This is a genomic window from Pseudomonas gregormendelii, assembly GCF_017114825.1.
GTDB classification, from domain to species: domain Bacteria; phylum Pseudomonadota; class Gammaproteobacteria; order Pseudomonadales; family Pseudomonadaceae; genus Aquipseudomonas; species Aquipseudomonas gregormendelii.
Genome location: NZ_JADEVO010000045.1, coordinates 1 through 43,485 on the forward strand (window position 1 = coordinate 1; position 43,485 = coordinate 43,485).

41 protein-coding genes and 3 pseudogenes are annotated in these 43,485 nt (G+C 57.9%); 18 read left to right on the top strand and 26 right to left on the bottom strand.

Going from position 1 to position 43,485, the window contains the following annotated elements:
• Positions 1-103 precede the first annotated feature (103 nt).
• The 3 genes and pseudogenes from IMW75_RS23285 to IMW75_RS23295 all read right to left on the bottom strand — a co-directional run.
• Positions 104-454: pseudogene (locus IMW75_RS23285) on the bottom strand (LEA/WHy family protein); the annotation flags it as partial.
• 57 nt (positions 455-511) lie between these two features.
• Positions 512-1,984, bottom strand: coding sequence for a nucleobase:cation symporter-2 family protein (locus IMW75_RS23290; RefSeq protein WP_205893891.1), 1,473 nt, complete (start codon positions 1,982-1,984; stop codon positions 512-514).
• Positions 1,985-2,101: 117 nt separating this feature from the next.
• Positions 2,102-3,004, bottom strand: a complete 903-nt coding sequence (locus IMW75_RS23295) for a LysR family transcriptional regulator (RefSeq protein ID WP_205893892.1) — start codon at positions 3,002-3,004, stop codon at positions 2,102-2,104.
• A gap of 108 nt (positions 3,005-3,112) precedes the next feature.
• Here IMW75_RS23295 and speB point away from each other — a divergent pair, with 108 nt between their 5' ends.
• The gene (speB, locus tag IMW75_RS23300) at positions 3,113-4,072 is read left to right on the top strand and encodes an agmatinase (RefSeq protein ID WP_045061108.1); all 960 of its coding nucleotides are present in this window, start codon (positions 3,113-3,115) and stop codon (positions 4,070-4,072) included.
• 90 nt (positions 4,073-4,162) lie between these two features.
• Here the strand turns inward: speB and IMW75_RS23305 are convergent, their stop codons facing one another.
• Positions 4,163-5,215 (bottom strand): aldo/keto reductase, encoded by a 1,053-nt coding sequence (locus IMW75_RS23305; protein WP_205893893.1) that lies wholly within the window; start codon positions 5,213-5,215, stop codon positions 4,163-4,165.
• 145 nt (positions 5,216-5,360) lie between these two features.
• On the opposite strand from IMW75_RS23305, the gene zapE reads away from it, so the two are divergent.
• From zapE to IMW75_RS23320, 3 genes are all read left to right on the top strand, one after another.
• Positions 5,361-6,479, top strand: a complete 1,119-nt coding sequence (zapE, locus tag IMW75_RS23310; RefSeq protein ID WP_205893894.1) for a cell division protein ZapE — start codon at positions 5,361-5,363, stop codon at positions 6,477-6,479.
• Between the two features lie 18 nt (positions 6,480-6,497).
• Complete coding sequence (locus IMW75_RS23315) at positions 6,498-7,079, top strand: DinB family protein (protein WP_205893895.1); 582 nt, start codon at positions 6,498-6,500, stop codon at positions 7,077-7,079.
• Positions 7,080-7,192: 113 nt separating this feature from the next.
• On the top strand, positions 7,193-7,684 hold the full coding sequence (locus IMW75_RS23320; protein WP_045061112.1) for a GNAT family N-acetyltransferase: 492 nt from the start codon (positions 7,193-7,195) through the stop codon (positions 7,682-7,684).
• Positions 7,685-7,739: 55 nt separating this feature from the next.
• Here IMW75_RS23320 and IMW75_RS23325 read toward each other — a convergent pair whose 3' ends face one another.
• The 4 genes from IMW75_RS23325 to IMW75_RS23340 all read right to left on the bottom strand — a co-directional run bounded on the left by IMW75_RS23325 (position 7,740) and on the right by IMW75_RS23340 (position 12,538).
• Positions 7,740-7,940, bottom strand: coding sequence for a hypothetical protein (locus IMW75_RS23325; protein WP_045061113.1), 201 nt, complete (start codon positions 7,938-7,940; stop codon positions 7,740-7,742).
• Between the two features lie 99 nt (positions 7,941-8,039).
• Positions 8,040-10,277 carry a TonB-dependent siderophore receptor gene (locus IMW75_RS23330; RefSeq protein WP_045061114.1) on the bottom strand — a complete coding sequence of 746 codons (2,238 nt, stop codon included), beginning with the start codon at positions 10,275-10,277 and terminating at the stop codon, positions 8,040-8,042.
• A 117-nt stretch (positions 10,278-10,394) separates the two neighbouring features.
• Entirely contained in the window at positions 10,395-12,128 is a 1,734-nt protein-coding gene (locus tag IMW75_RS23335) for a phosphoethanolamine transferase CptA (protein WP_045061115.1), read from the bottom strand.
• 236 nt (positions 12,129-12,364) lie between these two features.
• Positions 12,365-12,538 carry a DUF6026 family protein gene (locus IMW75_RS23340; protein WP_205893896.1) on the bottom strand — a complete coding sequence of 58 codons (174 nt, stop codon included), beginning with the start codon at positions 12,536-12,538 and terminating at the stop codon, positions 12,365-12,367.
• 271 nt (positions 12,539-12,809) lie between these two features.
• Here IMW75_RS23340 and gnd point away from each other — a divergent pair, with 271 nt between their 5' ends.
• Genes gnd through IMW75_RS23355 form a run of 3 tightly spaced genes read left to right on the top strand, consistent with a single transcriptional unit; the run spans position 12,810 to position 16,146 of the window.
• Complete coding sequence (gene gnd, locus IMW75_RS23345; RefSeq protein WP_045061117.1) at positions 12,810-13,790, top strand: phosphogluconate dehydrogenase (NAD(+)-dependent, decarboxylating); 981 nt, start codon at positions 12,810-12,812, stop codon at positions 13,788-13,790.
• Complete coding sequence (gene zwf / locus IMW75_RS23350) at positions 13,787-15,310, top strand: glucose-6-phosphate dehydrogenase (RefSeq protein ID WP_045061118.1); 1,524 nt, start codon at positions 13,787-13,789, stop codon at positions 15,308-15,310. The genes gnd and zwf overlap by 4 nt, the downstream gene beginning before the upstream one ends.
• Positions 15,307-16,146 (top strand): HAD family hydrolase, encoded by an 840-nt coding sequence (locus IMW75_RS23355; RefSeq protein WP_205893897.1) that lies wholly within the window; start codon positions 15,307-15,309, stop codon positions 16,144-16,146. The genes zwf and IMW75_RS23355 overlap by 4 nt, the downstream gene beginning before the upstream one ends.
• Positions 16,147-16,262: 116 nt before the next feature.
• On the opposite strand, the gene nhaB is transcribed toward IMW75_RS23355, so the two are convergent.
• Both nhaB and IMW75_RS23365 read right to left on the bottom strand, forming a co-directional pair.
• Entirely contained in the window at positions 16,263-17,765 is a 1,503-nt protein-coding gene (gene nhaB / locus IMW75_RS23360; RefSeq protein WP_205893898.1) for a sodium/proton antiporter NhaB, read from the bottom strand.
• A gap of 83 nt (positions 17,766-17,848) precedes the next feature.
• Positions 17,849-19,321 (bottom strand): NHL repeat-containing protein, encoded by a 1,473-nt coding sequence (locus IMW75_RS23365; RefSeq protein ID WP_237142323.1) that lies wholly within the window; start codon positions 19,319-19,321, stop codon positions 17,849-17,851.
• 344 nt (positions 19,322-19,665) lie between these two features.
• Between IMW75_RS23365 and IMW75_RS23375 the strand changes: the two genes are divergently transcribed.
• On the top strand, positions 19,666-20,991 hold the full coding sequence (locus IMW75_RS23375) for a sigma-54 dependent transcriptional regulator (protein WP_045061123.1): 1,326 nt from the start codon (positions 19,666-19,668) through the stop codon (positions 20,989-20,991).
• A 116-nt stretch (positions 20,992-21,107) separates the two neighbouring features.
• On the opposite strand, the gene IMW75_RS23380 is transcribed toward IMW75_RS23375, so the two are convergent.
• The 10 genes and pseudogenes from IMW75_RS23380 to IMW75_RS27450 form a co-directional block, all read right to left on the bottom strand.
• Positions 21,108-22,388: a coiled-coil domain-containing protein gene (locus tag IMW75_RS23380; RefSeq protein WP_205893899.1), complete on the bottom strand. Its 1,281-nt coding sequence runs from the start codon at positions 22,386-22,388 to the stop codon at positions 21,108-21,110.
• A 46-nt stretch (positions 22,389-22,434) separates the two neighbouring features.
• The gene (locus IMW75_RS23385) at positions 22,435-23,232 is read right to left on the bottom strand and encodes a hypothetical protein (RefSeq protein WP_045061125.1); all 798 of its coding nucleotides are present in this window, start codon (positions 23,230-23,232) and stop codon (positions 22,435-22,437) included.
• A gap of 33 nt (positions 23,233-23,265) precedes the next feature.
• Positions 23,266-23,949: a C39 family peptidase gene (locus IMW75_RS23390; RefSeq protein ID WP_045061126.1), complete on the bottom strand. Its 684-nt coding sequence runs from the start codon at positions 23,947-23,949 to the stop codon at positions 23,266-23,268.
• 62 nt (positions 23,950-24,011) lie between these two features.
• A complete protein-coding gene (locus tag IMW75_RS23395; RefSeq protein ID WP_045061127.1) occupies positions 24,012-25,382 on the bottom strand; it encodes a hypothetical protein in 1,371 nt (456 codons plus the stop codon).
• A gap of 51 nt (positions 25,383-25,433) precedes the next feature.
• Entirely contained in the window at positions 25,434-26,006 is a 573-nt protein-coding gene (locus IMW75_RS23400; protein ID WP_045061128.1) for a hypothetical protein, read from the bottom strand.
• A gap of 1 nt (position 26,007) precedes the next feature.
• Complete coding sequence (locus tag IMW75_RS23405) at positions 26,008-26,445, bottom strand: hypothetical protein (RefSeq protein WP_045061129.1); 438 nt, start codon at positions 26,443-26,445, stop codon at positions 26,008-26,010.
• A gap of 292 nt (positions 26,446-26,737) precedes the next feature.
• Positions 26,738-27,280, bottom strand: coding sequence for an AAA family ATPase (locus tag IMW75_RS23410; protein WP_205893910.1), 543 nt, complete (start codon positions 27,278-27,280; stop codon positions 26,738-26,740).
• A complete protein-coding gene (gene pnuC, locus IMW75_RS23415; RefSeq protein WP_205893900.1) occupies positions 27,277-27,840 on the bottom strand; it encodes a nicotinamide riboside transporter PnuC in 564 nt (187 codons plus the stop codon). The genes IMW75_RS23410 and pnuC overlap by 4 nt, the downstream gene beginning before the upstream one ends.
• A 211-nt stretch (positions 27,841-28,051) precedes the next feature.
• Positions 28,052-28,897 carry a methyl-accepting chemotaxis protein gene (locus IMW75_RS27445; protein WP_414704664.1) on the bottom strand — a complete coding sequence of 282 codons (846 nt, stop codon included), beginning with the start codon at positions 28,895-28,897 and terminating at the stop codon, positions 28,052-28,054.
• A 12-nt stretch (positions 28,898-28,909) separates the two neighbouring features.
• Positions 28,910-29,719 (bottom strand): annotated as a pseudogene (locus tag IMW75_RS27450) (cache domain-containing protein); the annotation flags it as partial.
• Between the two features lie 256 nt (positions 29,720-29,975).
• On the opposite strand from IMW75_RS27450, the gene IMW75_RS23425 reads away from it, so the two are divergent.
• Together IMW75_RS23425 and IMW75_RS23430 are read left to right on the top strand one after the other, a co-directional pair.
• Complete coding sequence (locus IMW75_RS23425) at positions 29,976-30,806, top strand: undecaprenyl-diphosphate phosphatase (protein WP_045061133.1); 831 nt, start codon at positions 29,976-29,978, stop codon at positions 30,804-30,806.
• A complete protein-coding gene (locus IMW75_RS23430; RefSeq protein WP_205893902.1) occupies positions 30,803-31,210 on the top strand; it encodes a DUF1294 domain-containing protein in 408 nt (135 codons plus the stop codon). The genes IMW75_RS23425 and IMW75_RS23430 overlap by 4 nt, the downstream gene beginning before the upstream one ends.
• Here the strand turns inward: IMW75_RS23430 and IMW75_RS23435 are convergent.
• Both IMW75_RS23435 and IMW75_RS23440 read right to left on the bottom strand, forming a co-directional pair.
• On the bottom strand, positions 31,207-31,566 hold the full coding sequence (locus IMW75_RS23435; RefSeq protein ID WP_205893903.1) for an MmcQ/YjbR family DNA-binding protein: 360 nt from the start codon (positions 31,564-31,566) through the stop codon (positions 31,207-31,209). The two genes, IMW75_RS23430 and IMW75_RS23435, sit on opposite strands and share 4 nt — an antisense overlap.
• Positions 31,563-31,676, bottom strand: a pseudogene (locus IMW75_RS23440) (LysR family transcriptional regulator); the annotation flags it as partial. The pseudogene IMW75_RS23440 and the gene IMW75_RS23435, both read right to left, overlap by 4 nt.
• A gap of 219 nt (positions 31,677-31,895) precedes the next feature.
• Here IMW75_RS23440 and IMW75_RS23445 point away from each other — a divergent pair.
• Positions 31,896-32,846, top strand: coding sequence for a LysR substrate-binding domain-containing protein (locus IMW75_RS23445; protein ID WP_045061172.1), 951 nt, complete (start codon positions 31,896-31,898; stop codon positions 32,844-32,846).
• A gap of 12 nt (positions 32,847-32,858) precedes the next feature.
• Here IMW75_RS23445 and IMW75_RS23450 read toward each other — a convergent pair whose 3' ends face one another.
• A complete protein-coding gene (locus IMW75_RS23450) occupies positions 32,859-33,773 on the bottom strand; it encodes an AraC family transcriptional regulator (RefSeq protein ID WP_205893904.1) in 915 nt (304 codons plus the stop codon).
• Positions 33,774-33,881: 108 nt separating this feature from the next.
• On the opposite strand from IMW75_RS23450, the gene IMW75_RS23455 reads away from it, so the two are divergent.
• Together IMW75_RS23455 and rclC are read left to right on the top strand one after the other, a co-directional pair.
• A complete protein-coding gene (locus IMW75_RS23455; RefSeq protein WP_045061138.1) occupies positions 33,882-34,223 on the top strand; it encodes a carboxymuconolactone decarboxylase family protein in 342 nt (113 codons plus the stop codon).
• 176 nt (positions 34,224-34,399) lie between these two features.
• Entirely contained in the window at positions 34,400-35,005 is a 606-nt protein-coding gene (gene rclC, locus IMW75_RS23460; RefSeq protein WP_045061139.1) for a reactive chlorine resistance membrane protein RclC, read from the top strand.
• A 213-nt stretch (positions 35,006-35,218) separates the two neighbouring features.
• On the opposite strand, the gene IMW75_RS23465 is transcribed toward rclC, so the two are convergent.
• Positions 35,219-35,995: an alpha/beta fold hydrolase gene (locus IMW75_RS23465; protein ID WP_045061140.1), complete on the bottom strand. Its 777-nt coding sequence runs from the start codon at positions 35,993-35,995 to the stop codon at positions 35,219-35,221.
• 781 nt (positions 35,996-36,776) lie between these two features.
• Here IMW75_RS23465 and gorA point away from each other — a divergent pair.
• Entirely contained in the window at positions 36,777-38,138 is a 1,362-nt protein-coding gene (gorA, locus tag IMW75_RS23470; protein WP_205893905.1) for a glutathione-disulfide reductase, read from the top strand.
• 158 nt (positions 38,139-38,296) lie between these two features.
• Here gorA and IMW75_RS23475 read toward each other — a convergent pair whose 3' ends face one another.
• On the bottom strand, positions 38,297-39,229 hold the full coding sequence (locus IMW75_RS23475; protein ID WP_205893906.1) for an alpha/beta fold hydrolase: 933 nt from the start codon (positions 39,227-39,229) through the stop codon (positions 38,297-38,299).
• 327 nt (positions 39,230-39,556) lie between these two features.
• Here IMW75_RS23475 and cynR point away from each other — a divergent pair, with 327 nt between their 5' ends.
• The 4 genes from cynR (at position 39,557) to IMW75_RS23495 (ending at position 43,238) form a co-directional block, all read left to right on the top strand.
• Positions 39,557-40,447 (top strand): transcriptional regulator CynR, encoded by an 891-nt coding sequence (cynR, locus tag IMW75_RS23480; protein ID WP_205893907.1) that lies wholly within the window; start codon positions 39,557-39,559, stop codon positions 40,445-40,447.
• A gap of 130 nt (positions 40,448-40,577) precedes the next feature.
• A complete protein-coding gene (locus IMW75_RS23485) occupies positions 40,578-41,207 on the top strand; it encodes a glutathione S-transferase family protein (protein ID WP_045061144.1) in 630 nt (209 codons plus the stop codon).
• 199 nt (positions 41,208-41,406) lie between these two features.
• Positions 41,407-42,327 carry a LysR family transcriptional regulator gene (locus IMW75_RS23490; RefSeq protein ID WP_045061145.1) on the top strand — a complete coding sequence of 307 codons (921 nt, stop codon included), beginning with the start codon at positions 41,407-41,409 and terminating at the stop codon, positions 42,325-42,327.
• The gene (locus IMW75_RS23495) at positions 42,327-43,238 is read left to right on the top strand and encodes a LysR family transcriptional regulator (RefSeq protein ID WP_082069225.1); all 912 of its coding nucleotides are present in this window, start codon (positions 42,327-42,329) and stop codon (positions 43,236-43,238) included. The genes IMW75_RS23490 and IMW75_RS23495 overlap by 1 nt, the downstream gene beginning before the upstream one ends.
• Positions 43,239-43,301: 63 nt before the next feature.
• On the opposite strand, the gene IMW75_RS23500 is transcribed toward IMW75_RS23495, so the two are convergent.
• The coding region (locus IMW75_RS23500) for a hypothetical protein (protein ID WP_205893908.1) at positions 43,302-43,485 on the bottom strand (184 nt) is incomplete at its 5' end.

Consider the following 43,485-nt stretch of genomic DNA (forward strand, 5'->3'; position numbering starts at 1 on the left):
GTAGAGGTACACTTTTTCAACGCTGGCATTGGGACGCATCATGGTGATGGGCTCCTGAAGAAAATCGGGAGCACAGCATCAGCCGTCAGCTATCCGCTTGGAATGTGGGGTTCACGGAGCGGATACGGCGTAACACCGAGAACGCCGAAACGCTGACCGGAACCGTCAGCACGGTTTCCGAAAAGCGCGGGATCGAGCCCGACTGATCGCTGACTCCCGAGGCGAGCGGCTGGCCGTTGACCTCGAGGTCCAGGGCCACGCCGTTGTAATCAATGGGGGTCTCATTGGGGTTCTGCACACGGATCTTCAGCGCAAACCGTACCTCCATGTCCTGGCCCTGCAGGGGCTCGATGCCGACCACGTTGATGTTGACCGGGTCGCGATTGGGAAAGAGCGCGCAGGCGCTCAGGGAGAGCATCAGCAAGGACAGGATAACGGCGTGGATACTGCGCATGACAGGCTCTCTTCAAGTAAAGGGCTGAACCGCTGCCGACGCAGCCCTCAAGCCGTGTCAGCGGTTCAACTGTGCGACCGCCGCAACGGTTACCGGTTCACCCTTGGCCGCAACATCGGGGTTTTCCATGACCTGGAGGATCGAGGCTTCCGGGTCGAAATCGTCTTCTTCCAGCTCGATGAATTCTTCCGGCAGGAAGATGTTCAGCACGATAGCGCACAACGCGCCGACAGTGATCGGCGATTCGAAGATGTTGTGCAGCGCCATGGGCAACTCGCGCAACACTTCGGGGACGGCCGCGACGCCCAGGCCCATGCCCAGGGAAATCGCCACGATCAACATATTGCGCCGGTGCAGGCCAGCCTCGGCGAGGATCTTGATACCGGCCACCGCCACGGTTCCGAACATCACCAACTCAGCGCCGCCGAGCACTGGCTTGGGCATTAACTGCAACACCGCGCCGATCATCGGGAACAATCCGAGCACTACCAGGAGGCCGGCAATGAAAAACGCGACATAGCGGCTGGCCACGCCAGTGAGCTGAATCACCCCGTTGTTCTGGGCGAAGGTCACCATGGGCATGCTGTTGAACACCGCGGCCATGGCCGAGTTGAGGCCATCGGCAAGCAGGCCGGACTTGATTCGCCGCATGTACACCGGGCCTTTGACCGGTTGCCGGGAAATCATCGAGTTGGCCGTGAGGTCACCGGCCGCTTCCAGCGGCGACACAAGGAAGATCACCGCCACCGGGACGAACGCGACCCAGTCGAAATTGAAACCATATTTGAACGGCACCGGCACGCTCATCAGGGGCACGTCGGGCATGTTCGAGAAACTGACGTCACCCATCATCCAGGCCACGAAATAGCCAAGGGTCAGGCCGATGACGATGGCCCCCAGGCGCAGGAATGGCACGTCGACCCGGTTCAGCACGATGATGGTGCCCAGCACCAGAGCGGCGAGCGCCAGGTGATGGGCACCGCCCAGGTCGGTGGCGCCGAAGCCGCCAGCGATATCGGTCATCGCGACCTTGATCAGCGACAGCCCCATGAGCGTGATGATGGTGCCGGTGACCACCGGGGTGATCAGCATCCGCAGTTTGCCGATGAACTGGCTCAAAACCACTTCAATGAAGGCGGCAAAAAAGCACACGCCGAAGATCGTCGAAAGGATCTCATCGGTGCCGCCGCCACGGGCCTTGACCATGAAACCGGCGCTGAGAATCACGCTGATGAACGAGAAACTGGTGCCTTGCAGGCACAACAACCCGGAACCGATCGGCCCGAAGCGTCGCGCCTGGACGAACGTGCCGAGCCCGGAAACGAACAGCGCCATGCTGATCAGGTAGGGCACTTCGCTTTGCAGGCCCAAGGCGCTGCCCATGATCAGGGTGGGGGTGATGATGCCGACAAAACTCGCCAGAACGTGCTGCAAGGCGGCGAAGACGGTGGCGGTGAGATGAGGGCGATCGTTGAGGCCGTAGATCAGATCGTTGTTGCGCGCAGCAGAGGCTTTTTCGGAGGCGGTCATGGTGATATGCGTGCCAAAAGGCGGGCCGGGTCAGAAAATGGAGGCGCAGGATGCCAGAAAGCTGGGAAAACAGTAACCAAGGGTTACAGAAATCCTGCTGCGGCGCTGCCAGGAACCTCAAGTGCCGGGCTTGAAAGCTGCCAGCAGATCCTCTTCGAACGCCTTTTGCGCATCCCCTGGCGACTGGGCGCGATGGCGGGCGAGCTGGAATGCCACTTCGAAACGGGTTCCATCATGCTGTACCGCGCGTAACAAGCCTTTTTCCTCCCAGCTTCGGGCGTAGTGGCAGGGTAGATAACCGATATGCCGGCCCGACAGAATGAACGCGAGCGTGCCTTCCACTTGCTCCGACCGCGCCGAACAAGGGGTCCCTTGAAAGGGGTCGTCGCGGCGCAGGAAGCGGTAGGGGTGGTCTACGCGATCACTGGCCTGCAGCGTTTGGTCGAGCGGCGCGTCGGTGCTGAAGAGTGGGTGGCCCGGGGCGCAGTACAGCTGCTGGCTCTCCCTGAACAGTTCACGGTAGTCAAACGCGTGCTGCGCCAGGGAGAAATAGCCGATGGCTAGATCCAGGCGTTGTTGCAACAGCAGCCTTTCCATTTCGCCGGGCATCGCGCTGATCAGTTCGATGCGCACCGACTCGTCGCGCTGGCGAAAGCGCCGTATCGCCTCGGCCACCCGTTGCAGCACCGATTGATCGAGCGCTTCGGACAACCCGACTCGCACTTCACCTATCAAGCGCCCGGCCACGCCATTGGATTGATGGCGGAAGGTTTCGATGGACTCGAACAGGGTGCGGATTGCGCCGAGCAGTTCCGCGCCCTTGGGCGTGACGTTAAATCCGCCTTTGCCACGACTGCATAACCGGTAGCCGAGCCGGGTTTCAAGCTTGGCCATCTGCTGACTGATGCTCGACTGGCTCAAGCCAAGTTCGCCTTGGGCGGCACTGAAACCACCGCACTCGACCACGCGTACAAACAAACGCAGAAGCTGCAGGTCCAGGTCGTGAAGTTGGCCAAGCATCAAACATTACTCCGTGATAATGCCAGGATAACAAAGTTGGTATTTTGCCAATGTATCCGACCGCGCATTGTGGCGTCACTCCGTAGATGTCAAACCAAGGAATATGCGATGGACGCCCCAATGCTGAACGATCAAGCCATGACCCGCGACAGCCTCTACGGTACTGCTGCGGAAAGCACCTACGCCGGCATCACCAGTTTCATGCGTCGTCGCTATAGCCGCGACCTGCGCGGAGTCGACGTGGCAGTCAGCGGCGTGCCGTTCGATACCGCAACCAGCAACCGTCCCGGTGCGCGTTTCGGTCCACGGGGCATTCGTGCAGCGTCGGCCGGGATCGCCTGGGAGCGCCACTGGCCGTGGACGTTCGATCCGTTCGACCACCTGGCGGTGGTCGATTTCGGTGATTGCACATTCGACTATGGCGCGCCGCACTCGATACCCCACAGCATCGAGGCCCACGCGGAACATATCCTTGCGGCCGGCAGCGCGATGCTGACCTTTGGTGGCGATCATTTCGTCACCTATCCACTGCTCAAGGCCCATGCGCGTAAACATGGCCCGCTGTCGCTCATCCATTTCGACGCCCACAGCGATACCTGGCCGGACGAGGCGGGCAAGCGGGTCGACCATGGCACGATGTTCTGGCACGCCGCACGCGAGGGCCTGGTGGAACCGTCGCGCTCGGTGCAGATCGGCTTGCGCACGACCAATGACGATGCCATGGGCTTTGCGATACTCGATGCACGCCAGGTGCATCGACGCGGCTGCGAGTCGATCGTCGAGGCCATCCGCGCCCGGGTGGGGGATAATCCGGTGTACCTGACGTTCGATATCGACTGCCTGGATCCGGCATTCGCCCCCGGCACCGGAACCCCCGTATGTGGAGGCTTGAGCACGGTACAGGCGCTGGAAATCCTGGGTGGTTTGCGCGGCATCAATCTGGTGGGCATGGACGTGGTGGAAGTTGCTCCGGCCTACGACAGCGCCGAGATCACTTCCCTGGCAGCAGCGACTTTGGCGATGGAAATGCTTTGCCTGTATGCGGCCAGACACAAGGTCGACCGTTGAAGCAATACCCTGCAGGAGCAAGGCTTGCCCGCGATGGCGATAGTGCGTTCACCAGCGCTTCGCGAGCAAGCCGGTCAAACAGTGGTTCGGTCAGGCGACCGGAATCTTCGGCAGGTCCAGGATCCGGTCGCCGCTGAAGCGCGAAAAGGAGCCCGCCAGGGTTTCATGCGGCACGCCCTTGGGCACGTCGCTCACTTCATCCAGCCGCGCCATTTGCCCGGCATCCAATTCCACCGCCAGCGCCCCCAGGGTCGAGTCCAGCTGTTCACGGGTACGCGAACCCAGGATCGGAATCAACGTGGTCGTCGACTGCCGGGCTTTTTCCCGCAGCCATGCGATCGCCACATGGGTCGGGCTGGCAGCCAGTTCCCCGGCTACGGCGAGCAGCGTATCGAGCAGGGCGGTCTCGCGGGCGCCTTTTTCCGCGTGGATCAGCATGCCCAACTTGGCTGCGCGGTTATCCCCGTCGCTATTGCGGTACTTGCCCGTGAGGAACCCGCCACCCAGGGGCGACCACAAGGTCGCGGCGAGGCCCAGAGCCTCGGCCATTGGCAGCTGCTCACGTTCGGCGCTGCGTTCGGCCAGGCTGTATTCGACCTGGAGTGCGACAATCGGCGCAAACCCGCGAACCTCGGCCAGCAGATCGGCCCGGGCAATGCGCCACGCCGGGAAATTCGACAGCCCCGCGTAGTGAATCTTGCCGGCACGCACCAGGTCGTCAAAACCTCGCAGAATCTCCTCCATTGGCGTGACGCCGTCGCTCATGTGCGCCCAGAACAGGTCAAGACGATCGGTTTTGAGGCGGGTCAGGCTCTCCTCGACAGCCCGGACCATATTCTTGCGATTGTTACCCGTGTGTGAAATGCCGTCTGCCGGAGTGGTACCCAAGGTGTATTTGCTGGCGATGACAAGCCGATCCCGCTCCGGCGCGATGAACTCGCTGAGCATGCTCTCAGACTGCCCGGCCTGATAGCCATTGGCGGTATCGATGAAGTTGCCGCCGGCTTCCAGGTAGCCGTCGAAAATGCGCATGGCCTCCTCGCGCTCCGCGCCGTGACCCCAGCCCGTGCCAAAATTGCCGGCCCCCAGGGCCAGCTCCGAAACGCGCAAGCCGGTTTTACGGCCGAATACTTTGTAGTGCATGGCGGTGACTCCTGGAGCGAGCAGTGCGGCTAGACATGAATGTTGTGCGATATTCGGTTAATATTACGTACGTAATATTAACCGTCAAGGTATTTTTCCACTGGCTGACGGCTAGCGCCCAAGCGCTCATGGCATACTGCCGCGCATGACCATCGACTCGCCGTTAAGCGCCTGGCAGCAGGCCATCGAACAGAAAGGTTTCGTCCAGGACGAAGCCCAGGAACATGCCGTGTGGGCCCTGCAGAAATGCTACGAGGCCCTGCACGAGGGGCGTCCGGGCGTGACCGGTGTCTATCTGTGGGGCCCCGTTGGGCGAGGCAAGACCTGGCTGATGGATCAGTTCTATCAAAGCCTGCGAGTCCCTGCCCGGCGCCAGCATTTCCATCATTTCATGGGCTGGGTGCACCAGCGGTCATTTCAGCTGACCGGTACCGCAGACCCGCTTAAAAGCCTGGCCCGGGAACTCGCCGAAGAAGTTCGGGTGCTGTGCTTCGATGAGCTGTTCGTCAATGACATTGGCGATGCGATCATCCTCGGGCGGTTGTTCCAGGTGATGTTCGAGCAGGGCGTGGTTGTGGTGTGCACTTCCAATCTGCCCCCTGACCAACTGTATGCCGACGGTTTCAACCGCGACCGGTTCGTGCCCGCCATCGAGGCGATCAAACAGCACATGCAGGTCATTGTAGTGGACGGCGCTGAAGACCATCGCCTGCATCCGGGCGCCGGGTTGCAGCGCTACTGGGTTGCAGAGCCCGGGCAGCCCAGTGCCTTGCACGAGGTGTTCCGGACATTGACCCTCGGCCAGTCGGTCTCCAGCGAGCCGATCGCGGTCGGTCACCGCTCGCTGCCGGTGGTACAGGCCAGCAAAAGCGTGCTCTGGTGCCGTTACGCCGACCTGTGCGAGCAACCCTTCGCCGCGATGGACTTCATGGTCCTGTGCGACACTTTCAAGGCTATCCTGTTGAGTGAAGTGCCGAACCTCAGCGCGCAAAAGCGTACCGGACGCATTGCCCGGGGCACTGAAGACGGGGTCGAGCGAGTGGCCGCTGGTGATCGCGAGTTACCTCAGTTGTCGGTGCATGATGACGGCGTGCGTCGATTCATCGCGCTGGTCGACGAATGTTACGATCGCAAGGTGCCGCTCTACCTTGAGGCCCAGGTATCCATGGCCGAGCTTTACACTGAGGGATATCTGGAATTTCCGTTCCGCCGCACCCTCAGTCGCTTGCAGGAAATGCAGCTGCAACGTTTTGCCGAGGTCTGACAACCGGGAGGCGAACCCATGTCTCACACGCTGTCGCATCATCTGCTGACCATGGCTTATCAGAACGCCTGGGCCAATCATCGGCTCGCCAAAGCATGGGGGCGTTTGGCCCCTGTGGAATTGGCGGCACCACGGGTCAGCTTCTTCCCCAGTCTCACAGCCACCTTGAATCACATCCTGACCTGCGACTGGTTCTACGTGGACGCGCTGGAGCGCGAGTTGCGCGGTGACGATCCGCATCCCGATTGCCAGGTGTTCTTCAGCCTGGATGAGCCCTGTACCACGGCTGCCGATCTGCAGCGCGAGCAGGCGCTGGTGGACCGGCGGCTGATCGCTTATTGCGAGCAGATGCGCGATGGCGATCTGGGCAAGATCGTGACCATTGCCCGTGACACGCCGCAGCATGACTGCCGATTGCGCATGCTCTCGCACTTGTTCGAACATCAGATTCACCATCGCGGGCAGGTCCATGCAATGCTCAGCTCAACCTCGGTGCAGCCGCCGCAGCTGGACGAGTTTTTTTGCGTGGGGGAGGCGGGCTTACGGGCTGAGGATTTTGCCGAGCTGGGATGGACCGAGGGATTGATCTGGGGGCATTGATCGGCAGGCTGGTATTCAATGCTTTGGGCGCAAAATGGGCTGCATTGCTGTTGATTTGTGATCGCGCTTGATAGATTCAGCGGCAGTTACTTCACGTGTGATCGAGGATGGAAATGGAATCCGCAGAAATTCTGGTACTTCAGGCCAGCTACACCAATGCCCTGCATGCCGAGGCCATCAGCCTGGTATTGAACCACTATGCAGAAGACCCGATGGGAGGCGGACATTCGCTGCCGGTCGATGTATTGGAAAACCTTGCGGGCGAACTGGCGAAGCGGCCACACGCCTTCAGCGTCCTGGCTTTCGTCAACGGCGAGCCGGCCGGTCTGGTCAATTGCTTTGAGGGTTTTTCGACGTTTGCCTGCAAGCCGCTGGTCAATGTGCACGACGTCGCCGTCGTGAAGAAATTTCGCGGTTTGGGGTTGAGTCAGAAGATGCTGCAAAAGGTCGAGGACATCGCCCGCCAGCGTGGCTGCTGCAAGATCACCCTGGAGGTTCTGGAGGGTAACGCCATTGCCCAGGCGTCCTATGGAAAATTCGGATTTGCCGCCGGGATGTTCGATCCGGCCCACGGTCGCATGCTGTTCTGGACCAAGGCGCTGTAAGACCTGAACCAGGCGAGGCGGGGGAGCAGGCTCCCTCGCCACAGCCTTGAGCTCGTTATGGTTTGTAGTGCTCCGTCATTTGTGCGGTCTGATCGTCCGGAACCCGCACTTGCGGCGCTGGCTGTTGCTGATTCGCCTGCTGACTCAATCGCAAGGTCTCGTAGTAATAGCGCATGCGTTCAGCGCCGCCTTCCGCCCAGGCGGCTGTCGTGCCCAGCATCATCAAACTGGCGAGGATCAGGGTTGTAGATTTCATGGTGTGCCTCCCACTACAGGTTTCGGGTGCCCTTTCTTCCATGAAGCAATGTTGAAAGGGCATTATCCGCCGATTCCGTTAATTGAGAATTAACAGCTTTTAAATCTTCCAATCGAGGCTCAGGGTCACGGTACGCGGGTCGCCCCAGTAGTTGCCGTTATAGAAGCCGACATTCTCGTAGTACTTCTTGTCGAGCAGGTTGTTGACGTTGAGCGACGCCGACAGGTGCTGGTCGAACTCGTAGCGCGACATCAGGTTGACCAGGGTGTAGGCGTCCTGGCTGATGTTGGTGCGCTGGGTGATGATATTGCCTGCAGCGTTGCGCCCCACCGGGCGACTCGCGGCGCGGTAGATCTCGCTTTGCCAGTTAAGCGCGCCGCCCACCGTCAGCGCATGCCAGTTGCCTGGAAGCCGATAGGCCGTGGACAGGCGGAACATGTTCAGGGGCGCGGTGGTGTTGGTGCGGTTCTTTTCGCCGTTGACCGAGTGGGTATAGGTGTAACCGGCGGTCATGTTCCAGTCGGCCATCACCTCGCCGGACAGTTCGGCTTCGAAACCCCGGACCTTGGTGCCCTTGCCATTGGCCTTGTAGAACTCCTCTCCGGTGACCGGATCCGGTGGCACCGAATCGTCGAGCTCGGCGACGTTGTCCTGATCACTCCAGAACAGCGCCGTAGCCAGGTTGAGGCGCTCCTGAAGCAGGCTGCCCTTGAGTCCCAATTCATAGTTGCTGCCCACCACCGGTTCGAGGTACTTGCGGTTGGCGTCGCGATTGGTTTGCGGCTTGAAGATGTCGGTGTAGCTGACGTAGGCGGTGTACTCGGGTGTGATGTCGTAGAGCAACCCGGCGTAAGGCGTCCACATGTCGTTGTGTTTCTGGCTGGTATCGTCCACTGCGCTCAACACCTGATTGGCGTCGTAACTATTGGTGGTGCTCGACGATTTCCAGCTGCCATAGCGGCTGCCAAGTACGGCGTGTAACTCATCGGTCAGGCTCAGGCGTGTGGCCAGGTAACCGGCTTTCTGCTCGGTGCTGCTGGTGGACCCGGTGAGGCTGGTCACCGTGTCGGAGAATTTGCCGATATCGCCCATGTACTTCCAGTCCGGCACGATCGCGTAGTCATCAGCCATCGGACCGTCGGTGTAAGGGTTTCTATCGCTGCGCTGCGCTTGGCCATAACCAATCATCAGTTCATGTTCGCGTCCCAGCAGCGAGTAGGGACCGGACACGTTGAAGTCGTAGGCTTTCATCTTCTGGGTGCCGATCATGTGACTGACGTTGGCCACCATGCCGCTGCGATCGGGCTCGGGGAAGCCGCCTCCGGCGTAGTAGATCTTGCCGTCGGTGTCACTCTCGCGGTGGGTGTAGGCGGCCTTGAGGTGCCAGCCTGCACCCAATTGATGGTCCAGGTTGGCGAAGGCGGTCTGGTCCTTGATCGGCCAGGAACTCCAGGACGTGGCCATGTTGGTCGAACGGCCAAGGTTGGCCTTGCTGCCGTCGGCATTCCAGTAAGGTACGGTGCCCCACGAAGTGCCCTGTACGTGTTTGTTCTGGTAGTCGTAACCCACCGCCAGGGTGGTGGCATCGGTCAGATCGGCTTCGAGCACGCCGTAGCCGACTTCCCGTTGCTGCTGGTATTTGTCGCGGAACGAGTCGCTGTCACGGTATGCCAGCACGCTGCGGCCGCGCAGGCGCCCATCGAAGGCCAATGGCCCGCCAACGTCCAGGTAGGTGTAGTAATTGTCGTAGCTGCCGGCGCTGACACCGGTCTTGGCCTCCCATTGCGCAGTCGGGCGTTTGCGCACCATGTTGATGGTCGCGGACGGATCCCCGGCGCCCGTCGTCAGGCCGGTGGCGCCGCGCACGACTTCGATGCGGTCGTAGATGATGGTGTCGGAGTCGGACTTCATGTAACTGAAGGTGTTGAGCATCCCGTCAACCTGGAAGTTGTTGATCGAGTAGCCGCGCGAGGAATAGTTGACCCTGTCGGAGTCGTTGTGTTGCACCACAATGCCGGTGGTCTGGCGCATGGCTTCGGACAGCGAAGTGAGTTTGAAGTCGTCCATTTGCTGGCGCGTGACCACTGAAACCGACTGTGGGGTTTCCTTGATCGACAGGTTCAGGCGCGTGGCGCTGCTCATGGCGCCGGTGGTGTAGGACTGGGTGTTTTCGGTGTTATTGCCCAAGCCCTGTGCGGTGATACTGGTGGCGGTCAGCTCGAGGGCGCCGGCGACCGGAGCCTTTTCAATTTCGCTGTCGGCGAGCAGGTCCGGGCTCAGTGCAACGCTGCACAGGCCGAGGGTTAAAGTCATGGAACGGGTAATAGGCGCGAACATCGCAGCCGACTCCTTGTCGTTGAGGGAAAAATTCCGTTTGCTCAAAGACGAAGGAGGGCGGCGAATATTTAGTGGTAAACAATAATTATAGTGTTTGCTGTGGGGTGCCTGGCAGCCTTAATGCTGCACGACTTCCACGGGTTTGGGTTTCATCAGGCTGAAGTCGATCAACGGCCGCTGCTGTTTTTCGTAGGGATTGCCGATCAGCAATGGGCGCGGCTTGAAGCTGTCGCTGACCAGGCTCTTGCTGCGATCGAGCTCATCGAAATTCAGCCCCGCCATGTCCGCCCAGGTGTGGATCAGGTGCGAGCTGCTGTAGGGGCGGCTCAGATCGCCAGCGAAGTTCCAGTCATGGGATTCACGCCATTTCGGCGAGGCCCAGGCCATGAAAGGAATGGTGTACATCGGCGCGGTTGGCTTGTTTTCGTTGCGGCCCAAGGTGCTATGGCCCGGCGAGTCGAAGACGTCTTCTCCATGGTCGGACAGGTACATCAGGAAGCCATTGGGGTCCGTTTTCGCGTAATCCTTGATCAGGCTCGAGACCACGAAGTCGTTATACAGGACCGCATTGTCGTAGCTGTTGTAGGTCGGCAATTGATCGTCACGTACGCCGGCCGGTACACCCTGGCGATCCTTGAACTTGTCGAAGGTCGAGGGGTAACGGTACTGGTAACTCATGTGCGTGCCCAGCAGGTGCACCACGATCAGCTTGCGCGGTGCCGCGTCGGCCAGGGCCTTGTTGAACGGCGCGATGACATCGCCGTCGTACTGGGCGGCGTTCTGGTTACGGTTGTTGTTGAGGTACACCTGCTCGTCGGCTTGCTCGGAGAAGGTCGTCAACATGGTGTTGCGCTTGGTCATGGTCTGCTGGTTGGTGATCCAGAAGGTCTTGTAGCCGGCCTGTTTCATCATGCTGACCAGCGACGGAGTCGACAGATACAACGCCGGGTTATCTTCGTCGGCGAATGTCAGCACCTGCTGCAGCGCTTCAATGGTGTAGGGGCGCGGGGTGATGACGTTGTCAAAGACCGATAACTGGTCCTTGAGCTTGTCCAGCTCAGGGGTGGTATTGCGCGGGTAGCCATACAGGCTCATGCGCTGGCGGTTGGTCGATTCGCCGATCACCAGTACCAGGGTCGCAGGCTGATTGGCTGCGGAGTCGGTAAGGTTTTTCAGCGGAGCGATCTTGCTCGCGCTGTGCAGCATGTCCTGCATGCCGGCGAGGGTGTCAAGGTAGCGGTGGTAAGCCACGGCCATCTGCCATGGCACGGCAGGTTCGATGCGGGTTTCGAATTTCTCGAAGCCTTCGGCCAGGCTGCCGGTACGCAGGGTCTGCTTGACCAGCGGATAACCGATCACTGCCACCAGGATGGCCGTTGCTGCCAGGAAGGCCCGCCCGCGAGGCAGGTACACCGGACGCAAGCGGGTCCACAGGAAGTAGGCAAACAGCGTGTGGGCAAGAAAGGCCGCGACCATCCACCAGGCGAAATACTGGGTCATGTACTCGCCAGCTTCAGAGATGTTCGATTCGAACATGATGAAGATGACGCTCTGGGAAAACTCCTGCTGATAGATGAAGAAGTAGCCCAGGCTGGCCATCGAGCAGGCCCACAGCACCACACCGATACAGGCGGCGAGCACACGGGTCTGTCGGGGAAAGAGCAGCATGGGCGCGAGCCAGACCGCGCTCATGATGAAGGCTTGGCGGAAGCCGGTGAAACCCGAGGTGCCGGTCAGCTGGATCAGCAGTTGGGTGATGCCGGAAAAGTACCAGAAGAACACAAACAGCCAGGCAAGCCCGGCCCAGTCGAACCCTTTCGCAGTCGTGTTGCTGCGTTTGAACAAAGCCATTCAGCGCTCCAGCCTAGATAATCGTCGACCGCCGCCAGTGGACACTGGTGGACGAACGGGCGCGGCACGCCTACCGAGCGGCCACAATGGCGCAGGAGTATGAATGAACGGGTGTGAAAAGTTTGTGAGTTGCAGGAGCGAGCTTGCTCGCCATGGGCGTGAACGATGACGCTGGGTGCCTGATGGCCCGCGGCGGCCTCTCGTTTTTCGCGAGCGAGCTCGCTCCTGCAGGGCGGTCAGGCGCGGTGGGTTACTGGCAGGGCCTGTGGCTGGTGGCCTTGGTTGAGCTGGCGCAATTGCGCAAGCTGCTGCTTCAGCAGGTCGTTCTCTTCTCTGAGCCGGCCCAGTTCATCACGACGGATCGTGACGTAGAGAGTTTGTGCTGGTCGTGCTGCTTGTACTGTGCCCATTGCTCACCTCGCAAATGGTGTTTCAACTGTGAACCTGCCCCCGACGTCGGGCGCTGATTAACTATCGGCTGCAATTTTGATTTCTTTTGCCTGCGAAGGGAACTTTTTTATTTTTCGTGGTCGGTGTGTCTTCGCGACGATTCCCGACGTTATCAGTCTGGATCGGGCACAATGCACGGAAACTTCATGGCGACCTGTCTGACTAAGCTGAACAGGTCGCGTTGGGCTATAACCTTTGACACACATTATTTGCAGTAAGGAGCATCAGCACATGCAACTCGGGATTATTGGACTGGGCCGCATGGGCGGTAATATTGCGCGGCGCCTGATGCTCAACGGGCATTCCACCGTTGTCTACGACCGCAATACCGCTTTTGTCGACACCCTGGCCGCAGAAGGCGCCAAGGGCGTCATCGACCTGCCGGCCCTAGTGGCTGGCCTGGCCAAGCCACGTGCCGTCTGGGTCATGCTGCCGGCCGGCGCGCCGACCGAAGACACCATCGACACCCTGAGCACCTTGCTCGAAGCCGGTGACACCATCATCGACGGCGGCAACACCTTCTATAAGGACGACATTCGCCGGGCCAAGAGCTTGTCGGAAAAAGGTCTGCACTACATCGATGTGGGCACCTCCGGTGGCGTCTGGGGCCTTGAGCGGGGTTATTGCATGATGATCGGCGGCGAAGCCGAGGTGGTCAAACGCCTGGATCCGCTGTTCGAAAGCCTGGCCCCTGGCATCGGTGACATCCCGCGCACCAAGGACCGCAAGTCCGATGACGACCGTGCCGAGCGCGGTTACATCCACGCCGGCCCTGCAGGCTCGGGTCATTTCGTGAAGATGATCCACAACGGCATCGAGTACGGAATGATGCAGGCCTTCGCCGAAGGCTTCGATATTCTCAAGACCAAGGCCAGCGAAAACCTGCCTGAAGACCAGCGTTTTGACCTCAACGTCGCCGACATCGCCGAAGTCTGGCGTCGTGGCAGCGTGGTCTCGTCCTGGTTGCTCGACCTGACCGCAGACGCCTTGGCCAGCGATCCGAAACTCGACGGTTACTCGGGTTCCGTAGCTGACAGCGGTGAAGGTCGCTGGACCATCGAGGCGGCCATGGAACAGTCGGTACCGGTTCCCGTGCTGTCGAACTCGCTGTTCTCTCGCTACCGTTCACGCGGGCAGGGCACCTTTGGCGACAAGATTCTCTCGGCCCAGCGGTTCGGCTTCGGCGGCCATGTGGAGACTTCGAAAAAATGACTGGCCTGATCCGCAATAAATCCAAGGCTGAACCAGCACCACCCACCACGCTGTTCCTGTTCGGTGCACATGGTGACCTGGTCAAGCGGCTGCTGATGCCGGCGCTGTACAACCTGAGTCGCGATGGATTGCTGGGGGATGGATTGCGGATCATCGGCGTTGACCACAACGCCATCAGTGACGAAGCCTTTGCGCAGAAGCTCGAGGATTTCATTCGGGCGCAAGCGATGAGCAAAGTCGGCAAGGGCGATGACGCCCTTGACCCGGCGTTGTGGGCCACACTCGCCAAAGGCATCAGCTACGTCCAGGGCGACTTCCTGGACGACAGCACCTATTCAGCCCTGGCGGCGAAAATCGCCGCCAGCGGCACCGGCAATGCGGTGTTCTACCTGGCCACCGCGCCACGTTTCTTCAGCGAAGTGGTGCGTCGACTGGGCGCGGCGAAGCTGCTCGAAGAAACCCCCGAAGCGTTTCGCCGCGTCGTGATCGAAAAGCCTTTTGGCTCCGACCTGCAAACCGCAGAGGCCTTGAACGCGTGCCTGCTCAAGGTGATGTCGGAAAATCAGATCTACCGGATCGATCACTACCTGGGCAAGGAAACCGTACAGAACATTCTGATCAGCCGGTTTTCCAACAGCCTGTTCGAAGCGTTCTGGAACAACCACTACATCGACCATGTGCAGATCACTGCCGCCGAGACCGTCGGCGTGGAAACCCGGGGCAGCTTTTACGAGCACACCGGCGCGTTGCGCGACATGGTGCCCAACCACCTGTTCCAGTTACTGGCGATGGTCGCCATGGAGCCGCCTGCCGCTTTTGGTGCCGACGCGGTACGCGGCGAGAAGGCCAAGGTCGTCGGCGCGATCCGCCCCTGGTCGGTGGAAGAGGCCCGCGCCAACTCAGTGCGAGGCCAGTACACCAGCGGCGAAGTCGACGGCAAGGCATTGCCTGGTTATCGCCAGGAAGGCAACGTTGCGCCCGACAGCACCACCGAAACCTACGTCGCGCTCAAGGTGATGATCGACAACTGGCGCTGGGTCGGGGTGCCGTTCTATTTGCGCACCGGCAAGCGCATGAGCGTGCGCGACACGGAAATCGTCATCTGCTTCAAGCCGGCGCCCTATGCGCAATTTCGCGATACCGAAGTGGATGAACTGCAGCCAACGTATCTGCGCATCCAGATCCAGCCCAACGAAGGCATGTGGTTTGACTTGCTGGCCAAACGTCCTGGCCCGGCGCTGAAGATGGCCAATATCGAGCTGGGTTTTGCCTACAAGGACTACTTTGAAATGCAGCCGTCCACCGGCTATGAGACCTTGATCTACGACTGCCTGACCGGCGACCAGACGCTGTTCCAGCGCGCGGACAACATCGAGAACGGCTGGCGCGCCGTGCAACCCTTCCTCGACGCCTGGCAGCAAGATGCCAGCGTTGAGGGCTATGCCGCCGGTGAAGACGGCCCGCAGGCGGGCGCAGATCTGCTGACTCGCGACGGTCGCGTCTGGCACAGCCTCGGATGAGTGAATTGACCCGAGCGCCGATCCGCTTTTTGCTCAGCGACATGGACGGTACCTTGTTGCTGCCCGACCACAGTCTCAGCCGGCGCACCATCGAGGCCGTTCGCTCACTGCGTGAGGCGGGGGTGCTGTTCAGCCTGGCCACCGGGCGTCCGCCAAAAGCCATGTTGCAGCAGATCGAAGCCCTGGGCGTTGACCTGCCAACGGCGGCATTCAACGGTGGCACCCTGGTTAATCCTGACGGGAGTATCCTGGTTGCCCATTATTTGCCAGCCACCGCAGCGTTGACGGCATTGGCGTTGTTTGCCGATCGCAGCGACGTTGAAGTCTGGGTGTTCAGCGGTGGTGACTGGCTGCTCAAGGATCCCGACGGGCCGATGGTGCCCAGGGAGCAGCATGGGCTGGGTTACCCGCCCGTCGTGGTCGACAGCTTCGAACCCTATCTGGAACGCATCGACAAGATCGTCGCGACCAGCAACAACGCCGATCTGTTGATTGAGCTCGAAGCGCTGTTATTGCCCAAGGTGCAAGAGCAGGCGCAGGTCTCGCGCTCGCAACCGGTTTACCTGGACGTCACGGCCATGCAGGCCAACAAGGGCGCGGCACTGGCGACACTGGCCGAGTTTCTTGGCGTGCCCCTGGAGCACACGGCGGCGCTGGGCGATGGCGGCAACGACCCGGCGATGTTTCACCAGGCCGGTTTGTCGATCGCGATGGGGCAGGCGGAAGAGGCGGTGAAGCGCCAGGCGGACGTCGTCACTGGTGCCAACACCGAAGACGGCGCTGCGCAGGCGATTGAGCAGTACATCCTCAACCACCCACACCGCGCCGCACTGTAGGAGCAAAGCTTGCTCGCGATGACGCCCTGTCAGGCGCCATTGATGCCAGATTCACGGCCTCATCTCGAGTAAGCCTTACTCTCGCAGGGGTGGCGTGGCCGCACAGGTTTCTGTGGTTACAACCAATAGCTGACCGCATACCACCCGAGCACGCCCATCACAACGGTGTACGGCAATGCCATCCACACCATCCGCCCATACGACAGGCGAATCAGCGGCGCGATTGCCGAGGTCAGCAGAAACAGGAATGCCGCCTGGCCATTAGGCGTCGCCACGCTCGGCAGGTTGGTGCCGGTGTTGATCGCAATCGCCAGGGCCTCGAAGTGCTCACGGCTCATATGGCCGGACACAAACGCCTGCTTGACCTCGGTGATGTAAATGGTTGCGACAAACACGTTGTCGCTGATGGCCGACAACAGGCCGTTGGCAATGAACAACATGCCCGGTTGCTGCTCTGCGGGGAGGGCCAGCACCCACTGAATCAACGGCGTGAACAACTGCTGATCGTGGATCACCGCAACCACTGCAAAGAACACCACCAGCAGCGCGGTGAAGGGCATGGCGTCCTTGAAGGCATTACCAATGCGATGTTCGTCGGTAATGCCGGTGAATGCCGTGATCAGCACAATCACCATCAACCCGATCAACCCCACCTCGGCCACATGGAAGGCCAGGCAGCCGATCAGGATCAGCGCCGCCAGGCCCTGGACGACCAGTGCAGCACGCTGGCGAGAAGTGCGCTCGGCGTTATCTTCTGCGGCATAGTTCGCCAGTACGGCGCGCACGTTGTCCGGCAACAGCGTGCCGTAGCCGAACCAGCGCAGCTTTTCCAGCAACACGCAGGTCACCAGGCCCGCCACCAGCACCGGCAAGGAAACCGGGGCCACTTTGAGGAAGAACTCGGCGAAGTGCCAACCCATCTCGTGGCCAATCAGCAAGTTTTGCGGCTCGCCCACCAAGGTGCAAACACCGCCCAGTGCTGTGCCGACGGCACCGTGCATCAACAGGCTGCGCAAGAAGGCGCGAAATTGCTCGAGGTCATCGTGATGCAGTTGCGGCAGATGACGGTCGTCGGAGAAAGCGCTGTCCAGGCGCGGGTCATGGCCCGAGGCCACACGGTGGTACACCGAATAAAAGCCCACCGCTGCGCTGATGATCACGGCGGTCACGGTCAGGGCGTCTAGAAAGGCCGACAGAAACGCCGATAAAAAGCAGAACAGCAGCGCCAGCAATGCCTTGGACCGCACGCCGAGCAGCAGCCGGGAGAACAGGAACAGCAGCAAGTCTTTCATGAAGTAGATACCTGCCACCATGAACATCAGCAGCAGGATTACCGGAAAGTTGTGCACCAGTTCGTCATACAACGCCTGGGGTGTGGTCATCTTCAGCAGCAGCGCTTCAATCAGCAGCAGCCCCCCCGGCATCAGCGGATAGCATTTAAGCGCCATGGCCAGGGTAAAAATGAACTCCAGGACCAGCAACCAGCCCGCCACCACAGGGCCGACCGTCCACAACACCACAGCGTTGAGAATCAGAAAGCCGACGATGCTCGCCTTGTACCAGCGGGGAGAGTGCCCGAGAAAATTGTGCGCGAACGCCTGGGCCATTGAACCGGACATCGGCTGCTCCTTGTTTTAAGAAGCGCGCAACTTGCCGTAAGACCAGCGGAATATCAAGTGCAGGAAAAGTCCCCGCGCGCCATTCACCCCAGGTAGCGCGCCACAATCGCCCGGTAATTGCCGTCGAGCGAATAACCCCCAACGACAATCGCGCCATCTGTTTGTGCAGTCAGTGAAGTCGCTGTGTCCAGGCTGCGACTCAGCCGGGTGCGGACCCAGCCGAGGCCATCACCGAACTGGTGATCCAGTTGCCCATCCGGCAGATACCGGGCCAGTATGAAGTCAGCCTCACAGCCTCCAAGCGTCGCACCAGCGGCCAGGGTGCAGCCGTCGGGCAAGGCCAGGGCCGCTGTCCATTGACAGCCACTGCGGCCGATCTCCAGCAGTCGCGGCTGACCGCCATGGCAATGACTGTCGGGACGCCCGTTGTTGTGCAACCGCAGGGACAGGCAATGCATGGGGTCCCGGCTGCTGCCTACGCACAGCAGGTCCTCGTTGTACTGCTGGACGATATGGCTGACGTGAGTGCTGCGGCCGGCACCATCGAAACTCATGAAACCGTCGACTGCGAAGCTGGTGTCCAGTTGCCCGTTGGCGTGGTAACGGGCGAGCAATCCTTCGGCGGGAAAGTTGATCGACCCACCCACCAGGATTCGACCATCTGCTTGCAGCGAGAGACTGCTGAGCCAGGTGTTCATCAGCAAGTGCCGGACCATCACAAATCCGCGGCCATTGAACGAGCTGTCCAGTGAGCCGTCACGGTTCAGGCAGATGAGCAGGCCGACATGATCGGCCAGTTCGAAATGATGATTGGCCAATAGCAGGATCCTGCCGTCCTCCTGCACCCGTAGATCGCAGGCTTCGGCACCCGGAACGCCCGGTGGAAGCCAGGCATCACGCACACCGACGGAAAGATTGCCGGGCAAGCGCACCACGCAGCGGCCATTCTCGCCGAAGCCCTGGACGGGTTGGCCACAGTGGTCAAACAACGCCAGGGCCGGGAGCGTGCGATGGCCGTTGAGATAGTGCAGCCCGGCCAGCAGGATGTTGCCGTTGGGCAGCACCGCGAGTTTGCCGGCCATGGCCTCGAAACCATTCTCGAACTGGCCGATGACGCTGCCTTGATCACCGAAAGACAGGTCCGCAGACCCATCGGCCAGGAGGCGTGCCAGGCCAAAGCGACTGCCCTCGGCCATTCCGACTTTGGCCGCGACGAGGATGCGCCCGCAGGCATCAATGGCGACGTCATGGGTCATGCTGCAGAGGCTGCCGGCGAAATACACCTGGGTGGTTCCGCGGGCGGCAAATGAGAGGTCGAGGCGACCGTCACGGCTGAGTTCTTCGCGGGCCTGTTTAAGCACACGCTCAAGTTGTGCCGGATCGGTATAGGCACTGCTTGGAATCTGTTTGCGACCAATGCTGCATTTGGTGCGGTCGATCACTGTCAGGCTGAGTTCACCGTTGCCATCTTGTAGAGACCAGGCCACACACTGGAAAGGCTGGAATGCGCGGTCTGCAATCAAAAGAGCTTCGTTGATACGGAGCGGGGCGTTCATTGGGGTTCTCTCTCTATATGCCCAATCAAGTGATCGGCCGACGGTCGGGCTTCCCGTGCGGCTGGTACTTGTACTGATGTCCTCAACCCGGCCTCGGGTCACACTGGAATCGAAGAAATTTCACCTTTCTTGCAAGAACTCGCTGTTCGGTGCTGTTTTGAAAGCTGAATGAAAGGTTGAAGTTCATTAGGTAACTAACCAAGTAGTCTCTTATAACTGTTTAGGCGAGCGCCTTATAGTCAATCGGTACAAGCAACTGTCAATTTCTTGCTAATGTTACAGCCAGGTCCGCCAAATGACTGTTTTTACTAATATTTAATCGAATTTGGCGCCAAGGAACAGTCATGAACGAAGCGCCTGCCCAACGACGTCTATTAGTGGTTGATCCGTGCGACGATTGCCATCGTTTACTGCCAGGATTGCGAGCTGTGGGCTGGGATGTCGAAAGCTGCACACTGGAAAATGCCGCCGACAAGACCTGTGATGTCGGCCTGTTGCGATTACAACCCTTTCATCTGGAACGCCCCGAGGCGGTCAAGGAACTGATTAGCCGCAGTGGCACCGAATGGATCGCCGTGCTTAACCAGGAAGTCCTGCGGCTGCAGAATGTCGGCGACTTTGTCTGCGAATGGTTTTTCGACTTCCACACCCTGCCGTTTGATGTTTCAAGAGTTCAGGTAACCCTGGGGCGCGCGTTCGGAATGGCGCGTTTGCGCGGTAAAGGCACCGTGCACATTGACCAGCCAGAACATGAGCTGCTCGGCGACAGCAAGCCGATCCGCGAGCTTCGCCGGCTGTTGAGCAAGCTGGCACCTACCGAGTCCCCGGTACTCATCCGCGGTGAAAGCGGCACGGGCAAAGAGCTGGTGGCCCGCACCCTGCACCGGCAATCCCAGCGGCACAACAAACCCTTCGTGGCCATCAACTGCGGCGCGATTCCCGAACACTTGATCCAGTCCGAGCTGTTTGGCCACGAGAAGGGTGCCTTCACCGGCGCCCACCAACGCAAAGTCGGCCGGATCGAAGCGGCGAACGGCGGCACACTGTTCCTCGATGAGATTGGTGACCTGCCGCTGGAGCTGCAAGCCAATCTGCTGCGCTTCCTGCAGGAAAAACATATCGAACATGTTGGCGGCAGCCAGCCGATACCGGTAGATGTGCGAGTTCTGGCGGCGACCCACGTCGACCTGGAAGCGGCGATCGAGAAGAAACGCTTCCGTGAGGATTTGTACTACCGCCTCAACGTGCTGCAAGTCGTCACCGCGCCATTGCGTGAACGGCATGGCGACTTGTCCATGCTGGCCAATCATTTCTCCCACTTCTACAGCCATGAAACCGGCCGCAGGCCACGCAGCTTCAGCGATGACGCGCTGATCGCGATGGGCAAGCATGATTGGCCGGGCAATGTGCGCGAATTGGCCAACCGGGTTCGTCGCGGCCTGGTGCTAGCCGAAGGTCGGCAGATCGAAGCCCGCGACTTGGGGCTGATCAGCCACCATACCGTGGTTGCGCCAATGGGCACGCTGGAGGATTACAAAACCCGGGCTGAGCGCCAGGCGTTGTGCGATGTGCTCAACCGTCACAGTGACAATCTGAGCATTGCAGCGAAGGTGCTGGGTATCTCGAGGCCGACATTTTATCGGTTGTTGCACAAGCATCAGATTCGTTAGATCCAGGAATGCAAAAGATCGCAGCCTCGTTGCACTCGGCAGCTCCTACATTGAATTGAAAATCTCTGTAGGAACTGTCGAATGCAACGAGACTGCGATCTTTTGTCTTATGTACCTCAGAAGTAGTAAGGGAATTTCAGGCTGAATGAAAAGTCCGGCGAATCGTCAGTCAGGCCAATAGCCAGGTTGGGCACGATCGTCAGCTTGTCGGTGGCCGCCAGGGTCATGCCGATGTTGAAGTTGGCCGCGTTGTAATCACTGTTGCTAATGGACTGCCAATCACCGCCATCGGGCTTGATCTTGCTTTTGCGAGCGAACTGGTCGGTGAACGAGAACGACATACTCATCTTCTCGTTCAAGGCGAACGCAATACCCGCGCCCACCTGCCAGGAGTCCCCCAGCTTCACATCGCCGCTGACCTTGGAGCCAACCTGAGGACTGATGTCGCTGAAAGAGTCCTGCATGTTGTAGGTGTACGCCAGGCTGCCGAACAGTACGGCCGGGTCAAACGTCTTGACCAGCGAGATACCCGGGGTGATCGCCCACACACCGTTACCGGTTGGCAGGTCCTCGGGTACCGAGAGGTTATCGTTGGTGGGGTCGCTGACCAGTTTGATGCCGTAGGGGTCCTTGCCGGTGGGTGCCTTGACCCGCAGCGTGACAACCGCGTCGGGGAGGTTGACCGACTCGTCCAGGAATTTGTAAGCCACGCCAACGTTTACATCGCCAATGGTCGGGTCGCGGGTGACGGTTGCATCCGACGTCACCGGGCCTGCACCACCAGCGCCGCCGGAGGAGTAAGTCGACTCTCGATAAACCACGGGAACGTTAATATCGAACTGCCAGCGTTGCGCCAGGTTGTAGCGAGCGGTCAAGTCCAGTGTCCAGTTATCCGCCTTGATACGGTCCAGGTTGATGTTGCCGAGAAAGATCGAGTCCAGCGCCAGGAAGCCATTGAGCGTCAATGCGCGAGTGTCGTAGTGGGTGTAGGTCAGGCCGGTTTCGACGCTGAACTTTCCGCCACCGAAGAAGCCACTGGCTTCGTCATACAGGTTGGAAACGCTGGGCGCTGGTTCCGAGTCTTCCTTGAGGGACTGGCCATAGGAACTGCCGGCGGTTCCCGGAGCGCCTGCAGCCACGGCCTGACCATTCCTGGTCGGGTCGGCCGGGGATTTGGTCAGGCGTCTGGGCGGCGCCGCCGCCGGGGTTTCTTCGACTTGGCGAACCCGTTGTTCGAGTACCATCAACGCGTTCTGTTGAGCTTGGTAACGCTGCTTCAACTCCATGAGTTCTTGTTTTAGTGCTTCAACCTGGGGGTCTGTCGCTGCATACAGCAGAGTGACCGGAGCCAGACTACTCAAACAGACGATTGCTCTGAGCGTTAACGATCGGTGCATGGGTTAGCCGTCCCTTCTGACTACTTCTGATGAGACTGAGCGTAGATCAGAATCCGGCAGTGCGAAGACCTTTAAGCTGGTCCAGATTACCGGTCAATGACCCGCCTGTAGTCGCACTGTCACGCAGCACCACATTGAACGATGTGAGGTTGCGCACCTGGTTGCTACTTCCCAGCAAAGTCGTGTTCTGCGTCAGCCCACCCTGGGCCAGGCGTTGGATCGTACTGCCTTGATTGTTGTTGGCCACGATGTTGAGTTGCACACCTGTGCCGGATGAGGAAACGCTCAGGGAACCCGCGCCATTACTGCCCACCAGCGTGGTGCCTGCGGCCAGTGCCTGGCCCTGGGGTTGCATGACTGGCGCCTCGTTCGCCTTGGTAACGTTGATGTCGACATTGTTGTAGGCGGTGTTGTTGTCACCGGCCGCACGCACGACTTGAGTGACACCTTCGGTGGTGTTGAGGCCGCTGCCGCCGGTTACGGTGCCGGTGCCTGAACCCGTTGCCGCAACGGTTTGCTCGCCTGTGCCCGCTGCAGAGTTGGTGGTGCCTTGCGAACTGCTGGCACCCGGGGTTTTTTCATCGATCATCGACACATAGAACTGTGGCTTGATCGTTGATTTCTGGATCTGCATCGAGGAGGTGACCCCGATCAATTCTCCTTTGGCATTTTCCCAGGTGCTGGTCATGGCAACCCCGAAGCTGATGATCCTTCCGGGCATGACATAGCGGCCTCGCAGGCTCGCCAGCTCCTGATCCTTCAGTTCAATGGGTTTGAACGTCTGTGCCTGGGTTGGCAGGCTGGCAGCCAGGCAAACGACGGCCAGCCAGGTTGGAGTGTTCATTGGATGCTCCCGGAGCTTCATGCTCCCTTGTTATTAGAAGAAGTCGCTTTTTATGAACCCGAAATCCATCAGGTCTGCGTCTCGCACCGGGCTGAATGCATTGATACGGTTTTTGGCAGTGAGTGGTACGGGAGGGTCGAGCAAGGCGTTGTTTTTGTCGTAGCCCTGACCGATAACGGCAAAGATGATGCCGTTCCAGCCTTTGACAAAGTCTTCGACCTTGAATCGTTTATGACCCAGTACCGGATCTCCGATGTATACCCAGCCGTCGTGAACTCTTTGCATGACTACAAAGTGTTTGTAGCCACGAATGTCCAGCAGAACCACTACCGGGATTTTCACTTCGCTTAACGTCTCCGGTGCTACACGGTAGCCACGGGCACGCATGCCGATACTTTCTACGTAACGCTTCATGTCCAGCATGGAAAAGCCCTGGACCCGGACCAGATCCTGGTCGGATTGGGCGAGCATGCCTTCGATGATCTGTTCTTCGTTCACGTCCAGCCAGTAGGCCTGGCGCAAGACGGTCGCCAGCGCAGCTGCGCCGCAACTGAAGTCGGTTTTCTGTTGTACCAGGTCGGCAAACTTGCGCTCGCGAATGCTCTGGATCGGCTTGTACACCACCGCTCCGCCGGGCAGGATCACGGATAGCGGCATTTGTGCCGCCTCGGTCATACCGGCCATGCCAAGCAAAAATGCCAAGGCGATGATGCGCATGGTTGGACGCCTTCTGGGTGCGCTGAAAAAGGCCCCCGTAAGGGGGCCTCCACAGACAACGATTAGAACGACTGGTTGGAAATCGCCAGCGAGTTGCTTTGTTGGTTGCCCACACCCGCAGCCACGTTGACGCCCAGGTTGCCGCTGCCACCGTTGACCGAACCACTGAGGGTTGCGGTGTTGGTTACAGGGTTGGCCCAGCCAGTTGGAGTCAGCACTTGATAGGAGTAGGTAGTACTCAAGTCAAATGCACTGCTTTCAGCATAGCCTTTGGATTTGTCATACGCAGATTCGGACGATTTGCTGCCCGATTTTTCGTATGCAGAGGCCTGGGCTTTTTCGTAGGCCTTGTCATACGATTTTTCGAACGAAGAGTCGTGCGATTTGGTGTACGACTTGTCTACGCTGACGTCCAGCGATGCGTCGAGCGAAGCGTTAAGCGATGAACTGTTAGACTCGCTGCCACTTTGCTCATGACGACCATAGTCACGGGTATATTCCCTGGCCGTTTCAGCAGCGGCGTCCAGAGTGGCGCTTAGTGTGGCAGTCAGAGAAGCATTCGAAGAACCGCTCGAATCGCTGCTGTGAGAGCCACTGGCATTCCAGCTGCTTGAGCCGCTGGCTGCAGAAGCCTGGGCGCCGGCCAGTTCAAAGCTCGAAGAAGCGCTCTGACTGCCACTGGCAACGGACGCATAGCCTTGAGAAGCACTGCCGCTGGCCGAATTGGTGACGGTGATGGTATCCAGGCGATAAGTCCGATCAGCGTTGTTATTCACTGTCAGGCCAGGACCATTTTGATTGGCCGAAGCAGTCGCGGTTGCGTTGCCCAGTGGAGCGTTGGCATTAGCAATGGCCATGGTGTTTTTCTGCTGGTTAAGGTCGCCACCGGCAATGTTGATACCCATGTTGCCGCTGCCGCCATTACCCGAGCCGGTCATCACCGCCGAAGAGGTGCTGCCGAAGTTGTTGACCGTGTTGTTGTTGCTGAACTGGTTGACGGTGGAGGTTGCGGAAGCAGTGCCGAACACGAAGCTGTTATCGAGACTGGAGTCCGATGCAGCGTTGGCGATAGCGGCCGCGTTGTCTTGCTGGTTGCCATTACCTGCAGCCACGTTGACGCCGACGTTGCCGCTGGTGCCGGTTGCGGAGCTGGTCATTTCAGCTTCGTTGACGGTCCCTTCATTGCGGATGCTGTTGCCGGTGCTGCGTTGGTTGTCGATGGCATTGGCAGTAGCAAAGACAGGGATCATGGTTGGAGGAGGAGTTCTTGGGCCTCCGTTGCCGTTACCATTGTTGCCATTATGGCCATTGTTATGACCATTGTTATGGCCATTGTCGTGGCCGTTGTTATCGTATTGCCCAGCTTGTACAGCAACAGCCATGACCGCAGCAATTGCGAAAACCAGAGGCTTTATTGCCATCGAAGGTTTCATGGTGATTCTCCGTACTTATTTTAGGTTAAGTGTTGTTATTACCTGTTTGGGTCAATCCGCGACCCGTATGCTCAGGGTGTTTCCCATTCGATTTCCCACCCCGGCACTCTGATTCAACTGAATTACTCCGCGGCTACCGGTGAAGGCCTGGTCACTGGTAGTGACCTGGCGATAGCCTGGTGCAGAGTCAGTTGGATCGGAGTTGTTGAGCAGCGCCACGTTCTGTTGCATGAGGACGCTGTCGTCGATACTTTGCGGCTGGTCACTGACGCTGATGCGCAGTGCGTTCGCCTGTTGGTTGCTGGCACCGGAGCTCTGGTTGACACCCACTGCGCCGTTACCGCGACTGAATGAGTTGCCCTGGATGCTGGAACTGGCATCCATTGCCGGGTCGCCACTGCTACCCAGCCGTTGGCGAATTTGCGTGGTCGCAGTGGCTCCATGGCCAATGGCGATGGCCCGGGCGTTGACCTGTTGCTGTTGATCACCGGCCGCCTGGTTGACCGTGAGGTTGCCCTGGTACTGCATGCCCGAATTATCGATCTCAGCGTTGTTGGTCACTGGAGATTGGGCAAAGGTCGATGCACTGCAAAACATGGCGATGACCAGCAGTGTGCGATTCATCCTAACGGCCTCCCGTTATGATGTTCAGAGTGCCCAGGCCTTTGGTCATACTCGAATTGACCATGTTGGCAATGCCACCGCCCGAATTGCCCGAACGCCCGGCGGGCTGGTTCGACAGTTGGGTCTGGTTGGACGTGTTGGCACCCAGGTTGTTGGTGTTCTGGGTCACCATGCGCGAGATGCTTGCACCACTGGCAACGTTGGCGAAATCGCCGTCGCTCAACTCATTCGTCTGTTTGAGAATTTGTTGCGAGGGATTGGCGTTGACTGTGGTGGGATTCGGATCGGGGATCAGCGGAGGAACGACCGCGTTGCGTGTTTGCACATCACGTTTGATCGTAATGATGCCATTGTCGGCATGTGCAGGCAGGGAGGCGCTGATTGCGAGTGCGCATCCGATCACCAACAGGCCATAGATGCGTTTATCAAATTTCCCCACGGCGGCAATTCCTTCTGTTAGTGAACGCTGGCCCTTATCAGCGTTGCGAGGGAGAGAGCAGAAGGCGTGCCGCTTTTAGATTTTCTTTAAAAAACAGCTAGTTGGATGAAAATTCAGAACTGAATAGTCGAAGGGTGTAACGTCACTGAGACAAAGTTGGGGGATATTCCCCGCCATTCAGGCAGCAGTGCTCGCTACCGGCGGTATTGGCAGGTTGTTTCAGTGACTTAACAGTTTTGCCTGCAGAACGCTGAGCCGCTTTAGCTCATGGGTTTACGCAGCACAATGTGTTTCAGGAATGGACACTTTCAGCAGAGAAGAGCAAGCGGGCCACGGCCTCGAACGCTGCATCCCTGCGCTGCTGCCAGTCTCCTTGCAGGATCTGGAAAGGCTGGTGGTGCAGCTCCAGCCACTGATGGGTGGCCTGGAAGAATGCCTGGCGTTGCGCCAGTTGCGGTTGGCAACGCTGCCCGTCATCGTGCCAGGCCACGACTTCGGGGCTGAGCAGCACATGCAGGTCATAGTGGCGTGCCAGCAAGGCCTGCTCGATCCAGGCCGGACACGCGCCGAACAATGTATTGCTCCACAGGATGTTGCTCAAGAGGTGGGTGTCGAGAATCAACAGTGACGGTTGCTTCGCTCGAGCCTCGTCCTCCCAGGCCAGTTGGCCGTGGGCTATGGTCTCGATGTCTTGGTAGCAGGTGTCGCGGGCTTCACTGTCGATAAAATGCCGAACGTACTCGCCGACCAGCAGCCCACCAAAATGCGCCTGGATCTCGTGGGAAAGCCAGCTTTTGCCGCTGGATTCGGGACCTGTGAGCACCAGCACCTTCATGTTCGCAAGGCCAGGTCTGTGCGCCATTCACGCCAGCCCTGGATCGCGATCAGGGTAAACAGCGCGTAAAGTCCGGCCGTCAGGTACATGCCTTTATAGACGAACAGCCCGACGAAAATCACGTCCAGAAAGATCCACAGCGGCCAGCATTGCACGCGTTTCTGTGCCATCCACACCTGGGCCACCAGGCTGAAACCGGTGAGCGCGGCATCCAGCCAGGGTTGCGCGGCGTCGGTCCAGTGCGCCATGGCCGCGCCGAGAGCGAGGCTGCCAATGGCGCCCAGGGACAGACTCAAGGCAATCGGCGCCACCGCCAGCCGGCTGACCTGCCGCCCCAGCCGTTCATCACCTCCACGCGTCCATTGCCACCAGCCGTACAATTGCAACGCCGCGTAGATCACCTGAAGCAGCATGTCCGAGTAGAGCTTCACCTCGAAAAATACCCAGCTATAAAGCAATACCATGACCAGGCCAATCGGCCAGCACCAGGGATTCTGTTTGACCGTCAACCAGACGGCAATCACACCGAGGGCGGCGGCAAACAGTTCTAACCCGGACATGGAGGTTCCTTGAGAGTGGGGAGGGGAGCGGATTGTACCGGATGGGTGCGGATGTAAAAACTTCGGCTCGACACTGACGTAGAAGATTGTCGAGCCAGCAAGACTCCTGTAGGAGCAAGCTTGCTCGCGATGGTCCTTAGAGCATCGCGTTTAATCAGAAAGCACGCGTTAACGTTAACGTCCATCGCGAGCAAGCTCGCTCCTACAAACGTTAAACGCGAAACTGCTTGAGCAACCCGTTCAACTGCTCACTCAGCCCCTTCAACCGCACACTGGCCACGCTCGATTGCTCGGCCGCCAGCGCCGTACTGTGGGACAGGCCTGCCGCCTGGGTCACGTTCTGGTTAATGTCTTCCACCACATGCGCCTGCTGCAGGGTGGCGCTGGCAATGGAGGCGTTGAGGCCGGTGAGGTTGCGCAAAGCCTGGCCTATGGCACTCAAACTCGCGCCGGCCAGCCCTGCCTGTTCGATGGTCAGTTGCGAAGCGCGGCTGCTGTCGCCGATGACCTTGACCGCCGCTTCCGAATGATTCTGCAAGCGCTCGATCATCGACTGGATCTCGGCCGTGGATTTCTGCGTGCGCTGAGCCAGCAGCCTGACTTCATCGGCCACTACCGCAAAACCCCGGCCCTGTTCGCCGGCCCTGGCGGCTTCAATGGCGGCATTGAGGGCCAGCAGATTGGTCTGCTCGGCAATCGAACGGATCACTTCGAGCACCGTGCCGATCTGCGCACTCTCGGCGGCCAGTGTGCGGATCACTTGCACCGCCTGTTCGATGGTGCCGGACAATTTGCCGATCTGCTGCAAACTGCCATCGATATTGACTTGGCCCTGCTGCGCCTGCGACTCGGCATCGCGCATTTCACTGGCGGCATGCTCGGCATTCCTGGCCACGTCCTGCACCCCGTACGTGACCTCGTTGATCGCTGTCGCCACCAGTTCCATTTGTTGGGACTGCTGCTGGCTGCGTTGTTGAGCTTGGGCTGCGTCATTGCCCAAGGCGCTGGACGATTCACCGAGGTCGCTGGCCGAGACCTGCAATTGGCCGATCACCATGCGCAATTTGGCTGTGAACGCGTTGAAATGTTGGGCCAGTTGCGTCACTTCATCGCGGCCATGGGTATCGAGGCTGCGTGTCAGGTCGCTCTCGCCGCTGGCGATATTGGCCATGGCGTTCACTGTTTCCTGCAGGGGACGCACAATGCTGCGGGCAATGAGGATCACGAGCAAGGCCATGATCGCTGCAATCACCAGGCCCACCAATGAGGCTTTCCACACCTGGCCGTAGAACTCGTCTTGCATGTCATCTATGTAGACGCCCGAGCCGATTACCCAGCCCCACGGCTCGAACAGCTTGACGTAGGAGGTTTTCTCGACCGGCGCGCTGGCACCAGGCTTTGGCCAGCGATAGTTGACCATGCCGGCGCCCTTGCTCTTGGCCACCGCGACCATCTCGTTGAACAGGGCAAAGCCGTCCGGATCGCGGATCGCCGACAGGTTCTGGCCATCGAGTTTCGGATTGGCCGGGTGCATGACCATGACCGGTACCAGGTCGTTGATCCAGAAGTAATCGTCCTGGTCGTACCGCAGGCCACGAACCGCGGTCAGCGCCTGCTTCTGCGCCGCTTCGCGGGTCAGCACGCCGGTAGTCTCCAGGCCATGGTAATAGTTGAGGACACCGCTGGCGGTCTGCACCACGTGCCGGGTCTTCTGCGCCTTGGCGTGGTACAGGTCTGTGTGGATCTGCTTGAGCATCAATCCGCCCAGCGTCATCAGCATCATGACGGCCACAATCAGGATGAGCCACAGGCGGCGACTGATCGACATGGTGCGCAAGCTGTTCATAAGGCGGTTACTCCGGTTTCTTGTTCTTGTCATATAGGATCGCCAGCATTTCACCCCGGATGGCAGGCACGGGTTTGCAGTCAAGCCCAATACTTGGCAGCGTGAAACGGACTTGTCTGATAGGATTTCGGCCCCGCGCGCGAAAACCTGAATCCGGCATGAGCTTTCCACGCCAAGCCGTGGTTTAACCAGAGGTTCCAGCACGCGGCGCTACAGCCAGACTGACCGCAGTAAATGCATTGAAAATATTAACGGGGCATGCCGGCGCGCATCGCTTCTTGGGGGATTGATGGATCTTTGGACCGCCTTTCAGGCATTGATACTAGGCGTTGTAGAAGGGCTGACGGAGTTTCTGCCCATTTCCAGTACCGGACACCAGATTATCGTCGCGGACCTGCTCCACTTCGGTGGTGAGCGGGCCATGGCGTTCAATATCATCATCCAGCTCGGAGCGATCCTGGCGGTGGTGTGGGAATTTCGCCGCAAGATTCTCGACGTGGTCATCGGCTTGCCGACCCAGCCCAGCGCTCGACGCTTTACCGTCAACCTGTTGATCGCGTTCATGCCGGCGGTGGTATTGGGGGTGATTTTCGCCGACCTGATCCATCATTACCTGTTCAACGCAGTCACCGTGGCGTCCGCCTTGGTCATCGGCGGCATCATCATGTTGTGGGCCGAGCGCCGCGAGCATGAAGTGCATGCCGAGACCGTGGACGAAATCACCTGGAAAGATGCCTTGAAAGTCGGCTTTGCCCAGTGCCTGGCGATGATTCCTGGCACTTCGCGCTCGGGCTCGACCATCATCGGTGGCCTGCTGTTCGGCCTGTCACGCAAGACGGCTACCGAATTTTCGTTCTTCCTGGCCATGCCGACCATGGTCGGTGCCGCAGTGTATTCGGGCTATAAATACCGTGATCTGTTCGTCCCGGCGGATTTCCCGGTGTTTGCCGTCGGCTTCGTCACGGCGTTTATCTTCGCGATGATTGCGGTACGCGGGTTGCTCAAGTTCATCGCCAACCACAGCTATGCCGTGTTTGCCTGGTACCGCATCGCCTTCGGCCTGCTGATCCTGGCGACCTGGCAGTTCGGCTGGGTCGACTGGACCGCGGCCAAGCCATGATCGACCGCAGCGCGCGCCCCGCAAGGATTCAGAATCCACGACTCAAGTCGCTGGTGTTCGCCTTGGTGTGTGCGCTGCCGTTGGCCGGCTCGATGTTGATGTGGTTGCAGGGGATATCGTTGATTCCCCTGTCGGCCTACGGCATCGTCAGCGTGCTGGCGTTCTTCCTTTATTGGAGCGACAAGCGCAAGGCCCGTACCGAGCGCTGGCGTACCCCGGAGAATGTCCTGCACGCCGTGGAACTGGCCGGTGGCTGGCCTGGCGCTTTGGTGGCGCAGCAAGTGTTCCGGCACAAGACCCGCAAGGTTTCCTATCAGGTCCTGTTTTGGGCCATCGTGCTGTTGCACCAGGTGTTCTGGATCGACCAACTGTTCCTCGGCGCCCATCTGTTCGCCCTGTTCTAGAGCAGCAGTCCCACCTGGGTCCGTTTGGGCAGCTTGCTCGCCACCAACTGGTGGGAACGCTGCAATAAACCCTGCAGCTCATCCGCGCCCGGAGGGTAGGGCACCTCCAGGATGATCCATTGGGCCCGAGCCAGATAAGGCGCCGGATGGATGCCAGGGCGGTCGCAGTGCCCCAGGAACAGGTCTTTGTCGACCTTGAACGCCAGGGAGTTACCGCGAAGTCCCTGCAGCGCAAACATCTTGTTTCCCGCGATCGAAAAAACCCGCACGCCACCCCATTTGTAGTCTTCCCTGGCACCCGGCAATGCCAGGCAAAACTGCGCCACAGCGGCTTCGCTCATTCGTGCAGTGCTCATAACAGGCGCTCCCCGCGGGCGGTGAATGACTCAACCAGATGATCGATCCAGGTGCGTACCGCCTGCAGCCAGCCCCCAAGTAATGACCAGTCAGGCAGCAACTGCACCAGCGGCAAAACTATAAATGCCGTAACTGATTGATCCAAATTAGAAATTTCGATTTTCATGCTGGCAATCGTCAAAAGCGTACGCTCCTTTTGACAAAGCGCCTATCACGCTAAGAAGGGCAAGAGGTCAGGGCTGGAGAGCCGCAAGGTACTCAGCAATGGGAACTCCCACCATCACCTGCGATAATGCGTTCTGAACCCAGCCACCGGGCGAATGACTCCGTGTACGACTTCAATGATTTGTATTTCTTCGTCCAGGTTGTCGACCACAACGGATTCACCAGCGCGAGTAAAAAACTCGACATCCCCAAATCGAAGCTAAGCCGGCGTATCGCATCTCTGGAGGAGCGGCTTGGTGTACGCCTGATCCAGCGGTCAACCAGAAAGTTTACGGTCACAGAGATCGGCCAAGACTACTACCGTCATTGTGTAGCGATGCTCGTAGAGGCTGACGCGGCGGAGCAAGTGGTCGAGCATTCACGCTCCGAACCTCAAGGAATCGTGCGTATCAGTTGTCCACCTGCGTTAGGCGCCATGGGTGTGAGCGACATTATTGCGGAATTCATGGTGCTGCACCCCAAAGTCCAGGTGCACATAGACAGCACAAATCGCAGGGTTGATGTGCTGGGTGAGGGGTATGACATCGCGCTGAGAGTGCGTTTCCCGCCATTGGAAGACGACAACCTTGTGATGCGAGTACTAGGCGATAGCCACCAAAAGCTGGTTGCGCGGCCTTCCTTGATAGAAGGGTTGAAGCTCGAAACCCCAAATGACTTGGCGAGCTTGCCTAGCATGGATCTAGGACCACCAAACCGTGAGCACAGGTGGACCTTTTTAGGAACGAAAGAATATCGAATCGAGGTGGTTCACGCGCCCAGATTTGTCACCTCGGATCTTGATGCGTTACACCGCGCTGCAATACAAGGGGTAGGGGTCGTACAACTACCCGAAATCATGGTGCGGCACGCCATACATGATGGGCTATTGGTGGAGGTACTACCTGAGTTTGTGCTGCGTAGCGGGCTCATCCATGCGGTCTTCCCGTCCCGAAGAGGGCTGCTACCTTCAGTCCGCGGTCTGATTGATAAATTAGCTATGGATTTTGGCGCTAACGCCGAGGCGGACCGGGTCGCTTGTGAGAGAGCAGGAAAAGAACATCCGGCTACGCGGTAGTCATTCCGCGCCTCACTCTCCCAGGTGCTTCACCGTATATCTCCCAGGTGCTTCACCGTATATTTCCTTGAATTTTTTGCTGAAAGCCGCTTGGGATTGATACCCGACTTGGGCGGCAATGTCGCTCAGCCCCAAATGGGAATGGCTTAGCAGGTTGAACGCTAACTCCATGCGGACTTGGGTCAATAATACCCAAGGCGAAACTCCAGCCACCCGTACGAAGGCTCGCATAAACGTTGCGCGAGACATGCTGGCGGTTTCAGCGAGACCGTCAACGGTCCACTCGTGCGCAGGATCAGCCAGCATGGACTGCCAAGCGCGGCCCAGCCGTTTATCAGACAGCAATGCCAAGGTGCCGGTGTGCTGACCGTGGCTCGCAATGTGTGCACGCAGGATCAATGTGAACAGCGCTTGGGACAAAGCATCGAGCAAGTAATGTGCGCCCACCTGATCGCTATCTGCTTCACCTCGCAACATTTCGACAAGCGCCGGCAGGGGGGCACTTTTAGGGAGGGCAGCACTTGGAATCACAAGGTGTTCGGGGAGCGCCGCGAATAACATCGACGTTCGATTGTAGTGAAAGCCTCCGCAAAGCATGTCTAGATCAGCACTAACATCTCCAATCCGATAGAGCGGCAGGGGCGCATTGGAAATCAGCCTTGGTGTGCTGGACTCAGCCGTTTTTCCAATGCTACGCATGACGTGCGGTGCACCACGAGGCAGAAGCAAAATATCCCCTGCTCGCATGGGCAGGCGTTGCCCGTCCGGAAACTCAACCCGACACTCTCCCTCCAACACAATGTGATAGGGCGCTTTGCCTAATATTTCTTGCTCGTGATCCCGTGCCCAATCGCCCTGAAACTGACACCGCAAATCCAGGCTGCCTCGGACGTTAGCCAGGCTGATGAGCTTATCGATAGAATTCATTTGAGAGCTTCGCATAAAAAATTGAGCGGATCGGACAAACTGACATCTCTCAGGGGGGGAAAACTAAGCCTGTCGAAACACTACACCAACTTCCTCAGGAGTCATGCGATGTTCAACAACTGGTCCGAAATGCTACCTACCATCCAGAAGGCCTTCGGCGGGCTTGGAAAGAGCAACCCTAAAATGGTGAAGGCTTACCTCGCTCTTGGAGAGGCCTGCGCGGAGAACGATGTGCTGGATGCCAAAACCCGGGAGTTGATTTCGATCGCGGTAGCTGTCACCACCCGCTGTGATGGTTGCATCGCTGCCCACGCGGACGCGGCGATCAAAGCAGGAGCAAGTCGTGAAGAAGTGGCGGCGGCATTAGCGACCGCAATCTCGCTCAACGCCGGCGCTGCTTACATCTATTCGTTGCGTACGCTGGAGGCGTATGACTCGCTGAAGAAATAGATCATTCCTACGCACGCGTGTGGCCTCGGTACTGCAAGGTATCGAGGCTTTTTTACACCTGCAAGATCCTCATCAGCATCTTGAGACGATCAATCAATAAATTGAGCAAGGCGCACAAAATCGGCGTTCGGATTCACCTCAGACTATCTCCACATTCAAACATTTGGAGAAGTCTCATGTTCACATCTTTTACTGCCTGGCTCCGATTTATCAGCAAAGTCGACACCTTCGCAACGTCTCTCATGCGATTGGCTATCGCCATCGTTTTTCTATGGATCGGAGCGCTGAAATTCGTTCCATATGAAGCCGACAGCATCACACCTTTTGTTGCCAATAGCCCTGTCATGTATTTCTTCTATGAACACCCCGAAGGATACAAAGCGCACCTCACTCACGAAGGTGAGTTGAACGCGGACAAGCGCGCCTGGCAAACCGAAAACAACACCTACGGTTTTTCGACCGGACTCGGGATCGTCGAAATCCTGATTGGCCTGCTCGTGCTGTCAAATTCAGTCTCGAGACGTACCGGCCTGTTGGGCGGGGCCCTGGCCTTCGGTACACCGCTGGTGACGCTTAGCTTTTTGATTACCACACCCGAAGCCTGGGTGGGTGCTCTCGGTGATGCGCAACACGGCTTCCCTTATCTGTCGGGCGCCGGGCGCCTGGTGCTTAAAGATTTACTGATGCTGGCCGGCTCCCTACCCGTGATGGCTGAATCCGCACGTCAATTGCTCCGCGAACGCTGCGCGTTATCACTTCAACCGACACTTGGAAAACCGTGATGAGAATCCTGATTGCTTTACTCCTGACTGTCGTTGCCGGCTCCGCGTTCGCTACCGAGGGCTCCGAGACTGCACGTACAGGCGTTCCACTGGACGTTGCTAGAACTCTCAGCATCACTCACACCTCCTTCGCTTGCGGTAAGTGAGCATCCGTTACACGACCGGATGCTCGTTCAACGATGAAGCGGCTTATCATAAAGCCGCGACTTGTTGTCATTTGGCGTTGGCTGCTTTTTCAATCAGGTTGGCAACGACTTTCGGGTTGGACACCATCACAACGTGCGACGCGCCTTTGACCGCGACGGTCTGTTTGGAGTGTGCCCGCTCAGCCATAAAGGCCTGTGCTTGTGCCGGGATGTTCTTATCAGCGTCGCCGTAGACAAACCAGGAAGGAATGGTTTTCCAGGCCGGTTCGGTCGATGCTTCATTCAGCGCCGCCACTGTTACGGGACGTTGAGTCGCAGCCATCAATTTGGCGTCCGCATTGGAAACGTCAGCAGCGAACTGGTGGTGGAATTTGTCTTGCTGGATATACAGATCCTTGCCGCCGTCAGCCAAGGCTACTGGAGGAGCGAGAGTAGGGCCCAGCGTGCCACCCGGGAAACGTCCGGATAACTCTGCGGTGGATTCACCCGCTTCAGGTGCAATGGCTGCAACGAACACCAGCGCTTTGACGTTGGTGTTGCCGTAAGCGGCTTCGGAGATGACCGGACCACCATACGAATGACCTACCAGCACAATGGGCGTTTTGACGCTAGCGAGCACGTCGGCCACTGCTTGGGCGTCTCCTTTGAGGGAGCGCAGCGGGTTCGAGGCTGCGATCACTGGATAGCCATCTTTTTCCAGAATTTTGACGACGCCATTCCAACTGCTGGAATCAGCGAAAGCCCCGTGAACCAACACGACAGTCGGTTTGACCGGCGCAGCCATTGCTGCGGTGGCTGTCATCATCGCAGCTGCGAGGGCCAGACCTGAGAATAACTTGTTCATCTAGTGTTCCTGTGTGTGAAGAAGGTGGACGCAGTTCCACCAATTTGTGCCGGGTACAGAACTAGCCCTCCCTCTTGGGTGAGCACGTAGTCAGTCTGTGCAACGATTCAGAATCTTCTTTGCATCATGAAGACAAACAATCGTCATCAGGTTGATGCCTCTGTGGCCGGTTGCAAATCAATGCACTGCGTGGCCCATGGTCTGCCCTGAACAACACCGGGAGAACGACCAAAAAAGACAATCTTCTGTTCCGTTTTCTGAAATGGCCGCGACCGTACCCACGTCGACACTCATGCGTAAGCGATCTCATGCTGCGTATCGCCCTGGGTCTTTTGGGCGGAAAGGTTGGATGCGTGTTCACAAGGCACTATCAACATTGTTTCATCCTGCACAATTAAGCCATGACATCTCTGCCCATTCTCTAAGGCGCCTTTGTTGGTGAAACTGATCCCATAAGCGATCAACCGCTGGAGTTGTCGCAGCGTTCTCCATAACTGGGAGATTCCAATGTTTGGCACTACTCAATCCTGCCCTGGTGGCTCCTGTCCGGATACTTCAATCGTGCTTCATCGTGAGCACGAAGCGGGCTTTTTGCTTCCCCAGTTCATGGGAGCCTTGGCAAGTGAGACCAGCGGATTAGGCATGGCTGATATGTGCCAATCGCAATCAGGCCAAGGTTTGTTTCCGAGGCTTTGCGCCTCACTGATGCATTCGCTCCGGTCCTTATTCCTCAAATGAAACTGGACAGCCAGGTGCTGTGCATTCCCTACAGAGAACTGAAATGAGCTACGACTTCGATCTATTTGTCATTGGTGCCGGCTCGGGTGGAGTGCGTGCTGCACGGTTTGCAGCAGGATTTGGTGCAAAAGTAGCGGTTGCCGAAAGTCGATACTTAGGCGGCACGTGTGTGAATGTCGGCTGCGTTCCAAAAAAGTTGTTGGTTTACGGTGCCCATTTTGCTGATGACTTCGAACAGGCCGAAAGCTTCGGCTGGACAGCGGGCAAGGCGAATTTCGACTGGCCATTGCTTATTGCGAACAAGAACCGTGAGATCGATCGTCTCAATGGCATCTACCGTGAGCTTTTGATTAACAGCGGCGTCACGTTGCTCGAAGGCCACGCGCGATTAGCCGATGCGAACCACGTCGATATAAACGGCCAGCGTTTCAGCGCTGAGCGGATTTTGATTGCGACTGGCGGGTGGCCGCAGATTCCGGAGATTCCGGGACATGAATATGCGATCACTTCGAATGAAGCGTTCTTCCTGAAAGAGCTGCCCAAGCGAATCCTGGTGGTCGGAGGAGGTTACATTGCCGTGGAATTCGCTGGCATTTTCAACGGGCTGGGAGCTGATACCCGGCTGCTATATCGAGGCGATCTGTTTTTGCGAGGATTCGATCAATCAGTGCGTATTCATTTGGCAGAGGAACTGACCAAGCGCGGTCTGCGGTTAGATTTCAACACTGACATTGTCCAAATTGATAAGCAGGCCAATGGAAGCTTGCTCGCGACGCTAAAGGATGGAACGCAACTGGAAACTGACAGCATCTTCTACGCCACTGGTCGCAGGCCAATGCTCGATAACCTGGGGCTGGAAAATACCCGCGTGGAATTTAACGAGGCTGGCTACATTGACGTGAATGAGCACTTCGAAACTCGCGATCCGTCCATTTTGGCTCTGGGTGACGTTATTGGCGGTGTCCAATTGACACCCGTTGCGACAGCAGAGGGCATGGCGGTTGCCCGTCGATTGTTCAAACCTGAGCAGTATCGCCCGGTCGACTATCGCCATATTCCAACTGCGGTGTTCAGCCAGCCAAATATTGGTACGGTAGGCCTCACCGAGGAGCAAGCGATTGAGCAAGGCCACAAAGTGGTGGTGTTCGAGAGCCGGTTCCGACCCATGAAATTGACGCTCACCGAGTCGCCAGAACAGACGCTGATGAAGCTGGTAGTGGACGCAGAATCTGATCGAGTATTGGGATGCCACATGGTCGGTCCGGACGCGGGGGATATCATTCAAGGCTTGGCGATTGCTCTTAAGGCGGGTGCCACCAAACGACTTTTTGATGACACGATTGGCGTTCATCCGACCTCCGCAGAAGAGTTCGTTACCCTCCGTACGGCGGTGAGTAGCAGGTGACGGGGGATGGCGATTCCCTTTTTGCCCTTAGCGCCATCCTCTCAGGAGATGGCGTATTTGCCGTCTGCCGTCGTATGACACTGATCGATTTAAAGGTTAAGCGATAGGAGTGAGCAGGAACATAAAGCGCACCCTGATCTGATCAGGATGCGCCTATTTCATTTTTGCTTGATCAGGAATTTTCGAGTGAGATTCGCGACATCTTCCAGCCGGGTGTCCATAACAAAATGTCCGCCGTCGAGGATCGCAATCTCAGCATTGGTCAAATCCCGGTGAAAAGCTTCAGCTCCTGCAACGGTAAAGGCCAAATCATGCTTGCCCCAGACAACCAATGTGGGCAGCTGATGTTCACGCAGCCATTTCTGCCACGCCGGGTATGCATCCAGGTTAGTGCGATAGTCGTAAATCAGCTCCATTTGAATCGCACCTTCACCGGGGCGGTTGAGGAATGCCACTTCGTCTTGCCATAAATCGGGGTTGTACGCTGTGACGTCTGGATCGCTGCCGACATGCCGCTGTCGTGTTACGTCCAGGGATAAATGAGCAGCCTGAAACTTGGCCTCATAGGCATTGCGATCAGCCCAGTAGGCTTTGCGGCTGTCCCACATCTTGCCCAAACCTTCTGCATAGACATTGCCATTTTGGAACACCATCGAGGTTATGGCTTCCGGTCTCGCCATCGCTAATCGCATACCGACGGGAGCGCCGTAGTCTTGCATAAACAGGCTGTATCGTTTGAGCCCGACTGCATCTGTAAAGTGCTCCATCACCTTCGCGAGGTGATCAAATGTGTAGACGAACTTGTCTGGTGGGGGCGCATCGCTGTTACCGAAGCCTGGGTAGTCCGGAGCAATGAGGTGGAAACGGTTGCCCAATTGCTTCATGAGGTCGTCGTACATACGAGACGAGCTGGGCACTCCATGAAGGAGTAACACGGAGGGGGCGCTGGGGTCGCCACTTTCTCGATAGGCAATATTTACGCCATCGACTGTCACTTGGCGATACTGCATTTTTGGCGTTTCCCCTTGGGCGTGTCCGAAGCCCAAAAGCAAAGTCAGAACTGGAAAACAGAGGTATTTAAGTAAGGGCATCACCGGTACTCCAGTGGGTGCAGAGCTAATCTGCGGAGAAATCTGGTCAGCGCGCTGATGTTGTTTTGCGCTGTATCCAATACTCGATAAACCGCTGAGTCTGAGGAATGATTAAACGAGACAATGCGGTATTTCACCTGATGAAAGAATCATGAGGGCGGATGTTGCCGACACAGGGCTGGCCATCTTCGCGGTAGCGGTGATCACGAAAGTCCCATTGCATTTTGGGAGGCTCGGTTGAGAATAATAGGCTGATACCTGCTCGGCCAATTGCTGCCCAACGGTCAGATATACACTGCCTTACGAACCCAATCTTTCGGTGATCCAATGCTTCTAAGACATTTGCGGTATCTGTTGGCAGTAGCTGACCACGGTGGCTTTACCCGGGCCGCAGAAGTCCTTCATGTGTCTCAGCCGACACTGTCGCAGCAGATCCGGCAGCTGGAAGAAACGCTTGGCGTCAGCCTTTTTGACCGAACATCCCGGACTGTCAAACCCACAGATGCTGGACTAGCCTACATCGAATGCGCCCGGCGCGTACTGGTGGAGCTGGCGGCGGGTAAACGGGCGTTGCACGATGTGAAAGACCTGTCCCGTGGCACGTTAAGGCTCGCCATGGCCCCAACGTTCATGGCGTACGTTTTGGGTCCTTTAGTGCGTGATTACATCTCCCAATTCCCGAACATTCGCTTAGAGCTCTTCGAGCTGTCGATGGGCGATATCGAAACGGGGTTGGTCGATGATTCGCTGGATATAGCTGTGGCATTTGACCAAGTGAGAAACGCCGATATCGAATCAATCCCGGCCTTTGTCGAGACACTTGGTCTGATGGTTGGGCGCGCTCACCCACTCTATGACTGCCAGGATGCACTCACGACGGACCAGTTAGCTCAACTGGATTTTGCTTTGCTGACCCCTGACTTCGCTACGCGCATTTGTATCGATGAGTACTTCGCCATGACGAAAATCACGCCCAAGGTGACGATTCAGGTCAACTCCGTGAACACGTTGCTTGAAGTCATCCGAAACACCGCGGTTGCCACCATTCTTCCTGAACCCATTGCCACGCAGGATCGTGCTTTGCACAAGCTGGCCTTGCTGGACAAGGCGCCTCAACGTGGCGTGTCGGTTCTGAGGAGAAAAAATAACTACCACAGTGCAGCATCGGTCGCGTTCATGAATTTGATGCTTGGATCCGCGGCAGTGGACCGAGAATAGAGTGCTGACCATTACGCCCAGTGAAATGCTGGATTGTAAATAATGGTAATTCCTCTGTTTGGTAGCGAAGAGCAAGATGACTCCATCGACACGATCACCGGGTCGAACCCAAAAACAACCGGAGTACGTCATGTCCCAACAACCCATCAAACTTTATCGTCACCCACTGTCTGGTCACGCGCATCGTGTCGAATTGATGCTCTCACTGCTCGGCCAGCCAACAGAGTTGATATTTGTGGATCTGATGAAGGGCGCGCACAAACTGCCGGAATTCCTGGCGCTCAACAGCTTTGGCCAAGTACCGGTGATCGATGATAACGGCACCGTTTTAGCTGACTCGAACGCCATTCTGGTCTATCTCGCAACTAAATACGGCAACGGTGAGTGGCTGCCCAGTGATCCCGTAGCGCAAGCAAAAGTACAACGCTGGTTGTCAGTTGCCGCCGGGCAGATCAACTCAGGCCCCGCTACCGCCCGACTGATCACTGTGTTCGGTGCCGGCTACAATGCGCAGGATGCGATCAGCAAGTCTCACACCCTGCTGACGGTGATGGAGCAAGAGCTGGGTAAAAGTAAATTCCTGGCTGGCGACAAACCGACCGTTGCAGATGTAGCAGCCTACACCTACGTCTCCCACGCCCCAGAAGGTAATGTTGCACTGACTGACTATCCTAACGTTCGTGCTTGGTTGAGCAGTATTGAGGCATTGCCAAATTTCGTAGGTATGCAGCGTACTGCCAAGGGCTTGCAGCAAGCTTGATCCTACTGTCGGAGCTACCCGGGGAAAAATTCCGGGTAGGCTTCGCTAACTCAACTACGATCTCTTCGAATTTTTGCCTGTTGCACCATTCATCTGGATAGGGTTTGCACCAGTCGCTCCAGGCGACACTTTTTTGCATCTATGTCTGCTCGCTCTCGCGATCAGATCTTGCTGTCCCTACATCACGGCAGAGTCGCCTATGGATCGCTTTCAGGAAATGCAGATATTCATGACGGTGGCCGAAGAAGAAGGTTTTGCGGCCGCCGCCCGTCGTTTGAATATTTCCCCTCCCAGCGTTACCCGTGCCATTGCCGCTATGGAGGAACGCATCGGCACTCAGTTGCTCTCACGCACAACTCGAAGCTTGCACTTGACTGAGGCAGGGCAACGGTACCTGGATGATTGCCGGCGAATACTCGGTGAGGTCAATGAAGCCGAGGAAGCTGCTGCTGGCAGCTACTCGATTCCATGTGGGCACCTGACGGTGACAGCTCCCGTGCTTTTCGGAGAGTTGTACATTGCGCCTTTGCTGGCTGAGTACCTGGATCAATTTCCTTCTGTACATCTACACGCGTTACTGGTCGACCGCGTGACAAGCATGGTCGATGAAGGTATCGATGTGGCGATCCGTATTGGCCATTTGCACGAGAATAATCAGCACGCTATCAAAGTTGGCGAGGTGCGCCAGGTAATTTGTGGCGCCCCCAAGTATTTCGAGGAATTCGGCCGGCCCCGCCATCCTGGAGAATTAGGTTCCGCCAAAATCGTTATGTCTTCCGCGAGCCATTTGTTGAGCGATTGGCAATTTGAGAATGAAGGAAATGCACTGAGCTTTCGTTTCGATCCGCAGCTAGTCGTTACCGCAAATCAAGCTGCCATCAATATTGCTTGTCTGGGCTGGGGTGTGACACGCGTGTTGTCCTACCAGGTGGCTAGTCAGGTAGCCGCCGGTGAACTGGAAGTGGTACTCCAGGATTTTGAACCGCCCGCTTTGCCCATCCAGGTCGTTTACCTCAAGAGTAACCGCGTACCAGCGAAGATACGTACGTTCGTGGATTTCCTCACGGAACGCCTGGGATGTGATGCGGCGCTTCGACCTCCCAGGAAAAGTACGCTCTGATGGACCGTTTTCATGAAATGCTCATGTTTGAAGCGCTCTCAGAGCGGCCAAGCCTGGCGGCAGCTGCGCGCCGTCTGAACGTTTCTGGCCCGACAGTCGTTCGCGCGATTGCTCGGTTGGAGACGCGTCTCGGGGTGCCGTTATTGCAACGCAGCACTCGTGGAGTGTCGTTGACTGAGTCGGGTGTTGTATTTATGGCTGACTGCTCCCGCATCCTCAAAGAAATCGAAGACGCAGAAGCATCAGCTAAAGGCCTTCATGTTCAGGCTCAGGGTAATCTGACTGTATTGCTTCCACTCCTTTTCAGCCGCTATGTAATGACGCCTTTGCTTGCGAATTACATGGGGTTTTATCCCGAAGTCACAATATTCGCCCATTATCATGATCGTTTTCCGAACATGAACGAGGAGGGGCTTGACGTTGCCGTGCTGGTCGGAAATTTGCCCAGTTCCTCGTTGATAGCAAGGCCGGTTGGCTACGTTCGTACGATCGTATGCGCCAGCCCCACCTATCTCGAAGCCCATGGTGTGCCCGCCGAGCCGGAGGATCTCAAAAGTCACCGGCTGATTGGCATTCAAGCTTATCGGGAGAAGATCAACTGGGATTTTTCCAGACATGGTGTTCCATCCACCATCAAGGCCCGATCACGCGTCAGCTGCACCACCGTTCAAGCTGCCATCGATGCAGCGGCTTATGGCGCGGGGCTTACGCGCTGCCTCAGTTATCCTGCCTACGATTATTTAAATGGCGGTCGGCTACGCAGGGTGTTGCAACCTTTCGAACTGCCAGCGCTTCCAGTTCATGTCGTTTACCGGGAAGGGCGTAGAGCTTCAATGAGAGTGCGCAGTTTTGTCGACCACATTGTCGAAGGCCTGCGCGAACATCCGGCAATGTTGCCCGACGCTCATTGAGCGTTCGGCGATCCCGGACTGACGTCGCTGACTAGTTTCATTTGGCGTTCGCTGCCTTTTCGATCAGGCTGGGCCGCTAAGGCCAGACCTGCAAATATCTTTTTCATCTGTGTTCCTGTGCATGTAGTGGTCTAATGAAACCGGACACCCATTTAGGCGAGAATGCTCGCCAGATCGAGGTGTCAGATGACCAAACAACGCCGTTCCTTTTCCGCTGAATTCAAGCGCGAGGCTGCCGACCTTGTGC

Bases quoted from the DNA above. Each gene is read 5' to 3' on its own strand.
- IMW75_RS23365 (WP_237142323.1), bottom strand. From the start codon at position 19,321: ATGAACGCCCCGCTCCGTATCAACGAAGCTCTTTTGATTGCAGACCGC.
- IMW75_RS23425 (WP_045061133.1), top strand. From the start codon at position 29,976: ATGGATCTTTGGACCGCCTTTCAGGCATTGATACTAGGCGTTGTAGAA.
- IMW75_RS23450 (WP_205893904.1), bottom strand. From the start codon at position 33,773: ATGAATTCTATCGATAAGCTCATCAGCCTGGCTAACGTCCGAGGCAGC.
- gnd (WP_045061117.1), top strand. From the start codon at position 12,810: ATGCAACTCGGGATTATTGGACTGGGCCGCATGGGCGGTAATATTGCG.
- IMW75_RS23465 (WP_045061140.1), bottom strand. From the start codon at position 35,995: ATGAACAAGTTATTCTCAGGTCTGGCCCTCGCAGCTGCGATGATGACA.
- IMW75_RS23400 (WP_045061128.1), bottom strand. From the start codon at position 26,006: ATGAATCGCACACTGCTGGTCATCGCCATGTTTTGCAGTGCATCGACC.
- zapE (WP_205893894.1), top strand. From the start codon at position 5,361: ATGACCATCGACTCGCCGTTAAGCGCCTGGCAGCAGGCCATCGAACAG.
- IMW75_RS23385 (WP_045061125.1), bottom strand. From the start codon at position 23,232: ATGAACACTCCAACCTGGCTGGCCGTCGTTTGCCTGGCTGCCAGCCTG.
- IMW75_RS27445 (WP_414704664.1), bottom strand. From the start codon at position 28,897: ATGGTGATCGGCCAATTGCAGGTCTCGGCCAGCGACCTCGGTGAATCG.
- IMW75_RS23390 (WP_045061126.1), bottom strand. From the start codon at position 23,949: ATGCGCATCATCGCCTTGGCATTTTTGCTTGGCATGGCCGGTATGACC.
- IMW75_RS23490 (WP_045061145.1), top strand. From the start codon at position 41,407: ATGGATCGCTTTCAGGAAATGCAGATATTCATGACGGTGGCCGAAGAA.
- IMW75_RS23430 (WP_205893902.1), top strand. From the start codon at position 30,803: ATGATCGACCGCAGCGCGCGCCCCGCAAGGATTCAGAATCCACGACTC.
- speB (WP_045061108.1), top strand. From the start codon at position 3,113: ATGGACGCCCCAATGCTGAACGATCAAGCCATGACCCGCGACAGCCTC.
- gorA (WP_205893905.1), top strand. From the start codon at position 36,777: ATGAGCTACGACTTCGATCTATTTGTCATTGGTGCCGGCTCGGGTGGA.
- IMW75_RS23290 (WP_205893891.1), bottom strand. From the start codon at position 1,984: ATGACCGCCTCCGAAAAAGCCTCTGCTGCGCGCAACAACGATCTGATC.
- cynR (WP_205893907.1), top strand. From the start codon at position 39,557: ATGCTTCTAAGACATTTGCGGTATCTGTTGGCAGTAGCTGACCACGGT.
- IMW75_RS23380 (WP_205893899.1), bottom strand. From the start codon at position 22,388: ATGCACCGATCGTTAACGCTCAGAGCAATCGTCTGTTTGAGTAGTCTG.
- IMW75_RS23335 (WP_045061115.1), bottom strand. From the start codon at position 12,128: ATGGCTTTGTTCAAACGCAGCAACACGACTGCGAAAGGGTTCGACTGG.
- IMW75_RS23355 (WP_205893897.1), top strand. From the start codon at position 15,307: ATGAGTGAATTGACCCGAGCGCCGATCCGCTTTTTGCTCAGCGACATG.
- IMW75_RS23320 (WP_045061112.1), top strand. From the start codon at position 7,193: ATGGAATCCGCAGAAATTCTGGTACTTCAGGCCAGCTACACCAATGCC.
- IMW75_RS23305 (WP_205893893.1), bottom strand. From the start codon at position 5,215: ATGCACTACAAAGTATTCGGCCGTAAAACCGGCTTGCGCGTTTCGGAG.
- IMW75_RS23410 (WP_205893910.1), bottom strand. From the start codon at position 27,280: ATGAAGGTGCTGGTGCTCACAGGTCCCGAATCCAGCGGCAAAAGCTGG.
- IMW75_RS23295 (WP_205893892.1), bottom strand. From the start codon at position 3,004: ATGCTTGGCCAACTTCACGACCTGGACCTGCAGCTTCTGCGTTTGTTT.
- IMW75_RS23495 (WP_082069225.1), top strand. From the start codon at position 42,327: ATGGACCGTTTTCATGAAATGCTCATGTTTGAAGCGCTCTCAGAGCGG.
- rclC (WP_045061139.1), top strand. From the start codon at position 34,400: ATGTTCACATCTTTTACTGCCTGGCTCCGATTTATCAGCAAAGTCGAC.
- IMW75_RS23340 (WP_205893896.1), bottom strand. From the start codon at position 12,538: ATGGGCACAGTACAAGCAGCACGACCAGCACAAACTCTCTACGTCACG.
- IMW75_RS23435 (WP_205893903.1), bottom strand. From the start codon at position 31,566: ATGAGCACTGCACGAATGAGCGAAGCCGCTGTGGCGCAGTTTTGCCTG.
- pnuC (WP_205893900.1), bottom strand. From the start codon at position 27,840: ATGTCCGGGTTAGAACTGTTTGCCGCCGCCCTCGGTGTGATTGCCGTC.
- nhaB (WP_205893898.1), bottom strand. From the start codon at position 17,765: ATGTCCGGTTCAATGGCCCAGGCGTTCGCGCACAATTTTCTCGGGCAC.
- IMW75_RS23485 (WP_045061144.1), top strand. From the start codon at position 40,578: ATGTCCCAACAACCCATCAAACTTTATCGTCACCCACTGTCTGGTCAC.
- zwf (WP_045061118.1), top strand. From the start codon at position 13,787: ATGACTGGCCTGATCCGCAATAAATCCAAGGCTGAACCAGCACCACCC.
- IMW75_RS23375 (WP_045061123.1), top strand. From the start codon at position 19,666: ATGAACGAAGCGCCTGCCCAACGACGTCTATTAGTGGTTGATCCGTGC.
- IMW75_RS23325 (WP_045061113.1), bottom strand. From the start codon at position 7,940: ATGAAATCTACAACCCTGATCCTCGCCAGTTTGATGATGCTGGGCACG.
- IMW75_RS23315 (WP_205893895.1), top strand. From the start codon at position 6,498: ATGTCTCACACGCTGTCGCATCATCTGCTGACCATGGCTTATCAGAAC.
- IMW75_RS23330 (WP_045061114.1), bottom strand. From the start codon at position 10,277: ATGTTCGCGCCTATTACCCGTTCCATGACTTTAACCCTCGGCCTGTGC.
- IMW75_RS23475 (WP_205893906.1), bottom strand. From the start codon at position 39,229: ATGCCCTTACTTAAATACCTCTGTTTTCCAGTTCTGACTTTGCTTTTG.
- IMW75_RS23395 (WP_045061127.1), bottom strand. From the start codon at position 25,382: ATGAAACCTTCGATGGCAATAAAGCCTCTGGTTTTCGCAATTGCTGCG.
- IMW75_RS23455 (WP_045061138.1), top strand. From the start codon at position 33,882: ATGTTCAACAACTGGTCCGAAATGCTACCTACCATCCAGAAGGCCTTC.